We start from the raw sequence: 57,671 nt of genomic DNA on the forward strand, positions 1-57,671 counted from the left end.
CGTTTGTCACTCCCACCGTTGAATTAGCGACCCGCAAACATCATTCAGAAAAATAAACACTGTTCCGTCCGTTGGCTTTGGCCTGATACAAAGCCTGATCCGCGCGTTCAAATACGCTATCCTCGGTTTCGCTGGTCCGGCATTCTGCGACACCCATGCTGACTGTGACAGACAGTGGTGTGCGGGTGAGGTCGGTCGTGCGTGAAAAATCGTTATTGGCAATGGTGTTACGTAAGGTTTCAGCGATGGAAGTTGCTTTTTCCAGCGTACAGTTTTTCAGCAAAATCAGGAACTCTTCGCCACCCCAGCGGCAGATAACGTCACTTTCCCGTAAAGAACGTTTAGCGATTGCAGCGATTTCTTTGAGGACGTGATCACCGATCAGATGACCGTGTTTGTCGTTAATTTTTTTGAAGAAATCAATATCCAGCAGAATCGCACACAGAGGCTGGCGTGTGCGCTCGCTGTCGAGCAGGCTTTGCTGAAAGACGAAATCAAAAGCATGCCGATTCAGCAGATTTGTCAGGGAATCCGTCGATGCACATTTTTCCAGGCGTTTCTGGTAGCGGCGCACAGTGAGCAGCACCATCACCATGATCAGAATCGTGATGGCAGCGCTGAGACCAATATTGAGCAAGAAAACATTGTGCACGGGTTGCATGCCGGAACTGGCATCCTGTTCTACCAGTAAATGCCAGCCCAGCTCAGGAATATAGCGTGAGTTGACGAGCACCATGCCGTTACTGCCCTGATAGTCCAGGTGCATGGATTCGCTGCTGTGATTCGCCAGAATTTTCGCAGAGATGCTGCCTATGCCATTGATGGTCTGAATATTTTCGCCTTGTTTGCTGAAGTTACTGCCAGCCAGAGTGATTCTGCCTTGCCTGTCAGCAAAGTAAATCTGGCGATCAAAGCGTTTCTGGTAGCTGTCAATCAGATGCTTGAGAGTATTGAGCGTCAGTCCTATGCCGGTAGCGCCGATAAATTGTCCCTGGTAATCAAAAATCCGGTAGTTGACGAAGATCGTGACTGCATCGTGGTTGGCGAGATCCAGATCGACATTGGTTTCGTAGGAAGATTTGAGATTTTTCACACGGAAAAACCAGGCATCACGCGGTTCGCCTTCTTTGACCTGCTTTAACAAACCGTCAGCGTAATAATAGTTGCGGGATTTATCTGAAATCAGAAAACTGGAGATCGCTTTATTTTTGAGTTTGATTTCTTTCAGATATTTGGTGATCTGTTCCTGATCATCTTCGCCGTTGATGATCCAGTCGCGGACAAAAGTGTCGTGAGCCATCTGTGAAGACACGAATACCGGCCGCAGTATGTCTTTTTGAATCTCCGAATAAACATTATCCCCGGTGATAGGCAGGGTCTGTTCAGATATCCCCTGTTGTATCGTATCGCGCGAGACGATGTAGCCGGCAACGGTGGTGAAGACAAAACCGGCAATCAGTAACAGAGAAAGCCATACCAGCAGACCGTATTTTTTTAACATGTTTTTCATGGACTGGAGACGGAGCGTATGCGTAAAGTTTGGCCGTGATCATACTATAAACCCATGTGATTTCGGCCGGATATGCGCCGGAAAATACTTTCCATGTGGAAATGAAGACGAAAAAAATGCCGCATTTAGCGGCATTTTGTATTCAAGCAACGGTATTTAGCCGTTTCTGATCAATTCTTAAGGACGAGGTGTCAGCGAAACATGTAAGCGCAGACGTGAACCCGGATCATAAGGCATGACCGAGGTATAAGTGCGGCCGTTGTACTCATAAGTGACCGCATAGCCGTTGTTGCGGGTCTGCCAGTTGTCAACGGTTCTGCATTGACGAACCGGACGACTATCGTAGCCTTGCTGACCATTGTAGCCATTATTGTCCATACGGTCGCCGACGATAGCGCCGGTCAGCGCACCAGCTGCTGCTGCTGCGATCCGGCCATTACCGCCACCAACCTGACTGCCGAGCAGACCGCCGGCGATACCACCAATGATGCCGCCCGAATTACTGCGTTCTTGCGGACGCTGGATAGTCTCGTATTCAGTCCGGCATTCCTGACGCGGCATATTGACTTGCTCGACTTGTGGGGTGACGTTGATGACGCGTGCATAATCCTCAAAATCTGCAGCCTGTGCGATCGAACCGACGCTGGTGAGCGCCAGCACAGCAGCGGCAGCGGAGAGTTGTTTCTGTGTGAATGTCATATTTACCTCGATGCAAGTGACCATCAATTCAGTTTAGTCCTCATTTAACGCTTCAGGTTCCGATACGGACGACAAGAAAGATGTAAATCTATGTTTCAGCCATGTTTCTGAACTTTGCCACAGACTGCCGCTACTCGCCAGATCGCCTGTGCCGCCGCTGCAAAGGATGTCGCCGGGCTGATAATCAACGCCGATCAAATATCCCTGTTTTTACCGTCGATGTATTTGCCTGCATTATGGTTAAATGTGCGCGTATTGTGGCTGTAACAGCATCAGGTTGTTGGTTGTCTGACTCACGGGGCTGATCACTGTCTGATGTTGATGATGGCAACTGGCCATCTCTTATAAAAAGGAACTCGCGTGATGGTAACTCCCAAACTAAGTGCTTCAGTGTATGCATCGTATATCGTGGCGGCAGTCGGTTTATTTTTAGTGTTGAAAGCGGGCTTATTGCTAGCCTTATTTTCCGGCTTGCTGGTGTACTCGCTGGTACACATGCTGACACCAATGATTGCACACAGGCTCAGTCATCGACAGCCGCGCATGATTGCAGTGGCTTTATTGTCTGCCATTTTAATCATCAGTTTGCTTTTAGCAACCTGGGGTTGTCATGTGTTTTTGCGCAGTGATGCAGGGAATTTGCATAATCTGCTGCAAAGACTGGCTGATATTCTGGAATCATCGCGCAGCCAGGTACCGCAGTGGATGAGTGCCAATATTCCGGAAGATGTTGATGCGTTACAGACGATGATCACACACTGGTTGCGGGAGCACGCGGGGGAAGCAAAGTTGCTGGTGCCGGAAGCAGGCCACCTGATCGTACATTTATTGCTGGGGATGGTTATCGGCAGCATGGTAGCCTTGCGCGATGCCAGTGGCGACACTAACCACAAACCGTTTGCTGCTGCCTTACATCAGCGCGTTGCCGTCTTTGCGCAGATTTTCCATAAAATCGTCTTTGCGCAATTCAAAATCTCTCTGATCAACACCGTATTGACAGCGATTTATCTGCTCGTCATTCTTCCGTTAGCCGGTGTGCATCTGCCACTGACCAAAACCATGATTGCGATTACTTTTCTGGCAGGTCTGATTCCTGTTGCCGGCAATATCATTTCTAATTCTGTGATCGTGATTGTTGCTTTATCGCACTCGCTGAATATGGCAATTGCTTCGCTGGTTTTTATGATCGTGATTCATAAAGCTGAATATTTCCTCAATGCCCGCATCATCGGAGAGCAAGTCAATGCGCGGGCCTGGGAGCTGCTGACGGCCATACTGGTGATGGAAACCCTGTTCGGGGTGCCGGGTGTGGTCGCTGCGCCAGTGTTTTACGCCTATGTGAAGCGGGAATTGAGTGAGCGGGGGCTGGTCTGATTTACGCCCGATTGGTGCCATAATAGAACACGCAACAGATATTTCAGACATTCCATTTTAAAGAGCCAAACATGATTCTCGAACTTGCCGACATCCGTATTCATCCAGGACAACAAGAACAATTTGACGCCGCGATTCAGCGCGGGCTGGATGAAGTCATCTCTAAAGCCAAAGGTTTCCGCGGTTTTAAAGTGAATAAGGGAATAGAGTCACCGGAACGCTATGTCCTCATGATTTTTTGGGAAACACTGGAAAATCACACCGTTGACTTCCGTGAGTCGCCTGCCTTTTTGCAATGGCGCGCGATTGTCGGTCCGTTTTTTGCGGCGCCACCAACCGTCGAACATTTCAGCCTGCTGACAAAATCATCCTGAATTCCGTAGGGATATTCACAGGCTTGACTTGATTCTTTTCGTTTCATCCCAAGCTAAGAGAGTCTTAAAAAAAGCCGGCACGCTGCCCTGATATTGGCGAAAGTTGCCGGTGACTCAGGCAGCTTATCAAAAAGGTCACTATGGTTCCGCATCTTGTCACGGCTCTCAACGGGCCACTGCACGATCTCGAAAAGAAAATTCTGGAGGCTACGCCTGCCATTGAGCGCTGGTTCCGCCTCGAGTGGCAGGAACACACTCCGCCATTTTATTGTTCCGTCGATTTACGCAATGCGGGGTTTAAATTAGCGCCCGTGGATACCAATCTGTTCCCCGGTGGCTTCAATAATCTGGCGACAGAAATGTTACCCTTGTCCGTGCAGGCAGCGATGGCGGCGATAGAGAAATATTGCCCGGATGCTAAAAACCTGCTGCTGATCCCGGAAACCAATACACGTCATCCCTTTTATCTGCAAAACATTGCCCGCCTGATGCAGATTTTCCGTCAGACTGGTCTGAACGTGCGCCTCGGTTCTTTATCAGCCGACATCACCGAGCCGACGCCGATTGATCTGCCGGATGGTAGTCAGCTGATACTTGAACCGCTGGAGCGTTCGGAAAATGGCCGACGTCTGGTGCTGAAAAATTTTGATCCCTGTACGATTGTTCTCAATAACGATTTGTCGGCAGGCATACCGGCCATACTCGAAGAACTGAATGAACAGACGCTGTTGCCGCCATTGCATGCGGGCTGGTCTGTGCGCCGCAAGAGCAATCATTTTTCATCGTATGATGAAGTCGTGAAAAAATTTGCCAAGCTGGTCGATATTGACCCGTGGATGCTTAATCCGTTTTTCACCAAAGTCAACGGCATTAATTTTGACGATGGCACAGGGGAAGATGCGCTGGTGGCCGCGGTCGATACGATACTGGCGAAAATCCGTAAGAAATACAAAGAGTACGGCATTAAAGAAAAACCGTTCGTGATCGTCAAGGCGGATGCCGGAACCTATGGCATGGGCATCATGACGGTGCATCATTCCGACGAAGTGCGTGAGCTGAACCGTAAACAGCGCAACAAAATGTCCGTCAATAAAGACGGGATTGCCGTGACGGATGTGATCGTGCAGGAGGGGGTTTACACCTTTGAGCAGATCAAAGATTCCGTCGCTGAACCGGTCGTTTATATGATCGATCGCTATGTCGTCGGCGGCTTTTACCGTGTGAATGAAGAGCGCGGCACTGACGAAAACCTGAACGCCCCGGGAATGCAGTTTGTGCCGCTGGCATTTGCGCAGCAACATGCGGTGCCGGATATGAAGGCAAAACCCGGCACGGCAGCGCCGAATCGTTTTTACATGTATGGTGTGGTGGCGCGGCTGGCATTACTGGCTGCCTCACTGGAACTGGAAAAAACGGATCCTGATCCTGAAGTTTATTAACCGGCATGCCGGCTTACTCCCGGTGTACCGTCATTTTCAAAAAAATTATCATGAAAATCGCCTTTCTGACTGACCCGCTGTCGCAATTCAAGACTTATAAAGATTCCACTTTCGCGATGATGCGCGAAGCAGTCAGACGTGGTTATACGGTGTATGCGTTCGGTCCGTCAGACATGGCACTGGAAGGTGGCAAAGTCATTGCCAGCATCAGCAAAATCACGCTGACCGGTGACAGCGAAGACTGGTATCGCGCTGATGCGCCGGAAGCGTTGCCGCTGAGCGCCTTTGACGCGGTATTGCAACGCAAAGACCCGCCGTTTGATATGGAATATATCTACGCGACCTATTTGCTGGAAATGGCAGAACAGCAGCGCGCACGCGTTTTCAATAAGCCGGCGGCGATACGTAATCACAACGAAAAACTGAGCATTGCGCAATTCAGTCAGTTCACCGCACCGACGCTGGTGACGCGCGATGAGCAGCGTATCCGTGCTTTTCACCGCGAACATCAGGACATCATTCTGAAGCCGCTTGATGGCATGGGTGGTGCCGGCATTTTCCGGATTCGTGCCGACGGCATGAATCTGGGCTCCGTGATCGAAACCCTGACGCTCAACGGCAGCCGTACCATCATGATCCAGCGTTATATCCCCGAGATCGTCAATGGTGACAAACGTATTTTGCTCATCGGTGGCAAGGTCGTGCCCTATGCGCTGGCGCGGATCCCGCAAAATGGCGAAGTGCGTGGCAATCTGGCCGCGGGTGGGGTTGGCGTGGCGCAGGAATTGTCGGCACGCGATCTTGAGATTGCGCAGACTTTGGCGCCGCAGCTTTATCAAAGAGGCTTGTTGCTGGTAGGATTAGACGTGATTGGCGATTGCCTGACCGAGGTCAACGTGACCAGCCCAACCTGTTTCCAGGAAATTACGCAGCAAAAAGGCGTGGATGTGGCTGCGATGTTTATCGATGCGCTTGAAACGGCAGTTTCCGGGCATTAATATACTCCCCGGGGTATGTTGTAACCCCCTTATAAAATCATAGGGATTAAGTGTAAATTGGCACATACTCCCTCTATTTTGAGAAATTATGGTTGGAATACTGTTAATGACTCACGCGCCTTTAGGCTCGGCATTTATCCAGGCGGCAGCACATGTTTTCCGCGGTATGCCTGAACGTCTGGAGGCGATAGATGTCATTGCCGACCAGGACACGGACGATGTTCACCGTCTGGCGCTGGCAGCGGTTGAGCGTCTCAATGACGGTTCCGGCGTGCTGGTGATGACGGATATCGTTGGGGGAACGCCATCGAACTGCTGTCGCCAGCTCGGCGAGCCGGATCAGGTCGCCACCATTGCCGGTATCAGCCTGCCGATGTTGTTGCGGGCGATTACTTACCGTAATGACACACTGGATGTGGTCGTCGAAATGGCGCTGGCAGGAGGACAGAATGGCGCGCTGCGGATAGATAACCGTATCCGGCTGGCACCGAATTAATCAGAGAATCAGAGAGTTGAAAGTACAGCATGATCCAACAAGAAATTGAAATTGTGAACAAACTTGGTCTGCATGCGCGTGCATCGGCCAAATTTACGCAACTGGCAAGTAAATTCAAGAGTGAAGTCTGGGTGACCCGCAATGGTCGTCGTGTCAATGGCAAATCCATCATGGGTGTGATGATGCTGGCAGCGGGCAAGGGTAGCAAAATCATGCTGGAAACCGATGGTGCCGATGAGCAGGAATGCTTTGACGCAATCGTCGGCCTCATCAACGACAAATTTGGTGAAGGCGAGTAAAAGGGTCTTTCCGCTCAGACCATAAGCAGCGTTCCGGGTGCGATGGTCTTGCAGCGTTGTCGTCTTCATTCATTTGCCTGCCGGCGTAGTGGATGAAGGCAATCTAGAACATTAGGGACAAGGCATGGCATCATTTACATTGCAAGGTATCCCGGTTTCACGCGGAATCGCGATAGGGCGTGCGCATTTGCTGCGTCCGGCCGCGCTGGATGTGAAACACTATCTGGTTGCGCAGGAATTAATTGAAGCGGAAGTGCAGCGCCTGCAAGACGCAATTGCGCAAGTTCACGTCGAGTTACAGGAGATCTGGGCAGAATTGCCACAGGATGCACCGACTGAGCTCGGAGCATTTCTCGATGTCCATGCCCTGATTTTATCCGACCCCATGGTGTCGGAAGCACCGCTCGATATCATCCGTACTCGTCACTACAACGCCGAATGGGCACTTGTGACGCAGGTCGAGGAACTGTCGGCGCAGTTCGATGAAATTGAAGACGATTATCTGCGCGAACGCAAAGCCGATATTCAGCAGGTTGCCGAGCGGGTGTTGAAAGTGCTGACCGGCTCTTCAAGTCAGGTTCTTTCTTCCGACGGTATTGATGAACGCACCGCTAACATGGTGGTGGTCGCCAGAGACATTTCTCCGGCAGATATGATGCAGTTCCGCGATGTCGCCTTCACAGGATTCGTCACCGATGAAGGCGGGCAGAATTCGCATACCGCCATCGTTTCACGCAGTCTGGGTATTCCCGCTGTTGTCGGCATGGGGAACGCGTCGCAACTAATAGAGCAGGACGACTGGCTGATCATTGACAGCGATGCCGGCGTGGTCATCGTTGCGCCGCCGACGATGGTGCTGGAACAATACCGTGAACGCCAGGCGCAGCTGCTTAAACAACGAAAAAAACTTTCCAAGCTCAAAAAAACACCGGCGGTGACGCAGGACGGTGTTGAAATCACCCTGCTGGCAAACATCGAGTTACCAGGCGATACCGCATCGGCGCTTGAGGCGGGCGCCAGCGGTGTTGGCTTGTTCCGTTCCGAATTCCTGTTTATGGAGCGCAGTGGCGAACAGCATCAGTTGCCAAGCGAAGAAGAGCAGTTTGATGCGTATCGTAAGGCGGTACTTGGCATGAAAGGCCGTCCGGTCACCATCCGCACCTTAGACGTCGGCGCAGACAAACCGCTGGAAGCGGCTGAACACAATATTCTCAATCCTGCCTTAGGTTTGCGCGCGATACGCTATTGTCTGGCCGAGCCGCAGCTGTTTCTGACGCAATTACGGGCCATTTTGCGCGCATCTGCATTTGGCCCGGTGAAAATTCTGATTCCCATGATGGCGCATGGATTTGAAATTGAGCAGACCTTGCAACTGATCGTGCAGGCCAAGAAAGAGCTGACGGCAGAAAAGAAAGAGTTTGATGCGAGCATTCCGGTTGGAGCGATGATAGAAGTTCCTGCAGCGGCGCTGGCGTTGCCGATGTTTGTGAAAAAACTCGACTTTTTGTCTGTCGGCACGAATGATCTGATTCAGTACACGCTGGCAATTGACCGCGCGGATCATGAAGTTGCGCATTTGTATGATGATTTGCATCCGGCGATTTTGCAGCTGTTGCAGATGATCGTCAGTACCGCAGAAAAAGCCGGGATTCCCCTGTCAATTTGTGGCGGTATGGCGGGTGATCTGCGTCTGACTCGTTTATTGGTCGGCATGGGGTTCCGGGAATTATCCATGCCTGCTGCTTTGTTGCCAGAGATTAAACAGGCGATTCTGAATACCCGGTTTGAGAGTTTGCAGCCATACGTGAAAAAGATCCTGCGCAGCTATGATTCTGCTGTCATACAGGAAACTCTGAGCAATATGGAAGCGCTTGGCAAAACGCTGCACTGAATCCGGAACAGGTTTGACGATGAGACTGGAGTTCGTTATCCTTATCAACTTAATCCGAATCTCATTAAATACGATAATGTCGTTGCTGTGCCCTTGCCGTGCTGAAGCACTGTCTGCGGACACGCGCCTTGTTCTCCTATTTAATCAGAATTGGAATGAAATACAGGCGCCGATTTGAAAATCAGCTTGCGGGCGCGGTCTGGAAAACTTCCGGACAATAAATACGGCTAAAGCGAGCTTGAATGCAGCTTTCCTTCCTTCACATTCAGCCCTTCTTTTAGCCTTCCTTAGTTTTTGAACGAGAATTTTCTCGATGGAAGAGTGTATGTCAGTCTTACCTGGATCCGTTGGTGCTGTGACACCACAGGCGTTTCACTTTGAGGCACCGTTGTCTTTACAGAGTGGTGCATCAATTGCCGGTTATACCTTGATGGTAGAAACCTACGGCAGCTTAAATGCAGACAAATCGAATGCCGTCCTTATTTGTCATGCCTTGAATGCATCTCATCACGTCGCAGGTTACTACGCCGACCAGCCCAAGAATATAGGCTGGTGGGACAACATGGTCGGCCCAGGCAAACCTGTGGATACCAACCGTTTTTTTGTCATCGGCGTCAATAATCTTGGTTCCTGTTTCGGTTCCACTGGCCCCATGCATACGAACCCTGCTACGGGCAAACCCTATGGTGCCGATTTTCCTGTGGTCACCGTAGAGGACTGGGTCAACGCGCAGGCACGTCTGGCAGATGTTCTGGGGATACAGCAATTTGCTGCGGTCATGGGTGGCTCACTGGGTGGCATGCAGGCGCTGGCATGGAGTATTCTGTATCCGGATCGCTTGCGGAACTGCGTGGTCATCGCATCGACCCCCAAACTGTCGGCGCAGAACATCGCCTTTAATGATGTGGCGCGGCAGGCGATACTGACCGATCCGGATTTCCACGGTGGTGATTTCTATGCACATGGCGTCGTTCCGCGCCGTGGCTTACGGGTGGCACGGATGATAGGGCATATCACGTATTTGTCGGATGACGATATGGCCGAAAAATTCGGACGTGATCTGAGGTCGGATGACTACCAGTTTGGCTATGGTGTCGATTTTGAAATTGAATCTTATCTCCGCTATCAGGGCGATAAATTTTCAGATTACTTTGATGCCAATACCTATTTGCTGATCACCAAAGCGCTGGATTATTTTGACCCCGCCCGCCATACCGGTGGCGATCTGACCAAAGCGCTGGCGTCAACCAAAGCACAGTTTTTACTGGCATCATTCACCACCGACTGGCGTTTTGCACCTGAGCGCAGCCGTGAAATTGTGAAAGCCTTAATCAGCAATAAACGTACCGTCAGTTATGCCGAAATTGATGCGCCGCACGGACATGATGCTTTCCTGCTGGACGATTCCCGTTATCTGAATCTGGTCGCCGCGTATTTCGATCGTATTGCGGCAGAACTGAAAGGAGTGTCAGCATGAATTTTGCAGAATTAAACCAGTTGCGCCCCGATCTGGCATTTATTGCCGACTGGATACAGCCACGTTCACAAGTGCTGGATGTAGGCTGCGGCGATGGGGTCATGCTTGATTATCTGCAAACCGATAAGCAATGTAGTGGCTACGGTATCGAAATCGCGGACGACAAAACGCTGGCCTGCGCGAAGCGTCACGTTAATGTGATACAGCAAGACATGGAAAATGGTCTGGGCATGTTTGATGACAATGCTTTTGATACCGTGTTGTGTTTATCGTCGTTACAGATGATGAAACATGTGGAACCTTTGTTGCGTGATATTGCCCGCGTCGGTCGTGAAGCCATCGTCTCTTTTCCGAATTTTGGCTACTGGCCGCACCGTACCGCATTATTGCTGGGAAAAATGCCGGTATCGAAATCCTTGCCGTATCAGTGGTATGACACACCGAATGTCCGTTGTGCAACGATTTATGATTTTGCCGATCTGGCCAATGAAGTCGGTCTGGAAGTGATGCAATGTGTTGCCCTGCACGAGGGACAACCGGTGCACTTCCTGCCCAACTTACGCGGCAGTCTCGCGGTCTTTCGGTTGCGTAAGCGTCAGGTGTAGTTTAATGACCCGGTTTCTGCGACATACAGCATTTTTTATTGCCGTATCTTTAAAACCGGGGGTATGAGTACCATTTCTTCAGGTAACTTGTTCACTGGCTTAGATTATGAAACTTCATATACTTCTGGCTGCTGCTTTTTTCGCGACAACAGGCCCGGTATTGGCACAGAATGCCACTCCGCAAGATGGCGTGAAAATTGGTGGAAATTCGTTTTTAAGTAAACTTGCGCCGGTTGGTTCACTCGAAAATCAGTCGGCAATGCAATATGCACAAACCATGCAACAGGCGGAAAAGCAGCATGCGCTGGGTCCTGATAATCATCCGCAGGTAGTACGTCTGCGGGCAATTGCCAATAAGCTGATTCCCTATTCTTTGAAATGGAATGAGCGGGCGAAGCAGTGGAAGTGGGAAATTAATTTGCTGGGGTCCAAGCAAATCAATGCTTATTGCATGCCCGGCGGCAAGATCGCGTTTTATTCCGGGATTTTGGATACTCTGAAACTCACGGATGACGAAGTTGCGATCGTGATGGGACACGAAATTGCGCACGCCTTGCGTGAACACGGCGCCGAAAGAATGGTGAAGTCGAGTGCGGCCAATCTGTTCGTCAAAGGGGTAGAGATTTTTGCCGGAGCCAAAGGGTATGATCCGAATATCGCTGGCTCGATTGCAGGTGGCGCCGCGAATGTCACCATGCTGAAATTTTCCCGCGATAACGAAACGGAAGCCGATATCGTTGGCCTCGATATTGCTGCACGCGCAGGCTATGACCCTCGCGCCGGTGTTGCTCTTTGGCAAAAAATGGGGATGGTGAATAAAGGTGCACCGCCGCAATGGCTGTCCACACATCCCGCCGGTCAGAACAGAATTGCTGAAATTCGTCGTCATTTGCCGGAAGTGATGCCTTTGTATGCGAAGGCGAAAGGAATTTCTCTGAATGGGATAGCGCCGTATCAGACGAACGTCAAGGGTATTGAGCCAGTTTTTTACCCCTAGTTTCCTGCAAAAGCAATTTGTCACAGCCTTGTTTGCCCTATTTTGAAAGAAAAATTTCTTTCAAAAATATTCTGCAAATAAAAATCAAGCATAATTTCACCCAAAGAACGCATGTTTGCCCAAAAAAAGCGCGTCTGTTGTGCATTTGTGACATTTTCATGCATATAAAACCAAGATGTCATCGTCCTTTCATAATTGGGTGTAACACTTTGTAATGTTGAAAAAATTATGTGATAGACTATTTTCACATATCAATATACCGCTGATTAATCCGAATTTTTCTTGTTCATTCAGCACAAAAATCAACAGTGTTATACAAAAATAGACGTCAGAATATAGCGTCTGTTTTTTGAAGTTCGCAAGAGCAATCGTTTGCGTCTCAGCTGATTTATGATTTTTAGCGTTAGCAATCGATTGCTTTTTGAAATCAGGCATAAAAAATGCATGCCCGCCTCACCGGCAGGCTTTTTATGTGGTGGTTTGCAGCTTGAGTTTTTTATAAAGCCAGCAGGTTGGCGATAAAGTGTGGTGATGGAGATGTCATCAAGCGGTGTTAAATGCTTGAGATGATGAACAGGATTCAGCGCAATTTTTATTTTTTTTACCGTAATTTGATCCGGGAGCAGTCAATGAAACAATCTACGAAGCCTTCAGCGTTTCCGTCACGTTTGTCGATGGTCGCGATTGCATGCCAACTGGCATGTATGGGCATTTCCACTGCGCAAGCACAGGAAGTCAGCAACGAACAAACAAGCTCAACACAAGTGACTATTACCGGCAAAAAAGTCGGTATGGGTCTGATGGTGCAGGAAAATGCGCCAAAAGCACGCAGTACAATTACTGCAGAAGAGCTGGCAAAACAACGTCCTACCGGTAACGCGTACGAAGCGCTGGAGCTGATGCCTGCGGTCAATAGTTATAACTACGACGCAACTGGTCTGTTCGGCGGTGGCCTGACTCTGCGTGGCTTTAACAGCGACCAGATCGGTGCGACAATCAATGGCGTACCTGTCAATGATTCCGGTAGTTTCTCAGTGTATCCACAAGAGTTTGTTGATCAGGAAAATACCTGCACACAGTTCGTCACACAAGGCTCGACTGACGTTGATTCTCCACAAATCGGTGCGACCGGTGGTAACTTCGGTATCACAACATGCGATCCGTCTAAAACAAAACGTTTCCGCGTAATGCAGACCGTTGGCGGCCTGAATCTGTCTAAAACATACCTGCGTTACGACACCGGTATGTTGTCAGATAACCGTTCCCGTCTGTTTATTTCTTATTCTCATGCTCAGGCCGACAAATGGAAAGGCGAAGGCGGCGCGAAACGTGATCACGTCGATTTCGGTTTCCGTACAGACTTTGATAAATTCAACTCTGTCAGCGGTGTTGTTTTGTACAACCGAGCGATCAACCAGAATATCAGTTCGTTCAGCCTGGCTGATCTGAACAAAAACGGTTACTACTATGACTATTCCACGAAGTTTATTGGTCATGTGACACCGACCAAAGGTAAAGCTGACAACGATCCTAGTCAGGCAAACGCAGACTCTTTCTACAAGCTGACACAGAATCCGTTTGAAAACGTGATTGCTTCTGTCACTGGAAAAATGCGTATTGGTGAAAACACGGATGTGAAAATTATTCCTTACTACTGGTATGGCTACGGTACAGGTGGTAACCAACAGAAGTTAATGGCTGAGGGGCCACTGTTTGATAAAAACGGTAAACAAACACAGTTTTCTTTCTTGAATCCAGCAACGGGTAAGAGCACCGCAGCAGTTGATCTGAACGGTGACGGCGATACACTGGATAAAGTAATTGTTGCCAATAGCAGCGTCACGCGTACAAACCGTCCTGGTGTAACTGCTTCCGTTACACATACGTTTGACACCCATCAGGTATTGGCTGGTTTCTGGTATGAGCGCGCAACGCATGAGCAATTTGGCCCTATGGTTGCTGTAGATGCCAACGGTAATGCGGCTGATATCTGGCTGAAAGATGGTCGTATCACTCGTCCGGATGGAACGCCATACCAGAGCCGTGATTGGAAAACAATCAGTACTGCGTACCAGTTTTTTGCACAAGATACAATCAGCCTGATGAATGACAAGCTTTCTGTCAACGTTGGTGTTCGTGTGCCAACGATGAAACGTAACTTCACTAACTATGCAAGTGAAGGCTGGGCTACTCCTTATAATATTGAGAAGTCATACTCTGAAGTATTGCCACAACTGGGTGCTCGCTATCAGATCGATAATAACAATCAGGTTTTTGCAAGTCTGGCAAAGAACATGAAGGTACCACCAAACTTTGTGTACTCTAATCTGTCTGTTGTGAACGGTGCCGCAGTATTGCCAGTGGATGTTAAGGCTGAAACGTCTTATAACCTTGATATTGGTTATCGTCATCAGAGCGATAAACTGACAGCACAAGCAACGGTATATTCCGTTGATTTCCGCGATCGTCAGGCAACTGCTTATGACCCGATTTCTAACACCAGCAGCCTGAGTAATGTCGGTAAAGTCAAAACTCAAGGTTTTGAGCTGGAACTGGGCAATACTCCGATCAATGGCTGGTCGTTCTACGGTTCCGTTGGTTATGCAAACAGCGAAATCAAAGACAATCTGGTCGTTAGCAAAACACTGACTCAGCCGACAGCAGGCAAGAAAATGCCTCTGACACCTGAATGGAAAGCAGGCTTGAGCGCGCAATATGAAACAGCTGTCTGGTATGCACGTCTGAAAACGAAATACACCAGTTCACAGCAAGCAACTCTGGTGAATGACGAAGAAGTACCCGCATACACTTTGGTTGGTTTTGATGCCGGATATCAATTCCCGAACACAAGCTGGCTCAAAAAACCAACTTTGCGTTTGAGCATCAGTAATATCTTTAATGAGAAGTATCGCAACCCATCTTCTCAATCAAAAGTAAATGCTGCGGCAGGCGTGTACTATTACCTTGGTGCACCACGCCTCACATCCGTCACATTTTCTGCAGATTTCTAATCGCATGAATGCGCAGTTGCTGTAGTCAGTTTTCAAGGTAAAGCAACGACAATTCAGGCCTGCAACGATTTCTTGTTGCGGGCCTTTTTTATTTGATAGTGGCAAAGATATGAATAAATTCAAACTCATCAGTCTTGCAGTTCTTGTCGTCATTGGTGGTTGCTCGACAACGTCAGACAAGAATGCACGACTCAGCAACATCACGATCTTCAGTATCAATGACTTTCATGGTAATTTGCAATCCGATCAGCCTGTGCCTTACCTGGCAAGCAAGGCAGATGTTGCTAATCCGGGTAAAACAGTGAATGTTCCCTCTGGTGGTTATGCTTATCTGGCGGCGAAGTTAAAAGAGCGTCGCGCAGCGGTGCCGTCCAGCATCCTGGTCGGGAGTGGTGATCTGATGGGGGCATCTCCTATGGGTTCGGCATTGCTGAAAGATGAACCAGTGATCGAAGCCTTGAATCAGCTTGACCTGACGGTGACAGCAGTCGGAAATCACGAATTTGATTCCGGCACGGCTGATTTGATGCGTAAAATCAAAGGCGAATGTGCGTCCTCCGGCTGCGCTTATGCGGATTTTCACGGTGCTAAATATGCGTATCTGGGTGCTAATGTGTATGAGCAGGGCAGTAATACGCCGTGGTTGACACCGTATGTGATACGTCAGGTCGGGGATGTGAAGGTCGGGTTTATCGGTGCGGTGACGTCCGATGTCCCTAATCTGGTGGCTGGTGACTCGATCAAACGTCTGCGTTTTGATGATGAGGCGGCATCCATTAATCGTTATGTGCCTGAGTTACAAAAGCAAGGGGTGAATGCGATTGTTGCATTGATTCATGAAGGCGCAAGTTACAAAGGTGCGGAAAACGATCCGAGTTATCGCTGTGAAGGCTTGCAAGGACCGATTATCGACATCACTAAAAAGCTCGATAAAGCCATATCGTTGGTGGTCTCCGGTCATACTCACCAAGGCTATACGTGCAAAATTGATGGTCGTCTGCTCGTACAAGGCCGTAGCTATGGTGCGTTTCTGACAGAATCCACGCTGACCATAGACCGTAATACCAATGCGGTAGTGAATGCGGTGGCTGTGAATCATCTGATCGATCAGCAGCAGATTAAAGCAGATGCGACCGCCCAGGTGCTGGTTGACAAAGTGGCGACACAAACGGCAGCCATGCGCCAGCGTCCTGTGATCACGATCGACAAACCCATGTTGCGCTCCAGTGAGGCTGGTCGTTTCGACAGCGCGTTAGGGAATATGATTGCCGACGCACAGTTGCATTACGCCCAGCATCATGGTGGCGCTGATATTGCACTGATGAATGCGGGTGGTATCCGCAGCGATTTACCGTCTGGCAGCCAGAAGGCGCCTGTCAATGTCACGTTTGGCGACTTGTATGCGGTGCAGCCATTTGGGAACAATCTTGTGCGAATTACCCTTTCGGGTGCGCAATTATTACAGGTATTGCAGCAGCAATGGGCCGGTGGACGCCCTGCAGAGGAGCCGAAAAAACTGTTTGTCTCGCACGGTCTCAGCTATGTCTGGAATCCTGCAGCGGCGACAGAGCAGCGTATCACCGACGTTAAGATCAAAGGTAAAGCGCTTGATCCGACGCAGCAATATAAGGTGGTCGTGAATAATTTTCTGGCGGATGGCGGCGATGGTTTCAGCGTGCTGAAGCAGGGAACGGATCGCCAGCTGATCGGGCGCGATCTGGATGCATTTGAATCGTATATCCGCGAGCGCGGTGATCGCATTACCGATGTGCTGCTGGATAGGGTGCAACGCCGTTAGTAGAACGGCTACCTAAAGGAGCGTTGCGAGAAGTTTAAACCACTTCTCCTAATATCCGTGAGGGTTCCCAGTCATTATGGCTTGGAAACCCGCATTTTTATTAAGACTATCGAATTAAACGTAGTTGATAATCAGGGGTGAGTGGTCAGAAAAGCGCTGTTCTTTGTATATCGAAGCATTCTGTGCTTTCGCTGCTATGCCCGGTGTTGCGACATGATAGTCAATCCGCCAACCAACGTTATTCGCCCAGGCTTGACCACGATTGCTCCACCAGGTGTACGCCTCGCCTGTTGTATCGGGATGCAGACGACGATAAACATCGATCCAGCCCTGCTCATCAAATAAGCGTGTCAGCCATGCACGTTCCTCTGGCAAAAAGCCGGAATTTTTCTGATTACTTTTCCAGTTTTTTAAATCAATTTCCTTGTGGGCGATATTCCAGTCGCCACAAATCACCAGTTCCCTGCCTTCAGCCATCAGCGTTGCCAGATGTGGAAAAAATTCATCCATAAAGCGGAATTTTGCTTCCTGTCTTTCCGGTGAAGAAGAGCCGGACGGGCAGTAAACCGAGATAACAGAGATATCATCAAAATCACAGCGCACATAACGTCCTTCCGGGTCAAATTCTGCACTGCCGAACCCGATGTGCACGGCATCCGGTTTTTTCTTACTGTACACGCCTGCGCCTGAATAACCCTTTTTCTCAGCGTAGTGAAAATGGCCGTGATATCCGTGTGGATTCAGAAACTCAGTCGTCATGTCCGCTGCCTGTGCTTTTAATTCCTGTACACAAACAAGATCCGGGCTTTCCTTTTCCATCCATTCAAAAAAGCCTTTTTTTGCTGCAGAGCGCACGCCGTTTAAGTTGGCCGAAACGATTTTGGTCATATTGTGACGATCAAATTTTTAAAAATTAAGAAATGAGACCCAGTTTTTTGGAAAAAACTGATGTGAGAATTCCGACGATATGGCTCATGTATAAGACAATCGTACTGTATGTGACAAGATTGCAATGCCCTTTGGAGCATTCTATAAGAGCGAACAGGTATAATTCACGTTCTAAATTACTCGAAATGTTCGTACATATTATCTGGTGGTGTTGATAATTCCAATAGAGCACTAATTAAATAAGAAAATGTAACTTCTCTTGTATGTTTAGTGTTTGGTAAGCACCCTGTTCGATAAATTCGATCATCTGAGTAATGAACCCTATAAAATCGTGCGTTTTGAAAAATATCAGGCCATTTTATTCAAAGCGCGTCTTTACACCTTAATGACTAAATTTCCAATTTCTCCGTTTTTTGCACTGAAATCTCTCTGGTTGCATCGCCGTCTGATTATAGATATGGCGAAGCGCGATGCTTTGGGTAAGTATAAAGGCTCGTTTTTGGGTGTGTTCTGGTCTTTATTAACGCCGGTGTTTATGCTGGCAATCTATACTTTTGTGTTTAGTGAGATTTTCAAGGCGAGGTGGACCGCTGCCAGTACATCAAAGACCGAATTTGCCATCGTTTTATTCGCAGGCATGATCATGTTCAATTTATTTGCCGAGATTGTTAATCGGGCTCCTGGTCTGATTTTAAGTAATCCTAATTTTGTAAAGAAGATCGTTTTTCCTCTAGAAATACTCTCCTGCGTTAATCTGTGTTCAGCGTTATTTCATCTTCTGGTCAGTGTTATCGTTTTACTGATATTTCAATTTATTGTGTTTGGTCAGATTCCATGGACCGTATTAATTCTGCCCGCAGTGATTTTTCCACTGGCACTGATTTGTCTTGGATTGAGCTGGTTTTTGTCGGCTATTGGCGTGTTTCTGCGTGACGTTGGTCAGACCATAGGTATTTTTGTTACTGGTTTGATGTTTCTTTCACCAGTTTTTTTCCCTTTATCAGCAATACCGGCGGATTGGCAGACACTTGCCAATTTGAATCCTATGGTTTTTCCGATTGAGATGGCGCGCCAAATTCTGGTCTGGGGAAACCAGCCTGATTGGTTTAATTGGTTTTTGTACCTGTGCTTATCAATTTGTATAGCGTGGGCGGGTTTTGCCTGTTTCCAAAAAATTCGCCGGGGATTTGCCGATGTCATCTGAGTTTGCTATCAGTGTCAGAGGGGTGAGTAAGTGTTATCAGATTTACGACCAACCGATTGACCGTTTAAAACAAGGAATAATCGGTTTGCTTGCCAAGGTCTGCCCCAGCCGAAAAATCAGAGATCGCCTTTCAGGCTGGGCGCAGAGATATTCCAGGCACTATTGGGCGCTCGAAGATATTAGTTTTGATTTAAAAAAAGGCGAAACCTTCGGTATTGTTGGTCGCAACGGATCTGGTAAAAGTACCTTACTCCAAATTTTGTGCGGAACATTAAGTCCTACTCAAGGCGAAGTGCAGGTCAATGGCCGGGTAGCGGCTTTATTGGAACTTGGGTCGGGTTTTAATCCCGAATATTCTGGCCGGGAAAATATTTATATGAACGGCCAGTTGCTGGGATTGAGCAGACAAGAGGTCGATGAGCGGATTGACGATATTGTCGAATTTGCGGATATTGGTGACTTTATCGATCAACCAGTTAAAACATATTCAAGCGGCATGTATGTACGTGTTGCTTTTGCTGTTATCGCTCATGTGGATGCAGACATATTAGTAATTGATGAGGCATTGGCGGTAGGTGATGCTTTTTTCACGCAAAAATGTATGCGTTTTTTGCGTAAATTTATGAATAGCGGCACCATATTGTTTGTAAGTCATGATACAGCAGCAGTTAAAAACTTATGTCAACGCGCTATTTGGCTGGAAAAAGGGCGAATACAGGCAAGTGGTTCCGCAAAAGAGGTGTCTGAACGTTATTTGCAGGCATTCTATGAAGTGGCGCAGGGAAAAAGTAGCTCAACCAAAATGCTTACAATACCCCCAGTACTTCAGGACGCAAAAACGCCGAAGGAGAAGAGAGATGCACGTTTAGCCTGGATTAATCAGAGTAATTTAAGAAATGACATTCAGGTTTTTGAATTTGATCAAAATGCAAGCAGCTTTGGAACAAAAGAAGCCAAAATCAGTGCAGTTGAATTTTTTGATGAAGACGGTAACCCTCTAAGCTGGATTGTCGGTGGAGAAACAGTTCAATTGCACATCAGTGCGTTTGTGACTCAGGATATTTTCTCCCCCATTATCGGCTTTTATATCAAGGATAAGTTAGGTCAGATTCTGTTTGGCGATAACACCTATCTTACTTACCATGATGCACCACTGAGTGTTGCTGGCGGTAACGAAATAGAGGCTGTGTTTAGTTTCACGATGCCTATTTTGCCAAAAGGCGATTACTCAGTTTGCGCTGCAATCGCCGTTGGCACGAATGAAAACCATACCCAGTTAGAGTGGGTACATGATGCGATGATTTTACGTTCAGAATCGTCGCATGCGACAACAGGTTTGGTTGGTGTGCCCATGCAAGGAATTGAAATTAAAGCAATTTCTTAAAATATATTATTTAAAGTTAAAAATATGCATACAAGTTCAATGGATAAAATGAGGGCATTTAGAGATAAATACCTCGCAGCAAAAAGAAATCAAGAAATCAGTATTCTTGATATTGGTAGTCAGGAAGTTCACATCAATGGCAGCTACAAACCTCTGTTCAGTGACGAGCCGAAATGGAAATATCAAGGCTGTGACATGGTCGCGGGCAACAACGTTGATATTGTTTTGACGGATCCGTACAACTGGAGTCAGATACCATCGAATTCAGCAGACGTCGTCATTTCCGGTCAGGCATTCGAGCACATAGAGTATTTCTGGATCACGATGATGGAAATCGCAAGAGTGCTTAAACCAGGCGGCTATGTTTGTATTATCGCTCCCTCCTCCGGCTACGAACATCGTTATCCGGTTGATTGTTGGCGTTTTTATCCTGACGGCTTTACTGCCTTGGCCAGATACGCCAGATTGAATCCGCTTGAGTCCTATACCCAATGGGAGGATTCTCCGCTCTATGATGAGCATACCAATTGCTGGCATGACTCTGCTTTAATTGCGCAAAAGCCGGCTAGCTCTGCTATCCGGGATGGCTTGAGAAGATTTTTGATTCAACTTAGCCGCAAGTTGTAGAAAAATTCTGCAGATAAGCAAATAACCGATTATGTAAGACGGCCAGATAGATTTAGTGGTAATGGAAAATCATAACAAATACAGCAGAGATGTCATTCCTGACACGGAGGAGTCTCTTTCAAAGATCGTTGCACAAATTCACGCAAACTCTGTTGTGTTGGATATTGGCTGCTCCAGTGGGATGTTGGGGCATTATCTGGTTTTGCAAAAAGAATGTGTGGTCGACGGTGTTGATATTGATCAGGGGGCATTAGAGGTATGCAGTCCCGTTTACCGGAAAGTTACCATCAGGAACCTCGAAACGGATAGTATTACCGGCGATTTCGTTCCTGAGTCTTATGATTACATTATCGTTGCGGACGTCATTGAGCATCTGAATAATCCGGATAAACTTTTGGCACAACTGCGTTTGCTGGTCAAGCCACACGGTGCCATTATTTTCTCTGTACCAAATATCACTCATATTGCCGCATCTTTAGAGTTACTTGCAGGGCAATTTAGCTATACACAAAATGGCTTGCTTGATAACACACATCTGAGATTTTACTCATACCAAAATCTGATCAAGAAATTAGCTGATTCTGGAATTTATTTATGGGCGTTGGATACGGTTCAGCGGAATTTGACTGAAACCGAATTCGCAGACGTGCAGACCAGGCTTTTCCCTAAACAGTGGCTGGATGCGATGATTGAAAGTCGCCCGGACGCGTTGGTATACCAATGGATAGTCACGACCAAAATATATCCAAGTATGCATGCGGTACCGGATATTTCCAGACTCAAAAAAAAGCTGACCAGTCCTATTTTTACGACGGCTTTGTATTGGCAGAGCTCACAAACATCAGGATTCAACGAAACGAATAAGCTCCCTGGATTTAGACACGATAGTGTACTCAACGAATTTGTAGTGGAGTTTCATTTTCCAGCTTTAGAAGATGAGTGTATCAGTAAAATACGCATTGATCCTGCATCGGAAATGAAGTCGATCTGGATTAAGAATGCGTACATCGCTGATGCACAGGGTAGTGTTTTGTGGCAATGGTCAGGGGCAGGTTCTGATGCTGATTTGATCAACGCTTTCTGGAGTGGAATCACTCCGGCTGAAGGCCGTATATTAATGGCGGAAAATAATGACCCTCAATGGTATCCGGATGTGCCATCTGATGTGTTAGCTAGGTTAAATAAGGGCTATAAATTTGCCTTTACTCTTTGCGACGACAGTGCAGCGATAGACGCGCTGCTAGAAATGATTTGGGGACAGCGACTTGAGTTGAGCGCAGAGGAATTAAGGCAGATGTCTGTAAAAGTGTCACAAACGGAAGACTTGGTTTGTAAGCTTGAAAAAAACAATGCACAGAAAGCTCAGGAAATTAATGAACTGACAGAAAGTAATGCTCTGAAAGCTCAGGAAATTACCGGCTTGATCGAAAGTAACGCTCAAAAAACTCTGGAAATTAGTGAGTTAAATCAAAGTAACGTTCAAAGAGCTCAGGAAATTAGTGAGCTTAAACACATATTGAATGAAAAAGAAGCTTACCTGCAATCTATCATTGATAGCAAATCTTGGAAGATAACCAAACCATTGCGATACATCCGGCGAAAAATGAGTACATCAATAATAACAAGAATGCGCCTGTTCACATTTGGTAGTTTCAGGGTTTTTTGGCGAATACTTCCCCTGCCACTGACGTTAAAAAATAAGCTGAAAGCCGCATTGATTAAGAATTTCCCATCGCCGTTTCATCAATACAGCAAATGGATTACTGCCGGCCAGCACAATACTCAGCAAGGTGACTCAGCGTCGGCTTTGTCCATTTATGAACCAGTATCTACAGAAGTGGAAACTGTGCATTATGTTGCGCGCTTGAACGCCACACCTTTAGAAAACAAGCCAGTCAGATTAATTTGCTTTTATTTGCCACAGTTTCACGCGATCCCACAAAATGATGCATGGTGGGGTGAAGGATTTACAGAATGGTCAAATGTCAGACCTGCACAGCCACAGTTTCATAACCACTATCAGCCTCATGTTCCGGGTGAGTTGGGCTACTATGATTTACTTGATACTCAAGTACAGCGTCGTCAGATTGAATTAGCGAAGTTGTATGGAATAGAAGGCTTTTGTTTTTATTTTTATTGGTTTGGTGGCACACGTCTTTTAGAAAAACCCATAGAAAACTACCTGAATGATCGTTCGTTGGACTTGCCATTCTGTCTCTGCTGGGCCAATGAAAACTGGAGCCGTCGTTGGGATGGCTTGGATCACGAAGTTCTGATTGCGCAACAACACAGTCCCGAAGATGATCTTGCATTTATTGAACATGTTGCCAGGTACATGCGTGACCCGCGCTATATCCGCATCAGTGGCAAACCGCTGTTGCTGGTTTATCGTCCAGGATTATTGCCCTCTCCAAAAGAAACAGTAGCCCGCTGGCGCGACTGGTGTCGTCAGAACGGGATTGGCGAAATTTATCTGACGTACACGCAATCCTTTGAGGCGCTTGATCCTGCAACGTATGACTTCGATGCTGCCGTTGAATTTCCACCGAATAATTCGGCGCCGCCAGATGTGACGAATACAGTGACTCCGCTCAGCGCAGATTTTTCCGGCAGGGTATATGACGCGCGTATCTTTGCTGAAAGAAGTGAAAACTATCAGCAGCCTCCTTATACCTTATTCAGAGGAGTATGCCCGTCCTGGGACAATACAGCCCGCAGAAAGAATAAGGGGACGATTTTCCTCCATTCCAGCCCTTTGGTATATCAGCGTTGGTTAGCGAATGCAATCAGGGATACCGTACAACACCGTAGTAATCAGGATGAACGGCTGATCTTTGTGAATGCCTGGAATGAATGGGCGGAAGGTGCGCATCTTGAACCTGATGAACGCTATGGCTACGCTTATTTGCAGGCGACCCGAAATGCGATCACTCGCAGTACCTCATACCCAGGAAAGTCCGTACTTCTTGTTACGCATGATTGTCATCCGCACGGAGCGCAATTTTTGATTTTAGAAACTGCAAAGCAATTGAAGGAATGCGGTTTTGATGTGACGATCATGGCTTTGGATGGAGGAAATTTGTGGGACGACTTTAATCGGGTCGGTAAAACCTTCAACATAAAAAACCGCCATTCTGAAGAGGTGTATGCTTTTTTAGAAAAATTGAATGCAGTGGGAACCGTAGATGCAATTACCAATACTGTCATTTGCGGAAGTGTTTTGCCTTTATTGAAACACACGGGATTTAAAGTGTTAAGCCTGATTCATGAAATGCCAGGTGTTATTCGTGACATGAAGCAAGAGGAAAATGCCAGAACGATTGCACAACTGGCGGATAAAGTCGTATTCCCTGCTGCGTTAGTGCATGAGCTTTTTAATGAAATTGCTCCCGTCAATCCAAATAAGATTGTTATCCGGCCACAAGGCGTATTACGCAAGAACCCATTTAAAGGCCGCCGAGTTGAGGCACATAAAGAAATTTGCGAATTACACCACTTACCGTTGAATTCGCAGATTGTTTTGGCAATCGGATATCTGGATATGCGCAAAGGCGCAGATTTATTTGTCGAAGTTGCTGCAGATGTCATTCGATGCAATCCGAACGTTGTATTTATTTGGGTAGGACATGCAGAAGCTATTTTTGAGCAAAAAGTAAAACTCAGAGTACGTGAATTAAAGCTGACGGATAAAGTGATTTTTGCCGGCTTTGTACGTGATCCTATGGCGTATTATGCCGCGGCATCTGTTTATGCACTTACTTCTCGCGAAGATCCATTTCCCAATGTTGTTTTGGAGTCGGCAGAAGTCAATGTCCCTGTTGTTGCTTTTAAAGGTGCTTCCGGTACGGAAAACCTGATTTTAGAATGTGGTGGGCGCCTGGCGAATTACCTCGAGTCCGGCGATTTTGCAGAGCAGGTGTGTGCCTTGCTCAATACGCCAGTTACAACCCAGAACAAACCTGTTTTATCGCTCAGACAGTATTCGTTAGATCTGATGCATCATCTGAATGCTTGTCCTCGTGTGTCTGTTGTTGTGCCCAATTACAACTATGCACATTATTTAGCTCAGCGCTTGGAAACTGTTTGTACGCAATCATTTCCGATTTATGAGTTGATTATTCTCGATGACAATTCCAGCGACGACAGCGAAGAAGTGGTGCAGTCTTATATGCGGGAGTGTCCGGTAGACTGCACGTTTGTTGTGAACCCTGAAAACTCCGGGTCTGTATTTTTACAGTGGAAAAAAGGAGTGGATCTTGCCAGAGGTGATTTGATCTGGATTGCTGAGGCAGATGATCTGGCCGATAAAAAATTTCTGGAGGCATTAATTCCCGCATTTTTTGACCCATCAGTGGTGCTTGCTTTTACTCAATCAAAGCAAATTGATGAGCATGGGAACCTTGTTGCCGAAAATTATTTGGACTATACAAAAGACATTTCAGATGATTGGAGTCGTAGCTATTGCCGTGATGGTGCCGAAGAAATTGCAAAAGCAATGAGTATAAAAAACACGATTCCAAACGTGAGTGGTGTTCTTTTCAAGCATCAGACCTTGAAAAAGGTATTTGATGAGATGGGTGATAATTTAACCCAATATAAAATTGCAGGTGACTGGCTGATTTATATCCGGGTTTTATTGGAGGGAAAAATCTATTTCAATCAGCATCCCTTGAATTTACACCGCCGTCACACAAACAGCGCGACGAATACTTTGAAAGCCAATCTGCATTTGCAAGAAGTGATCGCCTTGCAAGAGGTCGCGAAATCAGTAGTAACGCCGGGTCAGGACATATTAAACAAAGCTAACCTGTATATAGAGTATTTGCACCATCATTTTGGTTTGCCTTTAAATAAAGAGAAAAACAGTTAATGAGCTTGCCAGCACAAAAATATAAAAAAGCGTTGATACTCGGTGCTGCCGGATTTATTGGCATTAATCTTGTGAAGGAACTGGTGCGCGCGGGATTTGAAGTTGTTTGTTTCGATATAGTGATATCAAAACAGTGGCCTGATGGTGTCCGTGCGATTGTGGGAGACTTTTTGCGACCACCGGCTGAACTGTTGGCTGAAATGGATCAGGCATATATTTTCCATCTGGTCAGCTCCTGCCGTCCTTCGCCGAGCACTACGCAAGCTGCGAATGAGGTCAGCCGGGATTTGGTCTCTACCATTAACTATCTTGAGCACACAAAAGATAAAGATGTCCGCTGGATTTTTTTATCCTCTGGCGGAACCGTTTATGGACAAAAAGATGCGGGACTTATTTCTGAATCCAGTACGACAGATCCCATCAGCTCATACGGGCTGGTGAAGCTGTCTATCGAGCGCTATTTTGATTTATATAGAAAATCATACGACCTCGATTTTATCGTGATCAGGCTAAGCAATCCTTACGGCCCTTGGCAAGATCCTCAGCGGGGGCAGGGGATTGTCGCTGCGCTGATATACAAGGCACTTACGCATCAGACAATTGATATTTGGGGAGATGGCTCTATTGTCAGAGATTACATCTATATAACCGATGCAATAGAAGGCATTTTACAGGCGGGCATTCTTGGCACATCCGGTGACATTTTTAATGTCGGGACGGGGATTGGCACGTCCATCGTTGAGTTGGTAGAAAAGATCAGCCACAGTCTTGGTATACCTATCTCTGTACAACACAGCGCCCCGAGATTCGTTGACGTTCAGAGTAATGTGCTTGATTCACGCAAATTATTATCGAAAACTTCATGGTGTCCTTCGACTAACCTTGATGTCGGGATTTCGTCGACGGCGATGTGGATGAAAAATACTTTTTTGCAGAGTCATTCATCATCTGCTGACCGCTAGCCGGATTCCGCTACGTACATCAGCGATTTCAACTTCAGTTTGTTTTCAGATTTAATTCAATGACACTAAAAGATGTACATTTACCACCTTTGAAATATCGGTCTGACATCGACGGATTGCGGGCCATCGCTGTTATTGCGGTCGTCGTCTTCCACGCATTTCCAGATGTACTTCGTGGTGGCTTCATTGGCGTGGATATTTTTTTTGTTATCTCTGGGTATTTAATATCGACGATTATTTTTGAGAACTTAGAATCAGGAACTTTTCGTTTTTCTGATTTTTATACTCGGCGCATAAGGCGCATCTTTCCTTCGCTTCTTCTTGTGTTATCAGCGTGTTTTGTGTTCGGATGGTTTGCTTTACTGCCAGACGAATATAAACAGCTGGGTAAACACATGGCCGCTGGTGCCGGTTTCATCTCAAATATCGTTTTGCTGGGAGAAGCAGGTTACTTTGATAATGCCGCAGAGACCAAGCCCTTACTGCATTTATGGAGTCTGGGAATAGAAGAGCAGTTTTATATCGTCTGGCCGCTACTGCTGTGGTTTGCATGGAGGCGCAAGTTTAATCTCCTGACGATGACCGTTTTCTTTACCGTCATCTCATTTTTTTTGAATTTCAAGGGCGTCAGACAAGATGCCATCGCAACTTTCTATTCGCCACAAACACGTTTTTGGGAACTGTTGTTTGGCAGTCTTCTGGCATGGCTGATGTTATATCAGAGGCAGAAATTGAGTCATATCGCCAACAAGATTGATGATTTTCTTGTTGCCGTTCTTTATACGGAAAAGCAGAAAACCCAGGGACAAACTCTCGCCAATTGTTCGTCGCTTCTAGGTTTGCTATTGCTCACTTATGGGTTATTGCACATAAATAAAGAACTCCGGTTTCCCGGTGAGTGGGCATTGATACCGGTCACCGGCGCGGTGTTATTGCTTGCTGCAGGTCCTGATGCAGTCGTTAATCGAAAAATTTTATCCGCGAGATTACTTGTTTGGTTCGGTTTAATCAGCTTTCCACTGTATTTGTGGCATTGGCCGCTCTTATCTTTTGCCCGGATCGTTGAGAGTGAAGTACCGAGCATTGAAATTCGTTTTCAAGCTGTTGTCTTATCAATAGTACTTGCTTGGCTTACTTATTTTTTGATTGAACGTCCGATGCGTTTCGGAAAATATGGCAGGGCTAAGGTTATTACTCTCGTTTTTCTGATGATTGTTATCGGATATGTCGGGTTCAATACATATCAACGAGATGGATTGAAATTCAGATTGTTAAGCAGTAAAGCCCAAATTGGAAATATAAACTCTGCAGATTTGTTGAACGAATCTATCAATAACTGTCATGCGTATTTCCCTGACTGGGATAAAGTGACTGATAACCCTTGCAGGTTTCAAAGAAAAACCAAGAATACCATCGCAATTATTGGCGATTCCCATGCCGGTCATTTGTATGCTGGATTAAGCGAGTCCGTTGATTCTGGTGATGGAGTCATCGCTTTTGCTGCAAGTTGCGCGGCACCATATATTGATATCGCAAGCGCCACCAGCGACATCAATGCACGCAAAGTCAGGGAAGGAGCTTATAAGTTAATAAATGCCGCCTACGACTTTGTCATTCATGACCCGGACATTAAAACAGTCATTCTGGCGCATAACCCGCTCTGTTCTTCCGGAGATGTAAAAGACATGGCGAATCCCGGAAACAAGGATGAGAATCGTGTGTTGAAAGACGGGATGATAAGGACTTTTCAGGCTTTAACAAAGGCGAATAAAAAAGTAGTCGTATTATTTGACAATCCTTTTCTGCCATTTGAGCCGAATTTATGTGTTAACCGGCCGTTCCGACTTACTAATAATCGGAACAAATGCTTATTCCCGCGCGAGGAATTTGACTCTCTGACGCCTTTTTCAAATTATAAGTCCGTCGTAAATGCGGCTCTGAAGGAGTTTCCGCAAATTCGTACGTATGATCTTGCCGATCCGTTTTGTGATGCTCAGTATTGTTATCTCGCAAAAAACAATATGCTACTTTACAGGGACAGAGGTCATTTAAACGACAGTGGCTCACGCTACGTTGCTCCTTACATCATGAATATGATTGGAAGCCCTAAGAAGTGAGTACACTGTGTTTATGTTTTCTCAGGCACCTGCCAGACTCAGTACTTCTTCAACGGTGGTGATGCCCTGCCATACTTTAAGCATGCCATCATCGCGTAAGGAGCGTACCTGGTTCTCTCTTAAATATCTGACGATCTCTGCCTCACTCGCATGGGATAAGATCTGATGCTGCAGCGTTGCATCGACCTCGAATAATTCATAGATCGCAACACGTCCTGCAAAGCCGGTATGGTTACAGGCACGGCAACCGACCGGTTGCCGCAACTGTGGTTTCTCCACTAATTTTTCTTTCCAGTGTCTGACGCCTTCTAGTAAAACACGATGCGTTTCCTGACTAATTTCGGCCGGCTGCGCGCACTCTTCGCATAAACACCGTACCAGACGTTGCGCCATCACTCCTTTTAAGCTGGAGCCAAGTAAAAACGGCTCAATACCCATGTCAACCAGTCGTGTTACAGCACCTGCAGCACTGTTCGTATGTAAAGTTGAGAACACCAGATGCCCGGTCAGCGCGGACTGGACAGCGATGGAAGCGGTTTCCTGATCACGGATCTCACCGATCAACACCACATCAGGATCATGCCGCAGGATAGAGCGCAGAGCGGATGCAAAAGTAAAGCCTATATCCGCATTCACCTGTACTTGCGAGATACCTTGCAGACGATATTCAACCGGGTCTTCAACCGTGATAATTTTATTTAAACCATCGTTCCCGATATCGAGTGCCGTGTAGAGCGTGGTGGTTTTACCCGAACCAGTCGGCCCGGTCACCAGCACAATACCATTCGGCATCTTGATCCAGCGTTTAAATAGTGCGGCATGGTCAGGCATCATGCCCAGATCTTCGAGATGATAAGGCTTGCGATCCTGGCGCAGCAGACGCATCACCACAGATTCGCCCATCGCACTTGGCAATACCGAGACACGGACATCAAATACCTCGCTATTGACGCGTGCCGTCATACGGCCATCCTGAGGCAGGCGGCGTTCCGCGATATCGAGTTGCGACAAAATTTTGATACGGCAAACGGTAGCGTCAAATTTATCCAGCGGAAAGCGGCTCAGATCCTGCATCACGCCGTCGACCCGCAGCCGAATCGCGAATTCATATTCGCCTGGTTCGACGTGAATATCAGAAGCACGCCGTGTCACTGCCTGTGATAGCACCGTATTGACCAATTCGATAATCGGGCCTTCTTCGGCCAGTTCACGCAGATGCATGACGTCGCCGCTCATCGCCATCTTTGGTTCGCGGCGTTCCTGTGCGGCGTAGAAAGCCTCAAACGAAGACGGACGCATCAGCGCAAATCGCAAAGGCTTTCCATCTGCAGGTGCTTTTAAACGTAATACCTCCAGCACGCTCGCATTCAACGGCTCTTTGGATGCGCAGCACGTGACGCCGGTTTCTTCGTTATGCCAGATCATCATGCCTTGTGACTGACACCAATGCGGAAGAATTTCCCATTGGGTGATCGTGGCGTGAAATGTCGTTTGTGCCTGATGCAGTTCGTCATCGGTCAGCAGAGGCAAACCGGTGTAATCTGACAGGTGCTGATACAGCACCTCCTCGGATAAAGCGCCCATCCGTACCAGCAGCGCCGGCAGCGGAGTGAATTGCTCAAGCTGAAGCAGGCGGACATTATCGAGCACCTCAGCCGGAACGAGGTGATGGGTTTGTAAATACTGATCGAAAGATAATTTTGTGCTCATGGATCTGAAAGAGGAATACAAGCGGCAAAGGCAACGGGCGGAGAGGAAAACGGGCAGCTGATGTGCCTGCCCCGTACTCAACAGGCAGCTTATTTGGTCGCAATTTTGATGTCATTGGCGACGCTGTACCAGCGCCCGCCAGCTTTGACCACCAGAAGTAAATCGGCGTTTTTACTAAATTTGGCCTTGATTTTTGCTTCGGCTTTGCCTATGCCCGGTGTCGAGACGGCGGTGATGAACATCGGCTCTTTATCTGCCGGCGTCTGGTTAAACAGCATGAAAAATTCAGTGCCCGGTATTTCGCTGACCATGCGTATAGTCATGATGCCGGGAAGTGCGATAGTGGGTGAGTCCAGCAGCAGATAGTCGGATTTGATTAATGTGGTTTTACTGACGGGGGGACGCATCATCGCCAGTACGGCATCGACTGTGCCTGCTTTGGTCATTTCCGGTATCAGGTCTTCGATGTTATTCACCACTTTGGTCGGAGCGGTCTGTGCCTGAACAGTCGGAGGAGTGACGCCGGCAAGCATGGAGAGGAAAAACAGGCTTAACGCGCAAATATAGCGGAACAAGCGACGAACAGAAAATTTATGCGCAGACATACGAATCCAGTAGTGAAACAAGAATAAAGCAGCGGTATCAGCAAAATATGACGCAACATACATCAGCCCTAGGCAAGCCAAAGCGAGGCCGCAGCCTGACTTTACAGCATGAATTGCGGTACTGAATCAGTTTCGTCATGAGAAACCGTGATATTGAACAACATATCACAAAGAAAGCCAAGTGTTGAATCTCGGTGTTGAATAATGTGTTGAACTTGATCGCTGATGATGAACTTGCATCATCCGGTATGCGGACATAAAAAAAGGGAGGCTTACGCCTCCCTTTTTAATCAGTAAAACTAATTGGTAATAACCAGAATTACTTAGCCAGACCGCGTTGTGCGTCTTGATCGTTCAATTGAGAATCGTATGCACGATCTGTTGAAGAATCAAAGTCAACACCTTGTGAAGAGGAAGCTTCGAAGAAGTTACCGTTAGTTGTGTTCAACAGGTAGTTCTGTACTTTCAATGCACTTACGCCTTCAGCTGTAACACGCAGACGCTCACCCAGATTTTGAGTTACTGGAGTAACGCCACCAGCTACATAGCCTGTACCGTTAGTTGCTGGAGTACCTGTCAACTTAGCATCGATGTCTGTTGCAGAGAAGTTAGCAGCAGCACGTGGTGCCAGTGTAGTGATCTGGCCCCAACCACCGTAGGAACCATCAGAGTGGATCAACTGACCGTAGATCGTCGCTGTATTGGTTTCACTTGGGTTGATCAAGCGGATGTAAGATGCAAAGCCACTGTTGTTTTTAGAAGTAGCGTAGTTACGAACGTCCACTTTCACGCCACCAACCAGACCTGCCAATGGTTTTGTGCATGAGTTGTTTTGTTCGTTCAGGTATGTTGGTGAAGTACCTGCTGCTTTTGTCAGAGTCGCAGTAGCGGAGAATGTCGATACTGGGATTACTGAAGTACCTGGTACTGTGTAGAACACATACAGAGGCGCTGCCGCTTCAGCTGCTGTCAGCCCTGTGCTGCTCAGAGTGATAGTGTTGCCAGTAGTCGCAGTGACTGCTGGAGAAATGACTGGCGCCGTCAATGGTGTGTATGTATCACGAGTTGTGGACAAAGCGATAGTCGAACCAACAGCAAAACCTTGGTTTGCGGTGATAGCGATATCGTAAGATTTCAACTCAACTTTACCAAGAGTATTATTCGCTGCATTTGCACCGAAAGTTACACCGTTAGCTACGGCATAGGCAGTGTTGGAGCCAGAGTCAGAGCCCAGTGCGTCTTGGTTAATTTTGATGTAACCCAACTGAGCAACTGTAGTAGAACGGAAACCGTTCAGTGTCGCGTCAGATACGGATGCTGCTGCAGTACCTTTGAACAATAAGTTGCCTGTTGATGGATCAACACGAGCCAGGTTAACAGTAGAAGCTGCCAGACCCAGAGACAAGTTCGTTGGGAAAGAGAACAGGATACCGTCGTTAGTGCTGCCTACGCGTGTGTGTTCATTCGCTGCGTTCGCATTCAACACGTCAGTTGCTTGTGTGGAAGCGGAAACGTTTGCGAAGTGCTTAACAGATACGCCCAGTGTAGGAACATTGTTTGTACATGGCTGAACTGCGCCAACAACTGAGTACAGACCAGTTACAGTAGCAGCAACACCAGCTGTACCTGTACTTGTTGCATTACCACCAGGGGCAGCAACGCCATTGGAGACTGTATCGTTAAAACGAACTGCTGGTGTAACGAAAGTAGAACCAGCTGCTTGTGGGAAAGAGATGTTAACAAACAATACTTTACCGTCTGCGCTCAGAGTTGGAGTACCAACTGTGTATTTAGCTACAGGAATCAGGTTACCAGAGTTGTCAACCATAGTGATTGCATCTTTAGTACCAGCTGTTTTGAATGTACCGTTAGTCAGTACCAGTTGGATCTGGAAAGACTGAGCAACCAGAGTCGCGTCGATATCACCAGCGAAACGATAAGAAACTGGAGGAGCGGAAACAGCTTGTGCGTCGTTAACGATAACTTCGTGAGCGATAGCAGAAGATGAAGATTGGATTTGACCTGCGGAAGCTACGTTAGCAGCGAAAGCAGCAACCAGGCTAGCCGCCAGGATACTTAATTGTTTTTGTTTCATTTGAATAGCCTCTCTAGAAAAGACATTAAATTGTTACGTAATAAATGTACAACGTACGTTTGCTACAAGTACTTGTCATACGAGTACTCATATGACTAGCCGATGAAGATTAAAACATGTTTTTTCAATTGCAGCAAGTTCCCATGTGCAGTTATGTCGAAAATATAACTTTCTCTTCTCTCGCCAGGCATATTCCTAAGATCGACAACGATATAATACGTAGCGGCGTGATTCTGCGCTGTGTTTCTTACGTTTGTACACAAGTGTGTTGTGTATAGGATACACTTCCGGACATTAAGTTTGATTCATTCCGGATTTTGGCTTGCTTTCTCATTTCTTTTTCAAAATGCGGGAGGCGGTGAAGCGACTTTGACTGAACGGATATCAGTGTTTCACTATTGTTGTATTCCGTTGTCTTATACAATCCGTGCACGTCTGCTGCGCCATGCCTTGTCAGCCTGGAACGGTTTTTTTTCGCTATATATATACTGAGTTTTTAATTTCCCCTTATGCCGGAATTTCGTTATCAAGCCACTGACGCGCAAGGTGCGGTGGTGAAAGGCGTGCTGACTGTAGAAGATCAGGCGGAGGCGATGATGCAATTGCAACGTCGCGGTTTAATGGTATTTGACATGCAGGAAGCCGCAGCTTCCCGCCGCAGCCGCATCGCGCAGCCCAAGCGCGCCGGTCGCGATGCCATATTAGTGGTGCTGCAGGAACTCGCTACTTTACTGGATGCAGGTGTGACACTGGCAGACGCAGTAGAAAATGTTGCCAGAGGGTATCAGGATTCGCCTCTGGGTCTTGCCTTTAATAAAATCTATTCACAGCTGCGTGGTGGTATTGCTTTCTCTAAGGCCTTAGTCGATGCAGATTTGCGCCTGCCTAATTATGTGGTCGAGCTTTGCCGCGCCGGTGAATCCACTGGTAAATTGGCGGGTTCTCTGCGTTCTGCGGCAGAGCAGCTGGAATTAGAACAAAACTTCCAGCGCGAGGCACGTAACGCACTGATTTATCCTATGGTGCTGATAGTTAGTGGTTTTTTGGCAACATTGCTGGTGTTTGTTTTTGTGGTGCCGAAGTTCGCCAATATTCTGAGTAACCCAAAAGCGGATATTCCTGCGGTTTCGCTGTGGGTACTGGCGACGGGGATGTGGCTGACAAAAAATAAACTGTTGCTCGGTGCCTTGTTGGCAGGTATCGCTGGCAGCGCATTCGCTTTGTTGCGGCAGGAAAAAGTGCAGCAAAATTTATGGAACTGGGCAGCAGGTTTGCCGGTCATCGGTAGCTGGATTATGCATACGGAAATGGCGCGCTGGAGTTCTATGTTCAGTGTGTTGTTGCAAAACCATGTTTCGATACTGGAGGCGCTGGCGCATGCGCAGAATGCCTTGCGCGGTGACGTGTGGCGGCAAAAAGCAGCATTGATTCTGAGTGATGTCCGCGGTGGTAAGACGCTGGCGGAATCTTTGCAGTTGCATCAGTTTATTGATGCAACCGGTGTAAATCTTGTGCGGGTGGGCGAACGTTCTGGTGCTCTGGGTAAGACGACTGCTTCACTGGCGCAGATGCATCGCATGCACAGTCAGCAGCAGATGCGCCAGTTTTTAATTTTGCTGGAGCCTGTCACTATTTTGCTGGTGTCGGTGGTATTGGGCGGCATTATGATTTCGGTCATGCTGGCGATCACCAGCCTGACGAATGTGATTTAAGGCAAAGGCCGGCATCGTCCGCCCTGACCGGGGCAGATCGCTGTCATGTACTCAGTCACTTATATTGATTTTATTTTTTAATACGAAGATTACTTTGAAAGGTTGTGCTATGTATCGCAAGCAACAATTACAAACAGGGCTGCTGAAGAAACACGCAGGTTTTACGTTGCTGGAAATGCTGGTGGTGATGGTCATCATCGGCTTGCTGGCGGGTCTTGTCGGGCCGCGTATTTTTGGTAAGGTCGATACTTCCAAGGTGCAGACCGCACAAACGCAGATCAAGATGTTGGAAAGCGCTCTGAATATCATGCGTCTGGATGTGGGGCAGACGCCGCCGCAGGATCAGGGCCTGCAATGGCTGGTGACTGCACCTCAGGACCCAACGCTGCAATCCTTGTGGAAAGGCCCGTATATTGAGGGTTCGGTGCCGGTTGATCCGTGGGGAAATCCTTATCAATACAAAACTCCCGGCGTTGATAACAAGGCATTTTCAGTCTATTCGTTTGGCGCTGATGGCAAAGCTGGTGGCGAGGGTCTGAATGCGGATATCGGTTTAGGGGCGAATGCCGCACCGGCGACGAAATAAGCGATATCGTTACTCTGAAGCGCTGCGCCAGTTTATTTTGTTGCTGATTTTGTTGAATCCTTTGTACTCTCTATTCCGTATGTACGGGCGATTCGCTCGCCGCCTATTACTCCCTCCGCAAACGGTGGCGCGAATGTTACGTCCGGCAGCGGCGCGTGAACATGGTTTTACGCTGATAGAAATGATGGCGGTACTGACGCTGGCGGCATTGATGGCGGGTGTTGCTATACCTGCCATGCAGCGTTGGTTTGAGTCTGTCTCTGAGCGGGCGCAACTGACGGAAGTATCGATACAGTTCCAGCGTCTGGCCTCGAGAGCGGCTTTATTATCGCAAACCGTGAAACTCGATAAACAGAGCTGGAATACTAAGTTGAATGACGGCGAACCTGCATTGAGTCTGCCCGAGGGCTGGACTGTGAGCAGCGACAAGAGCGTTATTTTTTATCACAGCGGTGTTTGTGCCGGCGGCGAAGTTGATCTGACTGCGCCGCAAAAACGCCAATTGCGACTTATGATTGCGCCGGTGTCCTGTGATGTCAGTATTGTCAAACGCTAATCCATGAAGAGTCTCCGTTTTCAGCGTCATCATTTATCTGCCGGACAGCAAGGGTTCAGCTTGCTGGAGATGATTGCTGCGCTGACGATTCTCACGATAGGTTCTGTCGTGTTGTTTAGCTGGCTGGGACAGACGATGGGACAACTGACACGGTTTCAATTGCAGGAAACCGAGTCCATGGCGCGCATACAGGCGGTGCAGTTCTTGTCAAATCAGAATCCGGCAACGGCGCCTTCGGGTAAGCAGTTATTTGATCAGTTTTATCTGGAGTGGACTTCGTCACCCATATCTGAAACGCGTGATTCGGTCTCTCCGCAAGAGGGGCTGGGTTTGTATCAGATCACTTTATATAACGTACAGTCCAGGGCATTTCACCATGACGGACGTGAGTGGTTTGCTTTTTCGGTCAGGCTGGCGGGTTATAAGCAGGTTCGTAAACCAGCAACAGAAAAGCCGTTTTAATTGTGAAAATGATTTTCCCTGAGTCTTTATTCAGAATGACATCCCGAGCCGGTTTGCAGAGGCAGGCAGGGTTGACGCTGATTGAATTATTAGTCAGTCTGGTGATTTTGGGTTTTGTAGTTACCATCATGTCGGGCGCTTTTTCCCAGATGGCACAGGTAGTTAGAATTGCCGAAAACGTCAATGGCAATTTTCAGGGTCAATGGGTCAGACTCAATGCGCTCAGGGATTTGGTGGCAAATTTAACTTTGCCTAAAAATATCGAAAAACCGTTTTCCGGTAATGACACTGGCTTTGAAGCCTACACTCTGGCGATGCCTCAGGGAGACTGGGGGCAAGTAACCCAGGCAACGGCGACGCTGAAACCGAATGCGGATGGCGGTACTGACTTGTTCGTCAGTGCTGAAAATGTATCGCCGCTGATCGTCGCTTCCTGGAAAATGCCGGTGGTGATGGAATATCAGACGATACAGGGTACGACCGAATCTATCTGGCCACCGATGTCGGGCAAGGCAGAGGATGTTTTGCCGAGAGCGGTTGTGATTCGCGCAAAATCAGGTGAGCAGCGTGTACAGATGTTAGCGGTGTACGAAGGAAACCGTAAACCTGAAGCAGACGGAACAAAGGATCTGGAACGCTTGTTGGGAATAGGATCAAAATGATCGCGTATCGCATACGTTCAACGATGGAGCAAGGTTTTGCGCTGGCTGCCGTGTTGTGGCTGCTGGCAGGCTTTACGATACTGGCAGCGATGATCAGTCAGTCTAATCAGATACTGGCTGAACGCCAGGCAAAGCTGAAGCAGCGGGCTGATGCGGAGCAGGCATTTTTGTCCAGCCGCAGCGAGGCGTTGTTCTGGATATCCACCAGCCGCGCCACGAAGGATGGGTTTGGCTGGCCGGGAACATATTTGCAAGTGGATGGGCGTGGCTATGCGGGTGCTGAAAAAAGTACAATACAGTTGCAGGATATTAAAGGCTTGCTGTCTTTTAACCGGCCAGACCGGGTGAAGCTGGCGCGCTTACTGGTGGCATGTGGCGCTGCGGAAGCAGATACCGATGCACTGATTGATGCGCTGGAAGATTATCAGGAACCTGGCAAGCTCAAGCGTGTCAATGGTGCGAAGGATTTTGAGTATGCTGCAGCGGGTATGCCACCACCACGGGGTGCACCATTACTGGCGGAGCCTGAAATCTGGCGCGTCTTTGGCTGGGCAGCACTGGAAAAAAGCTGGACTGAACGGGGCTGCTTCGAGGATGTCACGGTATTCGGTGACAAGTCTTTCAATCCGACCACCGCGTCGCCGCGTGCACTGGCTGCGTACGGCCTTACCGCAGAGCAGGTATCCGAGGTTGAACAAGAGCGCGTCAAAAATGAATCGACTTTAATCAACCGGATACAGCAGGCAAATGATGCCGGTGGATTTATGGGCTTCGCGACGAGCAGGGCGCCATCCAGGACTTTGCGGATCACGCATACCGCGCCGGATATGCCGTGGGCTCTGAGATATGAATTAAAAATAGCAACAAATGCAGAGGGCGTGCCGTGGTACATTTTTTCACCACGCAGATTGCCTCTGGCATCGGTTATGATACCGGCTGGTCGCGCCGAATGGCCGAGAATTGACCAAATATCTGAAACGGACAAGAATGCAATTACGCAACCGATTTTACCTTTCTGACATTGCTGAACCAAAAGCAAAAGAAATTATTGCAAAGCAGAATGCCCGAACTGCCTGGTTCAAGCCGCTTTGGATTTTGCCAAGATCATGGTGTGTGACGACTTCGCTGCAGGCGAAGGGCGTGCCCTCTCACAAAACGCAAGCTTTTGTCCAATTACATTTGCATCGTCTGGCTCCTTTTGCTGACAGCGGTGTGTATGCCTGCCGTTCCGGTGACTGGGTACATTTATGGTTTTGGGAAAACCGTAAGGTCAGGGAGATCTGCGAGAAGCATGGCCTTGATATCAATCATATGCAGTTTGCACCGGAAAGCGTCTGTTTCCCTAAGCGCAAAGACGGTGCTGTACTGATTCAGTGTCAGCAAGGTGTGGAAGCACAGTTATGGCATCAGGGTTTATTAGTTGACAGCGCCTGGTGGCCGGAGCGTGTCAGCAACGATGAGTGGCAGGCTTGGCGCCCGGGCTCTGCGGCAATGACAGGCGCACTCGCGCAGATAGCATCGTGGCCGGAACAGGTGCCGGCGCATGTGCAGTTATCCGAATCCAGTCTGAAAGATCCGGTCTATCGTCTGGCGGAGCCATGGGCACGCAATCTTCTGGGCGTGCAATGGTGGCATGCGCTGAAAAATTTCCGTGGTGATGTGCTGGCGGTGATCGCTGTGGTGATACTGGCTTCGTATGGTGCTTATCTCGGAGCGCAATGGTGGTCAATTGATTCGCAACTGAAATCGACCGATCAGGAGATCGAATCTTTGTCTGCCAAAGTCGAACCTATCAATACTGCCCGTAGTCAGGCAATGGCCTTACAGCAGTGGACCACGAAACTGGCGGCCTTGCGCAGTCGCGATGAAGTCAGGGCGTTGCTGAAAAACCTGCGTCCATTATTGCAGAAAGAGGATGCTGCTCTGCGCGAGTTTGAATATCAGGATGGCGAGGTGCGTCTGATGCTGGTTCCGGTGAACACAGAGCTGAATATCGTCGGTGTGACGCAGGACCTGGAGTCGATGAAATTGCTCAGCAATATACGTCTGTTGCCGGATAGCGATGCCCGGCTGATGAAAGTATCGGCCAAAATGGCGCCGAAAATCGTGAAGCCGGAAAGCATTGCGAGCGAAACGCCACAAGCAAAAACAATGGCGACGCCGGCAGCACCTAAATCAACAGAGCAGAAAAAAACAGAACAGATGGATTCTTCGGTAATACCGCGCAGCGGCAAGCGGGAAAAGGGCGAATAAGATGCAAACAGGTGAACGTTTCTGGCAATTGGTTGGTGCTGCCATCTTCATACTCTGCGCCTACAGTCTGGCAGAATTATTCGATAGTAATGCTGCCCGCCAAAAGCAACTGGCGAATCAGCAGCAGTTGTTAGTGCGTCAGCAGGCGGCGTTAAAAGAGAGTCGCTGGGATCAGAAGCTGAAGGACGCTGAGCGTATTCAGAAAGCCTGGCTTGCGTATCTGCCGGCTGAAAAATCTGCGACTTTTGCCAAAGCACGTTTATTGAGTGACGTGCGGCAACTGGCTAAAGACGCGGGCATTGTCGGCGTGACCGTGTCAGCGCAGGATGCAGAAGGCGGTGAGAAGACCGACGCGGCGTTGACCAGTTATGGTACTAAGAGTGCTCAGGATAAGACAAAGAGCAGCCTGCCATCGGGTGTACAGATGATTAAAGTGACCCTGATCGGCCGTTTTGATCCTACGCCTTTCGGGCGTTTGCTCGATACGCTCGAAGATCAGCAGAAATTTACAGTTGTAGAACGCGTGCTGGTACGCGGAACGCAACTGGAAGTGAATATACGCTGCTACTGGCACCTGGATGCGGGAGCGGATCAGTCAGTTGCAGCCACGACAGATGCCGCGCCGCTTGCGAAAGGTATCTGAGCCATGAATATGAAGTTTAATTTCAAAAAAATATCGAGGCAGCAGTTGCTTGCTGCGGGCGTGATTCTGGTCGGTGTTATAGCGGGGGCTGTTGCCGGTTTTTTCTCAATTTCTACTGCCAATATGGTGCAGCAAAACAGCGCAGATGAGACGGCCCAGAAAGATGCCCCGTTTGTCTTGCCCGCTGCCCCGCCGGAAAAAAAAGCAATTGTTCCTGTGAACGAGGATGCGACACCGCAGGCAGCGAAGAGCGCGCAAAAAGCAGAAGAGGAATTAGCGGATCAGCGTATGTGGGAAGTCACGGCGAAGCAGCCATTGCCACCGCGTAAAGAACCTATGACGCCACCACGCTGGCGTGTGGTCGGTATCACCTCGGTAGGATCAGTAAAAAGCGTATTGCTATTGTTCGAAAATCAGCCAGTTACAGAGGCGAGAGGAATCGGAGATAAGCTTCCTGGTGGCGCAAAAATTGTCGACATCGCTCAAGACCATTTGAAGATTGTGCTCAATGGTCAAACTATGAAATTGAATTTACGTAAGCAATGAAAAAATTTCCTTTTGGCCGTCAAGGCAATAAATCTTTGTACGGTGCCTTGCCCGTCTCTGCACTGGGGCTGATGCTGGCACTGAGCGGATGCGTTGACACGAAACTGGTTGTTCCTAAACGCATCGACTTTGAGCGCAGTCCTCAGACGGATACTGCTTCGTTGCTTGGCGATCAGCAGATGAAACGCACCTATTCTGAGACAGACACACCGAAAATGCCGGCGACGATCAGCGGTGAAAAACGGGCTGCACAGGATCAGCCTGCTCCTGCTGGCGGCAAAGCGGATCTGACGGTTTCATTCGATCAGATGCCTTTACCTACTTTCATTCAGGCAGTCTACGGCAGTGTGCTGAAGGCAAATTATTCTATGGACGGGGCAGTGGCAGCGCGTACCGACCTGGTGACTTTCCATATTCCACAGCCAACGACGAACGCTGAATTATCACGTTTATCGCGCATGCTGCTCAAGAGTTACGGCGTGGCTGTTCAGGATTTCGGTGGTGTGATTCGCATGGTTCCGGACAATGCTTCCAGTAGTTATTCGCCAGCGATACGACGCGGTCGCGCCAGTCCGGAAACGCCGCAGAGCCTGCGCCCTGTCTTTCATTATGTTGAGCTTGATGCGGTACGGGTCAATGATTTCAGCAGCTTGCTCAAAACCATGTTCGGCGCCAAAATTCAGGCGACTGACGATCTGGGTAAGAATGCGATCCTGATCAGTGGCCAGCCAGACGATGTGGCCGCGGCAATGGAAGTCATACAGGTATTTGATCAGCCTGCTATGCGCGGTCAGCGCACCAAGCGCGTCAGTCCAGTCTTCTGGACCGCTGAAGAATTCAGTAAGCGCCTGGTGGAAGTGCTCAGTGCGGAGGGGTATGCCGCCAGCACCAGTGTCAATTCCGGTTCGCCAATTCTGATATTACCGATTCCTCCTATCAACAGCGTGATTATTTTCTCTTCGTCTGAAAAGATATTAAATCACGTTTTGCAGTGGTCCAAAGAACTGGATAAGCCATCTGAGAGTCAGGCCGGGGGCGCCTTTTTTACCTACCCGGTAAAATATGCTGACGCTCAGGCACTGGCTAAAACCTTGTCTGAACTGATAGGTGGATCAACTTCATCCACGCTGCCGGCAGCGACCGGCTCCGGCGCGAATGCAGCGGCAGCGGCGACCGTGACAGGCAGCCGTGGTGGTTCCAAAATTGTTGTCAACAATGCGACTAACAGCCTGATTATTCAGGGTGGTGGGGCTGATCAGTATCGTCAGTGGATGTCATTATTGGCAGAACTGGATAAACCGACTAAATCGGCATTAATTGACGTGATGGTTGCTGAGGTGACAGCAGGAACCGCGAATACGCTCGGCGTGGACTGGAATTTCCGCAATGCTAAAACCGCGGCTGGCGGCGTATCAGGGACCGTTACCTCTGGCAATGCTGGTTCAGGTTCTGGTGGTCTCACGTTCAGTTTCCTGAATTCTGCAGGATTGATGCGTGCTGATATTTCTGCTCTGGCGTCAAAAAATGATGCTCAGATTTTATCTAGTCCTAAGTTGGTGGCGCGTAATGGTGAGACAGCGACGATACAAGTAGCAGATGAAGTACCTATTCTGACCAGCACAACAACTACACCGGGCTCAATCATTTCAGGTGCGACAACAACGAATACAATTCAGTACCGCACTGCCGGTATGATTTTAAGAGTCAGACCGGTCATTAATTCCGGTAACCGGATTGATCTCGACATTTCTCAGGAAGTGAGTAATGTGAAATCCCTGAGTAGTGGCGCGATCACCTCACCGACGATAGGCACACGTAAAGTCGATACCAAACTGACTTTGCGGGATGGCAGTACGGTCATGCTTGCAGGTCTGATTTCTAATGACAACAGTTCTTCCGATGCGGGCGTTCCTTTACTCAAGGATATTCCGGGCGTCGGAAGCCTGTTTAAAACAGAAACGACTAATAAGAATAAAAAAGAGCTGATTATTCTGATTACGCCATACATCATCAATGATGATTTCGAAGCTGAGTCGATCAGTAATGCGTTTCAGAGTTCGCTTGGTGACTGGGCTAAGGACTTGAAAGAACGCACTGATCTGAATGCACTCAAGCGCGCACCGGTTAATCCGGAAAACGCAAAGCCCGGGACTGAAATTTCTGCTCCGGTACGTGAGCCGAAACTGGTAAGACCGGTCAAGGAAGTGACATCGGCACCGGAACAGCAGGAGCCTGCGCCTGCGACATCTGCGGAGCCGTCTGCCGCGATGCCGGAGGCACCGGCCAAGGATGCACCGAAGAAATCCGATACGGAAGAGCTGGGAGGTGTGATTATGAGCAAACCTGTGCCCGCCTCTGTACAAAATCCTGCGTCGGCGACAAATGCTGCTGGGCAGGACAAGTCCGCGACGAAACCTGCAGCCAAATCTGCACCGGTGAATAAGCCATCCAACACAGTGATGCCATCGATTCCGGGAACAAAGATGGTTGACGATCCTGATCTGTTGGAAGAGCTGCGTCGCGCTGCCGGCTTACCAAAGCGCTGATGTAACGATCGGACGTGAAGCACGCATGTAAAAAAAGGATGCTGATGGCATCCTTTTTTATTCCTGACGGTTGGTAACGTATGTCAATCAGAATCAGATCGCTCCGTAACGCTGGCGGTAAGCGGCAACAGCGTCTTTGTGCTGAGTCAGCTGAGCGTCAGCACCTGCCGCGGAAAGGTAGTCAAACAAATCATTCAGGTTACCAATAGAGACGACAGGCATGTTGTAGGTCTGGCTGACTTCCTGTACTGCGGATTGTGCAGACAGGTTGTCATCCTTGCCTGAGCGTTCCATGCGGTCAAGCGCGATCAGCACTGCGCATGGCGTTGCACCTGCTGCGCGTATCATTTCCACTGACTCGCGTACGGAGGTACCCGCAGAAATCACGTCGTCGATGATGACGACCTTGCCTTTCAGCTCGGCACCAACGATGGTTCCGCCTTCGCCGTGGTCTTTGGCTTCCTTGCGATTGTAAGCAAACGGTACGTTACGCCCCCGCGCCGCCAGCGCTACGGCGGTTGCGCTGGCCAGCGTGATGCCTTTGTAGGCGGGGCCGAACAGCATGTCAAATTCGACGCCGGAATTAATCAGGGTGTCCGCATAAAATGCGGCCAGTTTGCCCAGATTCGCGCCATCATTGAATAAACCGGCATTAAAAAAATACGGAGAATTACGTCCGGCTTTGGTGACAAAATCACCGAAGCGGATAACGCCGGCCTTGACTGAAAATGCAATAAATTCTTGTCTTAAATTGCTCAAAATAATCTCACTTGATAAAACGGGGATAGTGCGTGCGATCAGCCCGCCAGTTTTTTCTTCAGCAATTCATTCACTTGTGCCGGATTGCCTTTACCCTTGGTTGCCTTCATCGCCTGCCCGACCAGCGAGTTGAACGCTTTCTCTTTACCGGCGCGGTATTCATCCACCGATTGCTGATTCGCTGCCATCACTTCATCGATAATTTTTTCAAGCGCACCGACATCGGAAATTTGTTTCAGGCCTTTTGCTTCAATCACCTGATCAGCCAGATTGACGTCTGCCGATGGTGCCTGCCACATTGCGGCAAACACTTCTTTAGCGATTTTGTTCGAGATGGTGCCGTCCGCAATACGCTGCAACAGGACTGCCAGTTGCGCTGCGCTGACAGGAATGGCGCTGATCTCAACACCTTCGCGATTGAGTGTGGATGCCACATCGCCCATCATCAGGTTCGCAGCCGGTTTTGCCTGAGCAACACCTGCCGCTTGTACGATCGCTTCAAAATAAGTTGCGATCCCTTTTGATTGGGTCAGGATGGTGGCATCGTATTCAGGCAGGCCGAATTGCTCAATGAAACGCTGACGCATTGCTGATGGCAGCTCTGGCATGGTGGCACGTACTTGTTCGACCCACTCACGGCTGATTTTCAGTGGTGGTAAATCAGGATCGGGGAAATAGCGATAATCCTGAGAGTCTTCCTTGCTGCGCATAGAGCGTGTTTCTTTGCGATCAGGATCATATAAACGGGTTTCCTGCACTACGGTACCGCCGTCTTCGATCAGTTCGATCTGACGACGGACTTCGATGTTGATCGCTTCTTCGAGAAAGCGGAACGAGTTCAGATTTTTGATTTCGCAACGTGTGCCGAATTCTTTCTGGCCGACCGGACGTACGGAAACGTTGGCATCGCAACGGAAAGATCCTTCCTGCATATTGCCGTCACAGATATCGAGCCACATCACCAGCGAGTGCAATGCTTTTGCATAAGCGACTGCTTCCGCAGCGCTGCGCATCACGGGTTCAGTGACGATTTCCAGCAAAGGTGTTCCGGCGCGATTGAGATCGATACCGGTCATACCCTGATAATCTTCGTGCAGGGATTTGCCTGCATCTTCTTCCAGATGCGCGCGGGTCAGTTGGATTACTTTGACTTCGGACTTCCCATCTTTTTCAACGACGCATGAAACTGAGCCACCCTGAACGACCGGGATTTCAAACTGACTGATCTGATAGCCTTTTGGCAGGTCAGGATAGAAATAGTTTTTACGGGCGAAAATCGATTCCGGCGCGACGACCGCACCGACAGCGAGACCAAACTGGATCGCTTTTTCTACCGCACCTTTGTTCATCACCGGCAGCACGCCCGGCAATGCCAGATCAACAGGGCTGGCCTGGGTATTGGGTTCTGCGCCAAATTGTATTGAAGAACCACTGAATATCTTGGAGTTTGTTTTGAGTTGCGCGTGCGTCTCAAAACCAATAACGACTTCCCATTGCATAATCATTCCTTGTTTCGTTGTTGCATGTGGTGTCAGCAAATGCGCGACACACTTCATCCATCAATCGGATGCTGCCGTTGGGGCTGGTTGATGTACCAGCGGCAGCAATGTTTGCCTATTACTTTTATGCCGCTTATTCCGGTGCGCGCTGATGCCAGTCAGTGACTTGCTGATACTGATGCGCGATATTCAATAAACGTGCTTCATCAAAGTAATTGCCTATCAGTTGCAAGCCGACCGGACGTTTTGCATTTTTGTCGCCCTGACCGAAACCGCAAGGGATGGACATGCCGGGCAAACCGGCCAGACTGGTCGATAAAGTAAAAATATCGGCCAGATAGTTAGCGACCGGATCATCGGATTTGGAACCCAGATCCCATGCCACAGTTGGCGCCACCGGTCCCATAATGACATCGCATTGTTCAAATGCAGCAGCAAAATCCTGTGCGATCAGGCGACGGATTTTTTGCGCCTGCAAATAGTAAGCATCGTAATAGCCATGCGATAACACATAGGCACCGACCAGTATGCGACGCTTCACTTCTTCACCAAAACCTTCGGTACGCGATTTTTTGTACATATCGTTGAGGTCTTTGTAATCAGCTGCGCGGTGACCGTAACGCACGCCATCAAAACGACTCAGATTGGAAGATGCTTCTGCCGGAGCGATAACGTAATACACAGGAATTGAAAGCTCGGTTTTTGGCAGGGAAATATCCACTAAAGTCGCGCCGAGTTTTTCATATTCGGAGAGCGCCGCACGTACCGCCTGTTCCACATCCGGCGCCAGACCCGCGCCGAAAAATTCTTTCGGCACACCAATGCGCAGACCCTGAATTGATTTGTTCAGGTCGCGATTGAAATCTTCCGGTTTGCGATCCAGCGAGGTGGAATCTTTTTCGTCAAAGCCGACCATGGCATTGAGCAGCAGGCCACAGTCTTCGGCTGTCTGGGCCATTGGCCCACCTTGGTCGAGAGATGAGGCAAACGCGATCATGCCGTAACGGGAAACGCTGCTGTATGTGGGTTTGATGCCGGTGATGCCACAAAATGCGGCGGGCTGGCGAATCGAGCCGCCGGTATCTGTGCCCGTGGCTGCGGGTGTCAGCCGCGCTGCGATCGCGGCAGCAGAACCGCCGGACGAGCCGCCCGGAACGGCGGTTTTATCCCATGGATTTTTGACTGCGCCGAAATACGAATTTTCATTCGCCGAACCCATCGCGAATTCATCGCAATTCAGTTTGCCCAATGTGACCATGCCTGCTTCAGCTAGTTTTGTGACAACCGTTGCATCGAACGGACTGACATAGTTCTCCAGCATGCGAGAGCCTGCAGTCGAGCGCAGATCTTTTGTGACAAAAATATCTTTATGAGCAATGGGGATGCCTGTCAGCGCTGTCGCATCGCCTTTAGCAAGACGCGCATCGGCAGCGGCAGCCTGTTGCAGCGTCAGTGCGGTATCAACGTGCAGAAATGCATTCAGATCACTGGCCGCGATACGTTGCAGAAAGTGCTGTGCGAGTTCAGTCGCAGAAATCTGCTTGCTGTGCAGCAGTGCGGATAATTGGGCAAGAGTTTTGGTATGCATATATCTTTTCCGTGAAGCTTATTCAATGACCTTAGGCACCAGATACAGGCCGTCCTGCGTTGCCGGTGCTGGCTTTTGGTATTCGTCGCGATGATTGGTTTCCGTAACCACATCCTCACGCAGACGCAGTGCGAGTTCGGGCAGCAGGGCGCCGATAGGGTGGCTCAGTGGTGCGACGCCAGTGGTATCAACGGCTTTTAATTGTTCCGCCAGTAAAAAAATACCATTCAGCTTATCAAGCGTGGAGTTCGCTTCGGAATCGGAAACTTCAAGCTTTGCCAGATTCGCGATGCGGGTAACATCATTAAGTGTCAGTGACATGATTTAAGGGCGCGGCAAGGCGCAAAAGGGTGTCAGAAATAATGCAAAAAAATACAATTTCCGATACTGTATTTTTAGGTGTTGGTATCGGGTAAATTTAAGAAGATTATAAGGTAGAATGGCGGGTTAATGCCCTATAAGGTGCGCTAAATCCCCGAAGTTACCGCGGTCTGGCCTTGAATATGAGGATCAGCTTGATGCAGACAGGGTCAAATTTTGATGAAATTCAGTGGAACAGCGATCTGCTTGAGACGCTGTACACATAATTGTTAAATACAGGACAATACATGTTTGGTTTTTTACGTAGCTATTTTTCAAATGATCTGGCGATCGATCTCGGTACTGCAAATACCTTAATTTATGTCCGTAGTCAGGGCATCGTGCTGGATGAGCCCTCGGTAGTGGCGATACGTCAGGAAGGCGGCCCTAACGGTAAGAAAACCATCCAGGCTGTCGGTAAAGAAGCGAAGCAGATGCTGGGCAAAGTGCCTGGCAATATCGAAGCCATCCGCCCGATGAAAGATGGCGTGATTGCTGACTTTACGGTGACTGAGCAAATGCTCAAGCAATTTATCCGTATGGTGCATGACACCAAATTCTTCAAACCTTCCCCGCGCATCATTATCTGTGTTCCTTGCGGCTCTACTCAGGTGGAACGCCGCGCGATCCGCGAATCTGCACTGGGTGCCGGTGCTTCTCAGGTATTCCTGATCGAAGAACCGATGGCGGCGGCGATCGGTGCCGGTTTGCCGGTATCAGAAGCAACCGGTTCTATGGTGGTCGATATCGGTGGTGGTACGACGGAAGTTGGCATCATTTCGCTCGGCGGTATGGTGTACAAAGGTTCTGTGCGGGTCGGCGGCGATAAATTTGACGAAGCGATTGTCAATTACATCCGTCGTAACTACGGCATGCTGATTGGTGAACAGACTGCGGAAGCGATCAAAAAAGCGATAGGCTCTGCTTTCCCAGGTTCCGAAGTCAAGGAAATGGAAGTGAAAGGGCGTAATCTTTCCGAGGGTATTCCGCGTTCTTTCACTATTTCCAGCAACGAAATTCTGGAAGCGCTGACCGATCCGCTGAACAATATCGTTTCTGCCGTGAAAAACGCACTCGAACAGACACCGCCAGAACTCGGTGCGGATATTGCAGAAAAAGGCATGATGCTGACCGGTGGTGGCGCCTTACTGCGTGATCTCGATCGTTTGCTGATGGAAGAAACGGGTCTGCCGGTGATCGTTGCCGAAGACCCGCTGACTTGCGTGGTGCGCGGTTCGGGTATGGCGCTGGAGCGCATGGATAAGCTGGGTTCCATTTTTTCCTACGAATAAAATGAGGTGCGGCGGGGATGACATGTCACTCCGTCTGTATAACCCAGAGTATGAGCAATATGATCCGGCAAGACGTGAGAACACAATGTCTGTGAATGTAACGCACTGCCTTGTCGGGGATAAGCATCAGTTCTGCAGGTAGCAGAGTCGGCATTTATGTCGGCTTTTTGTTTTTTGAGCGCATGCGCACAGTTCTGGCTGGTGCTGCGGATAGGTCACCGGTTTCTGACGATTGATATAGTATGGATTACAGTCCGCCACCCCTCTTCAAACAAGGTGCATCTGCACGTGTCAGAGCCATTTTTTTTACCGTTTTTGCGATTTTCCTGCTGGTTGTTGATTCCCGTCTGAATACCTTGACGTTTGCCCGTCAGGTTGTAGGAACGGTGTTATACCCGGCGCAAATGCTGGCTGCAATGCCAGCGGACATTGCGCGGCAGGTGTCACATTATTTTGTGACGATCGCTGATCTCGAAAAAGAAAATTCCCGCCTGAGACGCCAGCACATTATTAATGCTGATTCTTTGCAGAAAACCGCACAGTTACAGTCGGAAAATAATCATTTGCGTAACCTCCTCGGTGCGCGTGAACGTCTGCCGGTGAAATCAGTTATGGCTGAAATCATTTATGACGCCCGCGATGCCTCGACTAAAAAAGTCATCGTTGACCGCGGTATTAAGGATGGTATCGCGCTGGGACAACCGGTCATTGATGACCTTGGTGTGGTGGGACAGGTGACGCGGGTATTTCCGCTCACTGCGGAAGTGACCTTGCTGTCGGATAAGAATCAGGCGATTCCGGTACAGATACTCAGGAATGGTCTGCGCAGTGTGGCGTATGGCCGGGGCAAGTCCTCCTATCTTGATATGCGTCTGACTTCGAATGCGGATGTGAAAGTCGGCGATCAGCTTGTGACATCCGGTATTGATGGCATTTATCCTGCCGGACTGGCGGTCGCGAATGTCGTACAGGTAGAAAACAAGGCGACAACGACACTCGAAAACATTTTATGCGCGCCAGTTGCAGGTATCGATAAAAATAAGCAGCTACTGATTCTGCAAGTATCGACGACGAATCTGCCGCGCCCTGATACTGAAGATATCCGTGCAAAAAAAGAAAAAATCAATCGCAAAGTAACGCGTGATACCGCTCCGCAGGGTACCGACATGAAGCCGGTCGATCATCCGGCCACCACCCGGACAGAGACTAAAGAGCCAGCGAAGGAAGAAAAACCGGAAGATAAAAAGGATGCTGCGAAATGAATCAGCCCCACTACATTTTGTTGCCAGTCAATTCGCTGTTTATTGCCTTCAGTTTTATTGTGGCTTTTTTTCTGAATTTCTTACCCTGGGGCGGTATGGCCGGTGTGCCGGATTTTGTCGCACTGGTTCTGGTTTTCTGGAGTATTCATCAGCCGCTCAAGGTTGGTATCGGCGTTGCTTTTGCGATGGGACTGGTGATGGATGTGCATGATGCGATCTATCTCGGTGAAAATGCTCTGGCTTATACCTTATTGTCGTATTTTGCGATCACCATACACCGGCGCGTATTATGGTTTCACCCTGTGACGCAGTGTCTGCATGTATTTCCTTTGTTTTTATTTGTACAGGGACTACAGATGGGTGTCCGTCTGCTGATCGCACCGGAGGCGCACTTTCCGGGCTGGCTGTATTTTTCCCAGAGTCTGGTGACAACTTTATTGTGGCCGGTTGCGACACTGATTTTGCTGGCGCCACAACGAAGAGCCATCGATAAAGACCATAACCGTCCTATCTGAAACGCTGATGCAGCGCGTCAACAGTGTGCCGCATGATGCTGAGTAAATGAAATAAATCATGACTGAACTCAAGAATACCGAGCGCGAGCTTTATCTTTTTCGCCTGCGGCTGATTTTTCTCGGCATATTTGTGCTCGCCTGTTTTTCCGCGTTGATCACACGTTTTGTCTGGTTACAGATAATCAAGCATGATGATTACGTTTTACTGGCGGATGAAAACCGTATCGACGTTGTACCCGTGGTGCCTAACCGTGGTCTCATCTTAGACCGTAACGGCGTCATTCTTGCCAGAAATTATTCAGCTTACACTCTGGAAATTACCGCTTCCAAGATTAATCAGGACATGGATGTGCTGATCGACGAGTTGTCTGCACTGGTTGATATTCAGCCCAAACATCGTAAGCGTTTCCGTAAATTACTGGAAGATTCGAAGAGCTTTGAAAGCGTACCTATCCGCACTCGCTTAACTGATGAAGAAGTCGCCAGGTTCACCGCACAGCGTTTTCGCTTTCCCGGCGTGGACATACAAGCCCGCCTGTTCCGCCAGTATCCTCAGGGAGATGTGGCTTCGCATGTGATCGGTTACATTGGCAGGATCAGTACTAAAGATGCTGAAATGATTGATGGTATGGAAGACAGTGCGAATTACAACGGGACAGACTATATCGGTAAGGAAGGGCTGGAAAAGAGTTACGAAAAAATTTTACACGGAAGCACCGGGTTTGAAGAGGTCGAAGTATCTGCCGGTGGCCGTGCCGTGCGTACCTTATCGCGCACACCGCCGACCTCCGGTAAAAACCTGATTTTGTCGGTCGATATTGAGCTGCAGAAAGTCATTGAAGAAGCCTTTGGCGATCGTCGCGGCGCACTCGTGGCGATTGAACCAGCGACCGGCGACGTGCTGGCATTTGTATCAAAGCCGACCTATGACCCAAATTTATTTGTCGAAGGAATCGATCAGCAAAGCTGGAATGAACTCAATACTTCCGAAGACAAACCGCTGTTAAACCGGCCGCTGACCGGAGCTTATCCGCCCGGCTCAACCTACAAGCCATTTATGGCGCTGGCGGCACTGGAACTGGGCAAACGAACCCCGACACAAGCGATCGCTGATCCGGGCTTCTTCGCCTTCGGCAATCATATTTTCAAAGACGATAAACCCGGTGGTCACGGTATGGTGGACATGTACCGCTCGATCGTGCAATCGTGCGATACGTATTACTATATGCTCGCCAATGACATGGGTGTCGATGTGATGCATGACTTTATGAAGCCTTTTGGTTTCGGACAAAAAACGGGTATTGATCTTGAACATGAGCGTACCGGTTTGCTGCCATCGACGGCATGGAAGCGTGCTGCGTTTAAAAAACCTGCGCAGCAACGCTGGATTCCCGGTGACACGATTTCACTAGGCATAGGACAAGGTCAGAATACGTTTACACCTTTACAGATGGCACATGCGATTGCCACTCTGGCGAATAACGGCGTTGTGATGAAGCCGCATCTGGTGAAGATGACGGAAGACCCACAAACCCGCGCCCGTACGCTGACAGTGCCAAAAGAGAGTTTCCGTATTCCATTGAAGCAGGAAAATATTGATTTCATTAAAAATGCGATGGTCGGGGTGGTGAAAGAGGGAACTTCCGCGCGTGCGTTTGCTAATGCGGAATATGTCTCAGGTGGTAAGACCGGAACAGCGCAGGTGATCAGTATCAAGAAAAACGAAAAGTACGACGCCAAGCGGATGGCTGTCAGACATCTGGATCACTCGTTGTACACCGCCTTCGCACCCGCCGATCAGCCTAAAATTGCATTGGCCATTATCGTCGAGAATGGCGGGTTTGGTTCTGAGGCTGCGGCACCGATTGTGCGTAAGGCACTCGATTACTATTTGCTGGGTAAACGACCTGAGGTCAAGGAAAACAAAGAACCTTCCATGCCGGTGCCGAAAGCGCAAAGCGATATGGCGCTGTACCGCTCTGATGCCGAGGTGAAAAATCCGCCCGAGCCTACACCCGGCCCTAAACCCGGCGGTGAAACAATTGGGAATAAGGACTGATCATGCATAATTTTGGTGTCTACTGGCGTTCCTTACGTTCGCGCATCATGGTATTTGATGCACCGCTGGCTATCATCATTTTTCTGATTTTATCCTGCGGCGTGGTCACGCTGTATTCCGCTGGTATCGATTTTCCCGGCAGACTGGAAGATCAGTTGCGCAATATCGTCGTGTCGTTTGTCATTATGTGGATAGTGGCGAATATCCCGCCGCGGACGCTGATGCGTTTTGCGATTCCGATCTACACATTCGGCGTGGCCTTACTGATTGCTGTTGCAGTGTTTGGTATGGTGAAAAAGGGTTCACGCCGCTGGATCAATGTCGGTATTGTGATCCAGCCTTCCGAAATGATGAAAATTGCGACACCGCTGATGCTGGCCTGGTACTTTCAGAAAAAAGAAGGTGCCCTGCATTTCAAGGATTTTGTCATCGCGACGGTGATACTCGGGGTACCGGTTGGCCTGATTGCAAAGCAGCCCGATCTGGGGACCGCTTTACTGGTGGTAGCAGCCGGATTTACCGTGATTTTTCTGGCCGGATTGTCGTGGAAGGTTTTATTGTCGATCATCGCTTTTGTTGCCGTAGTGACGCCGACAGTGATCTGGCCATATCTGCTGCATGATTACCAGAAAGACCGGGTACTGACGATGCTGGACCCGACGCGCGACCCTTTAGGCAAGGGCTTTCATATTATTCAATCGACGATTGCCGTTGGTTCAGGAGGGCTGACTGGTAAAGGTTTACTTAAAGGAACGCAAGCCCACCTAGAGTTCATTCCGGAACGGACAACGGATTTTATTTTCGCCGTTTTTTCCGAAGAGTTCGGCTTTATCGGTAATGCGATTCTGGTTACTTTGTATTTTTTACTGATTGTTCGCTGCCTGATGATTGCAGCGAATGCGCCTACGATGTTTTCCCGTTTGCTGGCAGGTTCTGTGTCTATGATATTCTTCACTTATGCGTTCGTGAATATGGGCATGGTGAGCGGCATTTTACCGGTGGTCGGCGTTCCTCTGCCTTTCCTTAGTTACGGCGGGACTGCGTTGGTGACCCTGGGAATGGCGGCAGGAATTATGATGAGTGTGCAGCGTAATCGTAAGCTGGTGCAGACATGAAAATCTTCTTTTCTCATACAGGCAGTGTCAGACCACCGGGCTGGTTACTTGCTTCGCTATCCTCTGCATTGCTGGTCGCCTGCGGCTCTGCACCTAAGCAATCCATCATCATTGCTGAACATCCCCGCCCTGCATCAACAAATAAATCTGCCACGACGGCCACTCCTGTTTTGCCAAAAGCCAATTCGGGTAAGGGCGGCTATTATAAAGACGATGGTCCCGGCGATAACCCACCGGAAGGACTGGAGTTTACGGTCGATCCGATTCCAGTCGTCGAAGATTTTGCGCGGGGAGCTAACAAGCCTTACGTGGTTTTCGGAAAAACCTATACGCCTATTGTCGATACGACCACACCGTATGTGCAGCGTGGTATCGGCAGCTGGTATGGCAAGAAATTTCACGGGCAGAAAACATCGTCCGGTGAGTTGTACGATATGTACAAAATCACGGCGGCACATCCGACCCTACCTATTCCGTCGTATGCCAGAGTGACTAATCTGTCGAATGGCAAGCAGATTATTGTGCGCATCAATGACCGTGGACCATTTCATTCCAGTCGCATCATTGATCTGTCGTATACCGCGGCGCTGAAACTCGACATTCTTGGTAAAGGCAGCACTCAGATTGAAGTGGAGCGCCTGCTTCCCGCCGACATCGAGCGCATGGCGGAAAACCGCAAAAATCAGTCGCAGACAACGGCAGTGGCTGTAGTAAGTAATGACAGCATGGTCAGACCTGCAACTGTGGTTCAGGCGAATTCCGCTCCGGCCAGCAATCAGATCACGATAGAAGAATTGCTGGCGGCACAGGATAATCGTCCGGCAGAAAAGCTCACACCGCAGGTGCCGACAGGCAGCGCTTATTATCTGCAATTTGGCGCTTACGCGATCCGTTCGAATGCTGAATCCATTATGGCGCATCTGAAAAGCCGCGCCGAAGCCCGTTTGCCAGGCTTTGATATTGTGCAGCAAGGCAGTCTGTATCGCCTCGTCAGCGGTCCTTTCAGCAGCCGATCCGAGGCAATGTCGGCGATTGCACAAGCGGGTGATCTGGGTGTCGGACGCCCGCTGGTTGTACAGCGTTAGTCTTCGGCTTTCATTTCCAACGCCAGCTGGTACAGGGTATTTTTTTTCAGTCCGGTCAGTTGTGCCGCTAATCCGGCTGCCTGTTTGACTGAGCACTCTTTCAGCAAAATACTGAGTACACGGCGTGCTTCGCTATCGTCGTTTCCTTCTGCGACTACCTTGGCATCGACCAGTATCACATATTCGCCTTTTTCGCGGTGGCTGTCGGCCCTCAACCATGCCGGAGCCTCATTCAGGGCGCAGCGGTGGATTTCTTCAAACAGTTTGGTGAGTTCGCGCGCCAGTACGATTTTTCGCTCACCACCAAACACCGCGAGCATCGCTTGAACTGTCTCAGTAATACGATGCGGTGCTTCGTAAAAAATCAGCGTTGCATCCGTGTTTTCAAGTTTGTGCAGCATGCTGTCGCGTTGTCCGGCTTTTGCCGGTAAAAAGCCGACGAAATAAAAGCGCTCATGTAACAGTCCGCTGGCGGACAAAGCACTGATGGCGGCCGATGCGCCAGGTAAGGGCGTGACATGAACTCCGGATTGCTGCAGCACTTCGATGATTTTTGCGCCGGGATCAGAAATTCCCGGCGTGCCGGCATCAGACACCAGAGCGATACGTTCGCCGGCTTGCAGACGTGTCAGTATTTTTTCAGCGACTTCGCGCTCGTTATGCTGATGCGCTGCAATCAGCGGCTTGTTGATACCATAGCGCGAGAATAATTGCGCTGTATTTCGTGTATCTTCGCAGGCAACGGCATCGACCAGAGACAGCAGATGCAGAGCCCGTAAAGAAATATCGGCGATATTTCCAATCGGTGTTGCGACTACATATAATGTGCCGGCCGGATATTGTTGCCGGGTGACGGCTTCAACAATAGTGTTGCTCGTGAACAGTGTGGATTCTGTGTTATTCATTCCTGTTCATTCCCGTTTAATCAAAACCAGATTGTACGACAATGAAACGTGCGCCGACGCAGTCAGATGCTGACCAGGATAAACGTACCAGTCGCCGCCGTGTCGGTGATGATGGTGAAATGCAGGCGCTGCGGTACCTCGAGCAAGCGGGTCTGCACTTGATACAAAAAAATTTTTTGTGCAAAGGCGGTGAGATTGATCTCATTATGCGCGATGGCAGCAGCGTCGTATTTATCGAAGTCAGAACGCGCACTTCCATGCAGTTTGGCGGCGCGCTTGCGAGCGTCACTCCAGCCAAGCAAAAGAAAATGTGGCATGCTGCCGAGGTTTTTCTGCTTCAGCACGGTGGGCAGCCTGCATGTCGTTTTGATGTCGTTGCGATTGATGCAGGTAAAATCCATTGGTTACAAAACGTAATTCTAGGCTAGTCCCTGCCTTATAATCTGACACACTATGACAAACCAACTAAACCAACGTATTTTGGCGCACTTTCAAGAAAGTGCTGAATTAAAAAACCAGGCGGCCAGTGAACTGGCTGTACCGATTTCACAGGCAGTGGAACTCATGTTTCTGGCACTGTCTAACGGTAACAAAATCCTGGCATGTGGTAACGGCGGCTCGGCTGCAGATTGTCAGCATTTTGCGGCCGAGTTAGTTGGGCGGTTTGAGCGTGAACGTTTGCCGTTGCCGGCGATGGCACTGACAACAGATACTTCCATCATGACGGCGGTTGCGAATGATTACAGTTTTCAGGAAGTATTTTCCAAACAGGTGCAGGCGTTTGGTCAGTCCGGTGATATTTTGCTGGCGATTTCCACGTCCGGCAATTCAGCCAGCGTGGTGAATGCGATCAACGCTGCCCTTGAGCGAGATATGCGTATTATTGCCCTGACCGGAAAAGGCGGTGGTGAGATGAAGAAGTTATTAAGCGAGGCAGATGTACATATCTGTGTTCCGCATGACCGTACCGCGCGGATTCAGGAAGTGCATTTGTTAACGATACATTGTATTTGCGATGGCATTGATGCCGCGCTATTTGGAGGTGATGCTGATGATTAAAAAAAACTGGAACGGAGCAAGTCGGACTCTCGCCACTGTCAGTCTGTGCTGCGCAGCAGCGATGAGCTTGCAAGGCTGTGTTGAACTGGTCGTTGGCAGCGCGGTGATGGGAACTTTTGCCGCAAGTGACCGTCGGACATTCGGCGCACAGACTGAAGATAAAGCGATCGTCATCAAAGGTGAAACACGCTTGGCCCGTTCTCTTGGCGATACTGCGCATGTGAATGTGAATTCTTTTAATCGCCGCGTTTTGCTGACAGGCGAAGTCGCTGATGAGCAAACGAAAGCTGCCGCCGAGCGCGAGTTGCGCGGAGTCGAAGGTGTGCTGTCGGTGATGAATGAAATTCAGATCTCCGGTATTTCCAATTTCTCGGCGCGTTCAAACGATGCCCTGATTACGACCAAAGTAAAAGCGTCTCTGGTTGATACCAAAGATTTATATGCGAATGCATTTAAAGTCGTTACTGAGGGTAGCGTGGTGTATCTGCTCGGTCGCGTGACTCAGCGTGAAGGCAATCAGGCGGCCGAGGTTGCTGCCAGTGTCAGCGGTGTCCGTAAAGTAGTGAAAGTGCTGGAATATATCAGTGAAGATGAGCTCAAAGCGATGACAGTTCAGCCGAATAAAGACGGACAGAACAGAGTTGACTGATGAAGTGAGACAGACCGGCGGATTTTCGCTGGTTTTTTATTTTTATCCGGAGAAATTATGATTGCTTTGCTCGTTCTGCTGGTTATTATTGCGGTTATCGTCTTCTGGGTGATCGGCGTGTACAACCG

At 48.8% G+C, this 57,671-nt stretch carries 51 protein-coding genes (2 of these 51 running past the window's edge); 39 read left to right on the forward strand and 12 right to left on the reverse strand.

Features of this window, described 5'->3' with window-relative positions:
* A protein-coding gene (locus ACPAOP_RS06745) for a Rossmann-like and DUF2520 domain-containing protein (protein ID WP_423709749.1) crosses the window boundary here: on the forward strand, positions 1-56 show its 3' end. 778 nt of this gene lie to the left of the window's left edge; only the last 56 of its 834 coding nucleotides appear in the window; its start codon lies beyond the left edge, outside the window; the stop codon is at positions 54-56.
* On the opposite strand, the gene ACPAOP_RS06750 is transcribed toward ACPAOP_RS06745, so the two are convergent.
* Entirely contained in the window at positions 41-1,501 is a 1,461-nt protein-coding gene (locus ACPAOP_RS06750; RefSeq protein ID WP_423709750.1) for a sensor domain-containing diguanylate cyclase, read from the reverse strand. The two genes, ACPAOP_RS06745 and ACPAOP_RS06750, sit on opposite strands and share 16 nt — an antisense overlap.
* Positions 1,502-1,687: 186 nt before the next feature.
* Positions 1,688-2,209 carry a glycine zipper 2TM domain-containing protein gene (locus ACPAOP_RS06755; RefSeq protein ID WP_423678906.1) on the reverse strand — a complete coding sequence of 174 codons (522 nt, stop codon included), beginning with the start codon at positions 2,207-2,209 and terminating at the stop codon, positions 1,688-1,690.
* A 363-nt stretch (positions 2,210-2,572) separates the two neighbouring features.
* On the opposite strand from ACPAOP_RS06755, the gene ACPAOP_RS06760 reads away from it, so the two are divergent.
* The 10 genes from ACPAOP_RS06760 to ACPAOP_RS06805 all read left to right on the forward strand — a co-directional run bounded on the left by ACPAOP_RS06760 (position 2,573) and on the right by ACPAOP_RS06805 (position 12,159).
* On the forward strand, positions 2,573-3,583 hold the full coding sequence (locus ACPAOP_RS06760) for an AI-2E family transporter (RefSeq protein ID WP_423678907.1): 1,011 nt from the start codon (positions 2,573-2,575) through the stop codon (positions 3,581-3,583).
* 71 nt (positions 3,584-3,654) lie between these two features.
* Positions 3,655-3,957 (forward strand): antibiotic biosynthesis monooxygenase family protein, encoded by a 303-nt coding sequence (locus ACPAOP_RS06765; protein WP_423678908.1) that lies wholly within the window; start codon positions 3,655-3,657, stop codon positions 3,955-3,957.
* A 140-nt stretch (positions 3,958-4,097) separates the two neighbouring features.
* The gene (gshA, locus tag ACPAOP_RS06770) at positions 4,098-5,396 is read left to right on the forward strand and encodes a glutamate--cysteine ligase (RefSeq protein WP_423678909.1); all 1,299 of its coding nucleotides are present in this window, start codon (positions 4,098-4,100) and stop codon (positions 5,394-5,396) included.
* 50 nt (positions 5,397-5,446) lie between these two features.
* Entirely contained in the window at positions 5,447-6,394 is a 948-nt protein-coding gene (gene gshB, locus ACPAOP_RS06775; protein ID WP_423709751.1) for a glutathione synthase, read from the forward strand.
* 88 nt (positions 6,395-6,482) lie between these two features.
* Positions 6,483-6,890 (forward strand): PTS sugar transporter subunit IIA, encoded by a 408-nt coding sequence (locus tag ACPAOP_RS06780; RefSeq protein ID WP_423678911.1) that lies wholly within the window; start codon positions 6,483-6,485, stop codon positions 6,888-6,890.
* 29 nt (positions 6,891-6,919) lie between these two features.
* Positions 6,920-7,189, forward strand: a complete 270-nt coding sequence (locus ACPAOP_RS06785) for an HPr family phosphocarrier protein (RefSeq protein ID WP_423678912.1) — start codon at positions 6,920-6,922, stop codon at positions 7,187-7,189.
* 124 nt (positions 7,190-7,313) lie between these two features.
* Positions 7,314-9,080: a phosphoenolpyruvate--protein phosphotransferase gene (gene ptsP / locus ACPAOP_RS06790; RefSeq protein ID WP_423678913.1), complete on the forward strand. Its 1,767-nt coding sequence runs from the start codon at positions 7,314-7,316 to the stop codon at positions 9,078-9,080.
* Between the two features lie 325 nt (positions 9,081-9,405).
* A complete protein-coding gene (gene metX / locus ACPAOP_RS06795) occupies positions 9,406-10,557 on the forward strand; it encodes a homoserine O-succinyltransferase MetX (RefSeq protein WP_423678914.1) in 1,152 nt (383 codons plus the stop codon).
* Positions 10,554-11,162, forward strand: a complete 609-nt coding sequence (gene metW / locus ACPAOP_RS06800) for a methionine biosynthesis protein MetW (protein ID WP_423709752.1) — start codon at positions 10,554-10,556, stop codon at positions 11,160-11,162. Before metX ends, metW begins: the two co-directional genes overlap by 4 nt.
* A gap of 106 nt (positions 11,163-11,268) precedes the next feature.
* Positions 11,269-12,159, forward strand: coding sequence for a M48 family metallopeptidase (locus ACPAOP_RS06805; RefSeq protein WP_423709753.1), 891 nt, complete (start codon positions 11,269-11,271; stop codon positions 12,157-12,159).
* Positions 12,160-12,179: 20 nt separating this feature from the next.
* Here the strand turns inward: ACPAOP_RS06805 and ACPAOP_RS06810 are convergent, their stop codons facing one another.
* Entirely contained in the window at positions 12,180-12,341 is a 162-nt protein-coding gene (locus ACPAOP_RS06810) for a hypothetical protein (RefSeq protein ID WP_423678917.1), read from the reverse strand.
* 447 nt (positions 12,342-12,788) lie between these two features.
* On the opposite strand from ACPAOP_RS06810, the gene ACPAOP_RS06815 reads away from it, so the two are divergent.
* Entirely contained in the window at positions 12,789-15,170 is a 2,382-nt protein-coding gene (locus ACPAOP_RS06815) for a TonB-dependent receptor (RefSeq protein WP_423709754.1), read from the forward strand.
* 109 nt (positions 15,171-15,279) lie between these two features.
* Complete coding sequence (locus ACPAOP_RS06820) at positions 15,280-16,968, forward strand: bifunctional metallophosphatase/5'-nucleotidase (protein WP_423709755.1); 1,689 nt, start codon at positions 15,280-15,282, stop codon at positions 16,966-16,968.
* A gap of 114 nt (positions 16,969-17,082) precedes the next feature.
* Here ACPAOP_RS06820 and ACPAOP_RS06825 read toward each other — a convergent pair whose 3' ends face one another.
* Positions 17,083-17,856 carry an exodeoxyribonuclease III gene (locus tag ACPAOP_RS06825; RefSeq protein WP_423709756.1) on the reverse strand — a complete coding sequence of 258 codons (774 nt, stop codon included), beginning with the start codon at positions 17,854-17,856 and terminating at the stop codon, positions 17,083-17,085.
* Positions 17,857-18,241: 385 nt separating this feature from the next.
* Between ACPAOP_RS06825 and ACPAOP_RS06830 the strand changes: the two genes are divergently transcribed.
* From ACPAOP_RS06830 to ACPAOP_RS06855, 6 genes are all read left to right on the forward strand, one after another.
* Entirely contained in the window at positions 18,242-19,060 is an 819-nt protein-coding gene (locus tag ACPAOP_RS06830; protein ID WP_423682291.1) for an ABC transporter permease, read from the forward strand.
* Positions 19,050-20,444, forward strand: a complete 1,395-nt coding sequence (locus ACPAOP_RS06835; protein ID WP_423678921.1) for an ABC transporter ATP-binding protein — start codon at positions 19,050-19,052, stop codon at positions 20,442-20,444. Before ACPAOP_RS06830 ends, ACPAOP_RS06835 begins: the two co-directional genes overlap by 11 nt.
* A gap of 24 nt (positions 20,445-20,468) precedes the next feature.
* Positions 20,469-21,071: a methyltransferase domain-containing protein gene (locus ACPAOP_RS06840; RefSeq protein ID WP_423678922.1), complete on the forward strand. Its 603-nt coding sequence runs from the start codon at positions 20,469-20,471 to the stop codon at positions 21,069-21,071.
* A 61-nt stretch (positions 21,072-21,132) separates the two neighbouring features.
* Positions 21,133-25,941 carry a glycoside hydrolase family 99-like domain-containing protein gene (locus ACPAOP_RS06845; protein WP_423678923.1) on the forward strand — a complete coding sequence of 1,603 codons (4,809 nt, stop codon included), beginning with the start codon at positions 21,133-21,135 and terminating at the stop codon, positions 25,939-25,941.
* A complete protein-coding gene (locus tag ACPAOP_RS06850; protein WP_423678924.1) occupies positions 25,941-26,903 on the forward strand; it encodes an NAD-dependent epimerase/dehydratase family protein in 963 nt (320 codons plus the stop codon). Before ACPAOP_RS06845 ends, ACPAOP_RS06850 begins: the two co-directional genes overlap by 1 nt.
* 59 nt (positions 26,904-26,962) lie before the next feature.
* A complete protein-coding gene (locus ACPAOP_RS06855) occupies positions 26,963-29,020 on the forward strand; it encodes an acyltransferase family protein (protein WP_423709757.1) in 2,058 nt (685 codons plus the stop codon).
* Positions 29,021-29,041: 21 nt separating this feature from the next.
* Here the strand turns inward: ACPAOP_RS06855 and ACPAOP_RS06860 are convergent, their stop codons facing one another.
* The 3 genes from ACPAOP_RS06860 to ACPAOP_RS06870 form a co-directional block, all read right to left on the reverse strand.
* Positions 29,042-30,730, reverse strand: coding sequence for a GspE/PulE family protein (locus ACPAOP_RS06860; RefSeq protein ID WP_423709758.1), 1,689 nt, complete (start codon positions 30,728-30,730; stop codon positions 29,042-29,044).
* Positions 30,731-30,819: 89 nt separating this feature from the next.
* Positions 30,820-31,335, reverse strand: coding sequence for a hypothetical protein (locus tag ACPAOP_RS06865; RefSeq protein WP_423678927.1), 516 nt, complete (start codon positions 31,333-31,335; stop codon positions 30,820-30,822).
* 319 nt (positions 31,336-31,654) lie between these two features.
* Positions 31,655-33,430: a hypothetical protein gene (locus ACPAOP_RS06870; protein ID WP_423709759.1), complete on the reverse strand. Its 1,776-nt coding sequence runs from the start codon at positions 33,428-33,430 to the stop codon at positions 31,655-31,657.
* A gap of 509 nt (positions 33,431-33,939) precedes the next feature.
* Here ACPAOP_RS06870 and ACPAOP_RS06875 point away from each other — a divergent pair.
* The 10 genes from ACPAOP_RS06875 (at position 33,940) to ACPAOP_RS06920 (ending at position 43,396) form a co-directional block, all read left to right on the forward strand.
* Complete coding sequence (locus tag ACPAOP_RS06875) at positions 33,940-35,142, forward strand: type II secretion system F family protein (RefSeq protein WP_423678929.1); 1,203 nt, start codon at positions 33,940-33,942, stop codon at positions 35,140-35,142.
* Between the two features lie 109 nt (positions 35,143-35,251).
* On the forward strand, positions 35,252-35,728 hold the full coding sequence (gene gspG, locus ACPAOP_RS06880; RefSeq protein WP_212680053.1) for a type II secretion system major pseudopilin GspG: 477 nt from the start codon (positions 35,252-35,254) through the stop codon (positions 35,726-35,728).
* Positions 35,729-35,861: 133 nt separating this feature from the next.
* Positions 35,862-36,284, forward strand: a complete 423-nt coding sequence (locus ACPAOP_RS06885) for a pilus assembly FimT family protein (RefSeq protein WP_212680055.1) — start codon at positions 35,862-35,864, stop codon at positions 36,282-36,284.
* A gap of 3 nt (positions 36,285-36,287) precedes the next feature.
* The gene (locus ACPAOP_RS06890; protein ID WP_423678930.1) at positions 36,288-36,746 is read left to right on the forward strand and encodes a PulJ/GspJ family protein; all 459 of its coding nucleotides are present in this window, start codon (positions 36,288-36,290) and stop codon (positions 36,744-36,746) included.
* A gap of 35 nt (positions 36,747-36,781) precedes the next feature.
* A complete protein-coding gene (locus ACPAOP_RS06895; RefSeq protein WP_423709760.1) occupies positions 36,782-37,408 on the forward strand; it encodes a type II secretion system protein in 627 nt (208 codons plus the stop codon).
* The gene (locus ACPAOP_RS06900; RefSeq protein WP_212680061.1) at positions 37,405-38,427 is read left to right on the forward strand and encodes a hypothetical protein; all 1,023 of its coding nucleotides are present in this window, start codon (positions 37,405-37,407) and stop codon (positions 38,425-38,427) included. The genes ACPAOP_RS06895 and ACPAOP_RS06900 overlap by 4 nt, the downstream gene beginning before the upstream one ends.
* A 94-nt stretch (positions 38,428-38,521) precedes the next feature.
* Positions 38,522-39,661 carry a hypothetical protein gene (locus tag ACPAOP_RS06905; RefSeq protein WP_423709761.1) on the forward strand — a complete coding sequence of 380 codons (1,140 nt, stop codon included), beginning with the start codon at positions 38,522-38,524 and terminating at the stop codon, positions 39,659-39,661.
* Between the two features lies 1 nt (position 39,662).
* Positions 39,663-40,304: a hypothetical protein gene (locus ACPAOP_RS06910; RefSeq protein WP_212680065.1), complete on the forward strand. Its 642-nt coding sequence runs from the start codon at positions 39,663-39,665 to the stop codon at positions 40,302-40,304.
* A 9-nt stretch (positions 40,305-40,313) separates the two neighbouring features.
* A complete protein-coding gene (locus tag ACPAOP_RS06915) occupies positions 40,314-40,850 on the forward strand; it encodes a hypothetical protein (protein WP_423678934.1) in 537 nt (178 codons plus the stop codon).
* Positions 40,847-43,396, forward strand: a complete 2,550-nt coding sequence (locus ACPAOP_RS06920; RefSeq protein WP_423709762.1) for a secretin N-terminal domain-containing protein — start codon at positions 40,847-40,849, stop codon at positions 43,394-43,396. The genes ACPAOP_RS06915 and ACPAOP_RS06920 overlap by 4 nt, the downstream gene beginning before the upstream one ends.
* 93 nt (positions 43,397-43,489) lie before the next feature.
* Here the strand turns inward: ACPAOP_RS06920 and pyrE are convergent, their stop codons facing one another.
* From pyrE to gatC, 4 genes are all read right to left on the reverse strand, one after another.
* A complete protein-coding gene (pyrE, locus tag ACPAOP_RS06925) occupies positions 43,490-44,155 on the reverse strand; it encodes an orotate phosphoribosyltransferase (RefSeq protein WP_423709763.1) in 666 nt (221 codons plus the stop codon).
* A gap of 38 nt (positions 44,156-44,193) precedes the next feature.
* Positions 44,194-45,660, reverse strand: coding sequence for an Asp-tRNA(Asn)/Glu-tRNA(Gln) amidotransferase subunit GatB (gene gatB / locus ACPAOP_RS06930; RefSeq protein WP_212680225.1), 1,467 nt, complete (start codon positions 45,658-45,660; stop codon positions 44,194-44,196).
* A 127-nt stretch (positions 45,661-45,787) separates the two neighbouring features.
* Positions 45,788-47,242, reverse strand: a complete 1,455-nt coding sequence (gatA, locus tag ACPAOP_RS06935) for an Asp-tRNA(Asn)/Glu-tRNA(Gln) amidotransferase subunit GatA (RefSeq protein ID WP_423709764.1) — start codon at positions 47,240-47,242, stop codon at positions 45,788-45,790.
* Positions 47,243-47,260: 18 nt separating this feature from the next.
* The gene (gatC, locus tag ACPAOP_RS06940) at positions 47,261-47,563 is read right to left on the reverse strand and encodes an Asp-tRNA(Asn)/Glu-tRNA(Gln) amidotransferase subunit GatC (protein ID WP_212680075.1); all 303 of its coding nucleotides are present in this window, start codon (positions 47,561-47,563) and stop codon (positions 47,261-47,263) included.
* Positions 47,564-47,850: 287 nt separating this feature from the next.
* Between gatC and ACPAOP_RS06945 the strand changes: the two genes are divergently transcribed.
* From ACPAOP_RS06945 to ACPAOP_RS06970, 6 genes are all read left to right on the forward strand, one after another.
* Positions 47,851-48,894, forward strand: coding sequence for a rod shape-determining protein (locus tag ACPAOP_RS06945; protein WP_186884353.1), 1,044 nt, complete (start codon positions 47,851-47,853; stop codon positions 48,892-48,894).
* A gap of 242 nt (positions 48,895-49,136) precedes the next feature.
* The gene (mreC, locus tag ACPAOP_RS06950) at positions 49,137-50,156 is read left to right on the forward strand and encodes a rod shape-determining protein MreC (protein ID WP_423678939.1); all 1,020 of its coding nucleotides are present in this window, start codon (positions 49,137-49,139) and stop codon (positions 50,154-50,156) included.
* A complete protein-coding gene (gene mreD / locus ACPAOP_RS06955; protein WP_423678940.1) occupies positions 50,153-50,671 on the forward strand; it encodes a rod shape-determining protein MreD in 519 nt (172 codons plus the stop codon). Before mreC ends, mreD begins: the two co-directional genes overlap by 4 nt.
* A 58-nt stretch (positions 50,672-50,729) precedes the next feature.
* On the forward strand, positions 50,730-52,730 hold the full coding sequence (gene mrdA, locus ACPAOP_RS06960) for a penicillin-binding protein 2 (RefSeq protein WP_423678941.1): 2,001 nt from the start codon (positions 50,730-50,732) through the stop codon (positions 52,728-52,730).
* Positions 52,731-52,732: 2 nt separating this feature from the next.
* On the forward strand, positions 52,733-53,845 hold the full coding sequence (rodA, locus tag ACPAOP_RS06965; protein WP_423678942.1) for a rod shape-determining protein RodA: 1,113 nt from the start codon (positions 52,733-52,735) through the stop codon (positions 53,843-53,845).
* Positions 53,842-54,930: a septal ring lytic transglycosylase RlpA family protein gene (locus ACPAOP_RS06970; protein ID WP_423709765.1), complete on the forward strand. Its 1,089-nt coding sequence runs from the start codon at positions 53,842-53,844 to the stop codon at positions 54,928-54,930. Before rodA ends, ACPAOP_RS06970 begins: the two co-directional genes overlap by 4 nt.
* Here ACPAOP_RS06970 and rsmI read toward each other — a convergent pair.
* Entirely contained in the window at positions 54,927-55,835 is a 909-nt protein-coding gene (rsmI, locus tag ACPAOP_RS06975; RefSeq protein ID WP_423709766.1) for a 16S rRNA (cytidine(1402)-2'-O)-methyltransferase, read from the reverse strand. The genes ACPAOP_RS06970 and rsmI overlap by 4 nt on opposite strands.
* A gap of 41 nt (positions 55,836-55,876) precedes the next feature.
* On the opposite strand from rsmI, the gene ACPAOP_RS06980 reads away from it, so the two are divergent.
* The 4 genes in view from ACPAOP_RS06980 to ACPAOP_RS06995 are tightly spaced (at most 57 nt apart) and all read left to right on the forward strand, a layout consistent with a single transcriptional unit that may run on beyond the window.
* On the forward strand, positions 55,877-56,263 hold the full coding sequence (locus ACPAOP_RS06980) for a YraN family protein (protein ID WP_423709767.1): 387 nt from the start codon (positions 55,877-55,879) through the stop codon (positions 56,261-56,263).
* Positions 56,264-56,288: 25 nt separating this feature from the next.
* Positions 56,289-56,894, forward strand: coding sequence for a phosphoheptose isomerase (locus ACPAOP_RS06985; RefSeq protein ID WP_423678949.1), 606 nt, complete (start codon positions 56,289-56,291; stop codon positions 56,892-56,894).
* Complete coding sequence (locus tag ACPAOP_RS06990) at positions 56,887-57,543, forward strand: BON domain-containing protein (protein ID WP_423678950.1); 657 nt, start codon at positions 56,887-56,889, stop codon at positions 57,541-57,543. The genes ACPAOP_RS06985 and ACPAOP_RS06990 overlap by 8 nt, the downstream gene beginning before the upstream one ends.
* 57 nt (positions 57,544-57,600) lie before the next feature.
* Positions 57,601-57,671: the 5' end (the start) of a LemA family protein gene (locus tag ACPAOP_RS06995; RefSeq protein WP_186897643.1), read on the forward strand. It continues 520 nt past the right edge of the window; the window shows 71 of its 591 coding nt (coding positions 1-71); its start codon is at positions 57,601-57,603; its stop codon lies beyond the right edge, outside the window.

Source organism: Undibacterium sp. WLX3042 (assembly GCF_049544825.1).
Taxonomy (GTDB): domain Bacteria; phylum Pseudomonadota; class Gammaproteobacteria; order Burkholderiales; family Burkholderiaceae_D; genus Undibacterium.

Coding starts and splice junctions, on each gene's coding strand:
- ACPAOP_RS06750 (WP_423709750.1), bottom strand. CDS start 1,501: ATGTTAAAAAAATACGGTCTGCTGGTATGGCTTTCTCTGTTACTGATT.
- ACPAOP_RS06755 (WP_423678906.1), bottom strand. CDS start 2,209: ATGACATTCACACAGAAACAACTCTCCGCTGCCGCTGCTGTGCTGGCG.
- ACPAOP_RS06760 (WP_423678907.1), top strand. CDS start 2,573: ATGGTAACTCCCAAACTAAGTGCTTCAGTGTATGCATCGTATATCGTG.
- ACPAOP_RS06765 (WP_423678908.1), top strand. CDS start 3,655: ATGATTCTCGAACTTGCCGACATCCGTATTCATCCAGGACAACAAGAA.
- gshA (WP_423678909.1), top strand. CDS start 4,098: ATGGTTCCGCATCTTGTCACGGCTCTCAACGGGCCACTGCACGATCTC.
- gshB (WP_423709751.1), top strand. CDS start 5,447: ATGAAAATCGCCTTTCTGACTGACCCGCTGTCGCAATTCAAGACTTAT.
- ACPAOP_RS06780 (WP_423678911.1), top strand. CDS start 6,483: ATGGTTGGAATACTGTTAATGACTCACGCGCCTTTAGGCTCGGCATTT.
- ACPAOP_RS06785 (WP_423678912.1), top strand. CDS start 6,920: ATGATCCAACAAGAAATTGAAATTGTGAACAAACTTGGTCTGCATGCG.
- ptsP (WP_423678913.1), top strand. CDS start 7,314: ATGGCATCATTTACATTGCAAGGTATCCCGGTTTCACGCGGAATCGCG.
- metX (WP_423678914.1), top strand. CDS start 9,406: ATGTCAGTCTTACCTGGATCCGTTGGTGCTGTGACACCACAGGCGTTT.
- metW (WP_423709752.1), top strand. CDS start 10,554: ATGAATTTTGCAGAATTAAACCAGTTGCGCCCCGATCTGGCATTTATT.
- ACPAOP_RS06805 (WP_423709753.1), top strand. CDS start 11,269: ATGAAACTTCATATACTTCTGGCTGCTGCTTTTTTCGCGACAACAGGC.
- ACPAOP_RS06810 (WP_423678917.1), bottom strand. CDS start 12,341: ATGACATCTTGGTTTTATATGCATGAAAATGTCACAAATGCACAACAG.
- ACPAOP_RS06815 (WP_423709754.1), top strand. CDS start 12,789: ATGAAACAATCTACGAAGCCTTCAGCGTTTCCGTCACGTTTGTCGATG.
- ACPAOP_RS06820 (WP_423709755.1), top strand. CDS start 15,280: ATGAATAAATTCAAACTCATCAGTCTTGCAGTTCTTGTCGTCATTGGT.
- ACPAOP_RS06825 (WP_423709756.1), bottom strand. CDS start 17,856: ATGACCAAAATCGTTTCGGCCAACTTAAACGGCGTGCGCTCTGCAGCA.
- ACPAOP_RS06830 (WP_423682291.1), top strand. CDS start 18,242: ATGACTAAATTTCCAATTTCTCCGTTTTTTGCACTGAAATCTCTCTGG.
- ACPAOP_RS06835 (WP_423678921.1), top strand. CDS start 19,050: ATGTCATCTGAGTTTGCTATCAGTGTCAGAGGGGTGAGTAAGTGTTAT.
- ACPAOP_RS06840 (WP_423678922.1), top strand. CDS start 20,469: ATGCATACAAGTTCAATGGATAAAATGAGGGCATTTAGAGATAAATAC.
- ACPAOP_RS06845 (WP_423678923.1), top strand. CDS start 21,133: ATGGAAAATCATAACAAATACAGCAGAGATGTCATTCCTGACACGGAG.
- ACPAOP_RS06850 (WP_423678924.1), top strand. CDS start 25,941: ATGAGCTTGCCAGCACAAAAATATAAAAAAGCGTTGATACTCGGTGCT.
- ACPAOP_RS06855 (WP_423709757.1), top strand. CDS start 26,963: ATGACACTAAAAGATGTACATTTACCACCTTTGAAATATCGGTCTGAC.
- ACPAOP_RS06860 (WP_423709758.1), bottom strand. CDS start 30,730: ATGAGCACAAAATTATCTTTCGATCAGTATTTACAAACCCATCACCTC.
- ACPAOP_RS06865 (WP_423678927.1), bottom strand. CDS start 31,335: ATGTCTGCGCATAAATTTTCTGTTCGTCGCTTGTTCCGCTATATTTGC.
- ACPAOP_RS06870 (WP_423709759.1), bottom strand. CDS start 33,430: ATGAAACAAAAACAATTAAGTATCCTGGCGGCTAGCCTGGTTGCTGCT.
- ACPAOP_RS06875 (WP_423678929.1), top strand. CDS start 33,940: ATGCCGGAATTTCGTTATCAAGCCACTGACGCGCAAGGTGCGGTGGTG.
- gspG (WP_212680053.1), top strand. CDS start 35,252: ATGTATCGCAAGCAACAATTACAAACAGGGCTGCTGAAGAAACACGCA.
- ACPAOP_RS06885 (WP_212680055.1), top strand. CDS start 35,862: ATGTTACGTCCGGCAGCGGCGCGTGAACATGGTTTTACGCTGATAGAA.
- ACPAOP_RS06890 (WP_423678930.1), top strand. CDS start 36,288: ATGAAGAGTCTCCGTTTTCAGCGTCATCATTTATCTGCCGGACAGCAA.
- ACPAOP_RS06895 (WP_423709760.1), top strand. CDS start 36,782: ATGACATCCCGAGCCGGTTTGCAGAGGCAGGCAGGGTTGACGCTGATT.
- ACPAOP_RS06900 (WP_212680061.1), top strand. CDS start 37,405: ATGATCGCGTATCGCATACGTTCAACGATGGAGCAAGGTTTTGCGCTG.
- ACPAOP_RS06910 (WP_212680065.1), top strand. CDS start 39,663: ATGCAAACAGGTGAACGTTTCTGGCAATTGGTTGGTGCTGCCATCTTC.
- ACPAOP_RS06915 (WP_423678934.1), top strand. CDS start 40,314: ATGAAGTTTAATTTCAAAAAAATATCGAGGCAGCAGTTGCTTGCTGCG.
- ACPAOP_RS06920 (WP_423709762.1), top strand. CDS start 40,847: ATGAAAAAATTTCCTTTTGGCCGTCAAGGCAATAAATCTTTGTACGGT.
- gatB (WP_212680225.1), bottom strand. CDS start 45,660: ATGATTATGCAATGGGAAGTCGTTATTGGTTTTGAGACGCACGCGCAA.
- gatA (WP_423709764.1), bottom strand. CDS start 47,242: ATGCATACCAAAACTCTTGCCCAATTATCCGCACTGCTGCACAGCAAG.
- gatC (WP_212680075.1), bottom strand. CDS start 47,563: ATGTCACTGACACTTAATGATGTTACCCGCATCGCGAATCTGGCAAAG.
- ACPAOP_RS06945 (WP_186884353.1), top strand. CDS start 47,851: ATGTTTGGTTTTTTACGTAGCTATTTTTCAAATGATCTGGCGATCGAT.
- mreC (WP_423678939.1), top strand. CDS start 49,137: ATGGATTACAGTCCGCCACCCCTCTTCAAACAAGGTGCATCTGCACGT.
- mreD (WP_423678940.1), top strand. CDS start 50,153: ATGAATCAGCCCCACTACATTTTGTTGCCAGTCAATTCGCTGTTTATT.
- mrdA (WP_423678941.1), top strand. CDS start 50,730: ATGACTGAACTCAAGAATACCGAGCGCGAGCTTTATCTTTTTCGCCTG.
- rodA (WP_423678942.1), top strand. CDS start 52,733: ATGCATAATTTTGGTGTCTACTGGCGTTCCTTACGTTCGCGCATCATG.
- ACPAOP_RS06970 (WP_423709765.1), top strand. CDS start 53,842: ATGAAAATCTTCTTTTCTCATACAGGCAGTGTCAGACCACCGGGCTGG.
- rsmI (WP_423709766.1), bottom strand. CDS start 55,835: ATGAATAACACAGAATCCACACTGTTCACGAGCAACACTATTGTTGAA.
- ACPAOP_RS06980 (WP_423709767.1), top strand. CDS start 55,877: ATGAAACGTGCGCCGACGCAGTCAGATGCTGACCAGGATAAACGTACC.
- ACPAOP_RS06985 (WP_423678949.1), top strand. CDS start 56,289: ATGACAAACCAACTAAACCAACGTATTTTGGCGCACTTTCAAGAAAGT.
- ACPAOP_RS06990 (WP_423678950.1), top strand. CDS start 56,887: ATGATTAAAAAAAACTGGAACGGAGCAAGTCGGACTCTCGCCACTGTC.